General features: G+C 46.5%; 66 protein-coding genes (1 of these 66 cut by a window edge). 20 read left to right on the top strand and 46 right to left on the bottom strand.

The window, feature by feature from the left end; all coding sequences use genetic code 11:
• From prfA to rplC, 32 genes are all read right to left on the bottom strand, one after another.
• Positions 1–10, bottom strand: the 5' end (the start) of a protein-coding gene (prfA, locus tag QUB06_RS19160; protein WP_333310943.1) for a peptide chain release factor 1. Its footprint begins 1,085 nt before the window's first position; the window shows 10 of its 1,095 coding nt (coding positions 1–10); it begins with the start codon at positions 8–10; its stop codon lies off the left edge, out of view.
• 202 nt (positions 11–212) lie between these two features.
• The gene (gene rpmE / locus QUB06_RS19155) at positions 213–521 is read right to left on the bottom strand and encodes a 50S ribosomal protein L31 (RefSeq protein WP_333101798.1); all 309 of its coding nucleotides are present in this window, start codon (positions 519–521) and stop codon (positions 213–215) included.
• 37 nt (positions 522–558) lie between these two features.
• The gene (locus QUB06_RS19150) at positions 559–822 is read right to left on the bottom strand and encodes a hypothetical protein (RefSeq protein WP_333436599.1); all 264 of its coding nucleotides are present in this window, start codon (positions 820–822) and stop codon (positions 559–561) included.
• An 18-nt stretch (positions 823–840) separates the two neighbouring features.
• Positions 841–1,254, bottom strand: coding sequence for a 30S ribosomal protein S9 (gene rpsI, locus QUB06_RS19145; RefSeq protein ID WP_006634975.1), 414 nt, complete (start codon positions 1,252–1,254; stop codon positions 841–843).
• On the bottom strand, positions 1,254–1,709 hold the full coding sequence (rplM, locus tag QUB06_RS19140; protein ID WP_015178725.1) for a 50S ribosomal protein L13: 456 nt from the start codon (positions 1,707–1,709) through the stop codon (positions 1,254–1,256). Before rplM ends, rpsI begins: the two co-directional genes overlap by 1 nt.
• A gap of 139 nt (positions 1,710–1,848) precedes the next feature.
• Positions 1,849–2,691 carry a tRNA pseudouridine(38-40) synthase TruA gene (gene truA / locus QUB06_RS19135; RefSeq protein ID WP_333436598.1) on the bottom strand — a complete coding sequence of 281 codons (843 nt, stop codon included), beginning with the start codon at positions 2,689–2,691 and terminating at the stop codon, positions 1,849–1,851.
• A gap of 29 nt (positions 2,692–2,720) precedes the next feature.
• Positions 2,721–3,071 carry a 50S ribosomal protein L17 gene (rplQ, locus tag QUB06_RS19130; RefSeq protein WP_333436597.1) on the bottom strand — a complete coding sequence of 117 codons (351 nt, stop codon included), beginning with the start codon at positions 3,069–3,071 and terminating at the stop codon, positions 2,721–2,723.
• A 128-nt stretch (positions 3,072–3,199) separates the two neighbouring features.
• Positions 3,200–4,144, bottom strand: a complete 945-nt coding sequence (locus tag QUB06_RS19125; RefSeq protein WP_332958426.1) for a DNA-directed RNA polymerase subunit alpha — start codon at positions 4,142–4,144, stop codon at positions 3,200–3,202.
• Positions 4,145–4,318: 174 nt separating this feature from the next.
• Complete coding sequence (rpsK, locus tag QUB06_RS19120) at positions 4,319–4,717, bottom strand: 30S ribosomal protein S11 (protein WP_332978136.1); 399 nt, start codon at positions 4,715–4,717, stop codon at positions 4,319–4,321.
• 84 nt (positions 4,718–4,801) lie between these two features.
• Positions 4,802–5,185: a 30S ribosomal protein S13 gene (gene rpsM / locus QUB06_RS19115; RefSeq protein ID WP_006634981.1), complete on the bottom strand. Its 384-nt coding sequence runs from the start codon at positions 5,183–5,185 to the stop codon at positions 4,802–4,804.
• An 82-nt stretch (positions 5,186–5,267) separates the two neighbouring features.
• On the bottom strand, positions 5,268–5,381 hold the full coding sequence (gene rpmJ, locus QUB06_RS19110; RefSeq protein ID WP_015178722.1) for a 50S ribosomal protein L36: 114 nt from the start codon (positions 5,379–5,381) through the stop codon (positions 5,268–5,270).
• Between the two features lie 373 nt (positions 5,382–5,754).
• Positions 5,755–5,979: a translation initiation factor IF-1 gene (gene infA, locus QUB06_RS19105; RefSeq protein WP_006276978.1), complete on the bottom strand. Its 225-nt coding sequence runs from the start codon at positions 5,977–5,979 to the stop codon at positions 5,755–5,757.
• 292 nt (positions 5,980–6,271) lie between these two features.
• Complete coding sequence (locus QUB06_RS19100) at positions 6,272–6,856, bottom strand: adenylate kinase (protein WP_333436596.1); 585 nt, start codon at positions 6,854–6,856, stop codon at positions 6,272–6,274.
• Between the two features lie 5 nt (positions 6,857–6,861).
• Positions 6,862–8,166 carry a preprotein translocase subunit SecY gene (secY, locus tag QUB06_RS19095; protein WP_333142827.1) on the bottom strand — a complete coding sequence of 435 codons (1,305 nt, stop codon included), beginning with the start codon at positions 8,164–8,166 and terminating at the stop codon, positions 6,862–6,864.
• 102 nt (positions 8,167–8,268) lie between these two features.
• Positions 8,269–8,715 carry a 50S ribosomal protein L15 gene (gene rplO, locus QUB06_RS19090; RefSeq protein WP_006634984.1) on the bottom strand — a complete coding sequence of 149 codons (447 nt, stop codon included), beginning with the start codon at positions 8,713–8,715 and terminating at the stop codon, positions 8,269–8,271.
• Positions 8,716–8,861: 146 nt separating this feature from the next.
• Positions 8,862–9,410: a 30S ribosomal protein S5 gene (gene rpsE, locus QUB06_RS19085; protein ID WP_190745441.1), complete on the bottom strand. Its 549-nt coding sequence runs from the start codon at positions 9,408–9,410 to the stop codon at positions 8,862–8,864.
• Positions 9,411–9,541: 131 nt separating this feature from the next.
• Positions 9,542–9,904, bottom strand: a complete 363-nt coding sequence (gene rplR / locus QUB06_RS19080; RefSeq protein WP_333039624.1) for a 50S ribosomal protein L18 — start codon at positions 9,902–9,904, stop codon at positions 9,542–9,544.
• 2 nt (positions 9,905–9,906) lie between these two features.
• Positions 9,907–10,455, bottom strand: coding sequence for a 50S ribosomal protein L6 (rplF, locus tag QUB06_RS19075; protein WP_333039622.1), 549 nt, complete (start codon positions 10,453–10,455; stop codon positions 9,907–9,909).
• A 122-nt stretch (positions 10,456–10,577) separates the two neighbouring features.
• Complete coding sequence (rpsH, locus tag QUB06_RS19070) at positions 10,578–10,982, bottom strand: 30S ribosomal protein S8 (RefSeq protein ID WP_190657976.1); 405 nt, start codon at positions 10,980–10,982, stop codon at positions 10,578–10,580.
• A 22-nt stretch (positions 10,983–11,004) separates the two neighbouring features.
• Positions 11,005–11,550, bottom strand: coding sequence for a 50S ribosomal protein L5 (gene rplE, locus QUB06_RS19065; protein ID WP_006634989.1), 546 nt, complete (start codon positions 11,548–11,550; stop codon positions 11,005–11,007).
• A gap of 202 nt (positions 11,551–11,752) precedes the next feature.
• Entirely contained in the window at positions 11,753–12,115 is a 363-nt protein-coding gene (gene rplX, locus QUB06_RS19060; protein WP_333436595.1) for a 50S ribosomal protein L24, read from the bottom strand.
• Between the two features lies 1 nt (position 12,116).
• Complete coding sequence (gene rplN / locus QUB06_RS19055; protein ID WP_006634991.1) at positions 12,117–12,485, bottom strand: 50S ribosomal protein L14; 369 nt, start codon at positions 12,483–12,485, stop codon at positions 12,117–12,119.
• A 116-nt stretch (positions 12,486–12,601) separates the two neighbouring features.
• Complete coding sequence (gene rpsQ / locus QUB06_RS19050) at positions 12,602–12,850, bottom strand: 30S ribosomal protein S17 (RefSeq protein ID WP_006634992.1); 249 nt, start codon at positions 12,848–12,850, stop codon at positions 12,602–12,604.
• A 68-nt stretch (positions 12,851–12,918) separates the two neighbouring features.
• On the bottom strand, positions 12,919–13,200 hold the full coding sequence (gene rpmC, locus QUB06_RS19045) for a 50S ribosomal protein L29 (protein WP_333436594.1): 282 nt from the start codon (positions 13,198–13,200) through the stop codon (positions 12,919–12,921).
• Positions 13,201–13,360: 160 nt separating this feature from the next.
• Positions 13,361–13,780 carry a 50S ribosomal protein L16 gene (gene rplP, locus QUB06_RS19040; protein WP_333057788.1) on the bottom strand — a complete coding sequence of 140 codons (420 nt, stop codon included), beginning with the start codon at positions 13,778–13,780 and terminating at the stop codon, positions 13,361–13,363.
• A gap of 115 nt (positions 13,781–13,895) precedes the next feature.
• Complete coding sequence (gene rpsC / locus QUB06_RS19035; RefSeq protein ID WP_006634995.1) at positions 13,896–14,624, bottom strand: 30S ribosomal protein S3; 729 nt, start codon at positions 14,622–14,624, stop codon at positions 13,896–13,898.
• 114 nt (positions 14,625–14,738) lie between these two features.
• Positions 14,739–15,098 carry a 50S ribosomal protein L22 gene (gene rplV, locus QUB06_RS19030; RefSeq protein ID WP_190657986.1) on the bottom strand — a complete coding sequence of 120 codons (360 nt, stop codon included), beginning with the start codon at positions 15,096–15,098 and terminating at the stop codon, positions 14,739–14,741.
• A gap of 96 nt (positions 15,099–15,194) precedes the next feature.
• Complete coding sequence (rpsS, locus tag QUB06_RS19025; protein ID WP_006634997.1) at positions 15,195–15,476, bottom strand: 30S ribosomal protein S19; 282 nt, start codon at positions 15,474–15,476, stop codon at positions 15,195–15,197.
• A 113-nt stretch (positions 15,477–15,589) separates the two neighbouring features.
• Positions 15,590–16,453 (bottom strand): 50S ribosomal protein L2, encoded by an 864-nt coding sequence (gene rplB, locus QUB06_RS19020; RefSeq protein WP_333057787.1) that lies wholly within the window; start codon positions 16,451–16,453, stop codon positions 15,590–15,592.
• 175 nt (positions 16,454–16,628) lie between these two features.
• Positions 16,629–16,937 carry a 50S ribosomal protein L23 gene (locus QUB06_RS19015; protein WP_006634999.1) on the bottom strand — a complete coding sequence of 103 codons (309 nt, stop codon included), beginning with the start codon at positions 16,935–16,937 and terminating at the stop codon, positions 16,629–16,631.
• Positions 16,930–17,562 (bottom strand): 50S ribosomal protein L4, encoded by a 633-nt coding sequence (rplD, locus tag QUB06_RS19010; RefSeq protein ID WP_190657994.1) that lies wholly within the window; start codon positions 17,560–17,562, stop codon positions 16,930–16,932. Before rplD ends, QUB06_RS19015 begins: the two co-directional genes overlap by 8 nt.
• A 191-nt stretch (positions 17,563–17,753) precedes the next feature.
• Positions 17,754–18,389 carry a 50S ribosomal protein L3 gene (gene rplC, locus QUB06_RS19005; protein WP_333436593.1) on the bottom strand — a complete coding sequence of 212 codons (636 nt, stop codon included), beginning with the start codon at positions 18,387–18,389 and terminating at the stop codon, positions 17,754–17,756.
• Between the two features lie 431 nt (positions 18,390–18,820).
• On the opposite strand from rplC, the gene QUB06_RS19000 reads away from it, so the two are divergent.
• From QUB06_RS19000 to QUB06_RS18990, 3 genes are all read left to right on the top strand, one after another.
• Positions 18,821–19,297: an NAD(P)H-quinone oxidoreductase subunit N gene (locus QUB06_RS19000; protein ID WP_333059805.1), complete on the top strand. Its 477-nt coding sequence runs from the start codon at positions 18,821–18,823 to the stop codon at positions 19,295–19,297.
• A gap of 118 nt (positions 19,298–19,415) precedes the next feature.
• On the top strand, positions 19,416–20,021 hold the full coding sequence (locus tag QUB06_RS18995; RefSeq protein WP_333436592.1) for a VWA domain-containing protein: 606 nt from the start codon (positions 19,416–19,418) through the stop codon (positions 20,019–20,021).
• Positions 20,022–20,093: 72 nt separating this feature from the next.
• A complete protein-coding gene (locus tag QUB06_RS18990) occupies positions 20,094–20,600 on the top strand; it encodes a salt stress protein, Slr1339 family (RefSeq protein WP_333436591.1) in 507 nt (168 codons plus the stop codon).
• A gap of 241 nt (positions 20,601–20,841) precedes the next feature.
• Here QUB06_RS18990 and QUB06_RS18985 read toward each other — a convergent pair whose 3' ends face one another.
• The 5 genes from QUB06_RS18985 to QUB06_RS18965 form a co-directional block, all read right to left on the bottom strand.
• Positions 20,842–21,381 (bottom strand): dCMP deaminase family protein, encoded by a 540-nt coding sequence (locus tag QUB06_RS18985; protein ID WP_333436590.1) that lies wholly within the window; start codon positions 21,379–21,381, stop codon positions 20,842–20,844.
• On the bottom strand, positions 21,378–22,907 hold the full coding sequence (locus QUB06_RS18980) for a thymidylate synthase (RefSeq protein WP_333436589.1): 1,530 nt from the start codon (positions 22,905–22,907) through the stop codon (positions 21,378–21,380). Before QUB06_RS18980 ends, QUB06_RS18985 begins: the two co-directional genes overlap by 4 nt.
• Before the next feature lie 96 nt (positions 22,908–23,003).
• Positions 23,004–24,335, bottom strand: a complete 1,332-nt coding sequence (locus tag QUB06_RS18975; RefSeq protein WP_333436588.1) for a response regulator — start codon at positions 24,333–24,335, stop codon at positions 23,004–23,006.
• Complete coding sequence (locus QUB06_RS18970) at positions 24,328–27,117, bottom strand: ATP-binding protein (RefSeq protein ID WP_445251402.1); 2,790 nt, start codon at positions 27,115–27,117, stop codon at positions 24,328–24,330. Before QUB06_RS18970 ends, QUB06_RS18975 begins: the two co-directional genes overlap by 8 nt.
• Before the next feature lie 611 nt (positions 27,118–27,728).
• Entirely contained in the window at positions 27,729–28,352 is a 624-nt protein-coding gene (locus QUB06_RS18965; RefSeq protein WP_333436586.1) for a Uma2 family endonuclease, read from the bottom strand.
• A 145-nt stretch (positions 28,353–28,497) separates the two neighbouring features.
• On the opposite strand from QUB06_RS18965, the gene QUB06_RS18960 reads away from it, so the two are divergent.
• Both QUB06_RS18960 and QUB06_RS18955 read left to right on the top strand, forming a co-directional pair.
• Entirely contained in the window at positions 28,498–29,067 is a 570-nt protein-coding gene (locus QUB06_RS18960; RefSeq protein WP_333436585.1) for an HD domain-containing protein, read from the top strand.
• A gap of 51 nt (positions 29,068–29,118) precedes the next feature.
• Complete coding sequence (locus tag QUB06_RS18955) at positions 29,119–30,252, top strand: ABC transporter ATP-binding protein (RefSeq protein ID WP_333436584.1); 1,134 nt, start codon at positions 29,119–29,121, stop codon at positions 30,250–30,252.
• A 172-nt stretch (positions 30,253–30,424) separates the two neighbouring features.
• Here the strand turns inward: QUB06_RS18955 and QUB06_RS18950 are convergent, their stop codons facing one another.
• Positions 30,425–30,607 (bottom strand): hypothetical protein, encoded by a 183-nt coding sequence (locus QUB06_RS18950; protein ID WP_333436583.1) that lies wholly within the window; start codon positions 30,605–30,607, stop codon positions 30,425–30,427.
• A gap of 6 nt (positions 30,608–30,613) precedes the next feature.
• Between QUB06_RS18950 and QUB06_RS18945 the strand changes: the two genes are divergently transcribed.
• Complete coding sequence (locus QUB06_RS18945) at positions 30,614–31,012, top strand: hypothetical protein (protein WP_333436582.1); 399 nt, start codon at positions 30,614–30,616, stop codon at positions 31,010–31,012.
• Between the two features lie 69 nt (positions 31,013–31,081).
• Here the strand turns inward: QUB06_RS18945 and QUB06_RS18940 are convergent, their stop codons facing one another.
• The 3 genes from QUB06_RS18940 to rbfA form a co-directional block, all read right to left on the bottom strand.
• Complete coding sequence (locus QUB06_RS18940; RefSeq protein WP_333121145.1) at positions 31,082–31,315, bottom strand: DUF4327 family protein; 234 nt, start codon at positions 31,313–31,315, stop codon at positions 31,082–31,084.
• A gap of 364 nt (positions 31,316–31,679) precedes the next feature.
• Positions 31,680–33,323 carry a glycoside hydrolase family 3 N-terminal domain-containing protein gene (locus tag QUB06_RS18935; protein WP_333436581.1) on the bottom strand — a complete coding sequence of 548 codons (1,644 nt, stop codon included), beginning with the start codon at positions 33,321–33,323 and terminating at the stop codon, positions 31,680–31,682.
• Between the two features lie 68 nt (positions 33,324–33,391).
• A complete protein-coding gene (gene rbfA, locus QUB06_RS18930) occupies positions 33,392–33,829 on the bottom strand; it encodes a 30S ribosome-binding factor RbfA (protein WP_333436580.1) in 438 nt (145 codons plus the stop codon).
• 271 nt (positions 33,830–34,100) lie between these two features.
• Between rbfA and QUB06_RS18925 the strand changes: the two genes are divergently transcribed.
• From QUB06_RS18925 to sipA, 5 genes are all read left to right on the top strand, one after another.
• A complete protein-coding gene (locus QUB06_RS18925) occupies positions 34,101–34,526 on the top strand; it encodes an NUDIX domain-containing protein (RefSeq protein WP_333436579.1) in 426 nt (141 codons plus the stop codon).
• 138 nt (positions 34,527–34,664) lie between these two features.
• Entirely contained in the window at positions 34,665–34,871 is a 207-nt protein-coding gene (locus tag QUB06_RS18920; RefSeq protein WP_333300623.1) for a hypothetical protein, read from the top strand.
• Positions 34,872–34,953: 82 nt separating this feature from the next.
• Complete coding sequence (locus tag QUB06_RS18915) at positions 34,954–35,343, top strand: GIY-YIG nuclease family protein (RefSeq protein WP_333436578.1); 390 nt, start codon at positions 34,954–34,956, stop codon at positions 35,341–35,343.
• 109 nt (positions 35,344–35,452) lie between these two features.
• On the top strand, positions 35,453–35,584 hold the full coding sequence (locus QUB06_RS18910) for a hypothetical protein (RefSeq protein ID WP_333436577.1): 132 nt from the start codon (positions 35,453–35,455) through the stop codon (positions 35,582–35,584).
• Between the two features lie 70 nt (positions 35,585–35,654).
• A complete protein-coding gene (gene sipA / locus QUB06_RS18905) occupies positions 35,655–35,894 on the top strand; it encodes a regulatory protein SipA (protein ID WP_333101820.1) in 240 nt (79 codons plus the stop codon).
• A 335-nt stretch (positions 35,895–36,229) separates the two neighbouring features.
• On the opposite strand, the gene QUB06_RS18900 is transcribed toward sipA, so the two are convergent.
• Positions 36,230–39,595 carry an EAL domain-containing protein gene (locus QUB06_RS18900; protein WP_333436576.1) on the bottom strand — a complete coding sequence of 1,122 codons (3,366 nt, stop codon included), beginning with the start codon at positions 39,593–39,595 and terminating at the stop codon, positions 36,230–36,232.
• Between the two features lie 530 nt (positions 39,596–40,125).
• On the opposite strand from QUB06_RS18900, the gene QUB06_RS18895 reads away from it, so the two are divergent.
• Complete coding sequence (locus QUB06_RS18895; RefSeq protein WP_333436575.1) at positions 40,126–40,566, top strand: pentapeptide repeat-containing protein; 441 nt, start codon at positions 40,126–40,128, stop codon at positions 40,564–40,566.
• Between the two features lie 152 nt (positions 40,567–40,718).
• Here the strand turns inward: QUB06_RS18895 and crtH are convergent, their stop codons facing one another.
• The gene (gene crtH, locus QUB06_RS18890) at positions 40,719–42,263 is read right to left on the bottom strand and encodes a carotenoid isomerase (protein ID WP_333436574.1); all 1,545 of its coding nucleotides are present in this window, start codon (positions 42,261–42,263) and stop codon (positions 40,719–40,721) included.
• A gap of 24 nt (positions 42,264–42,287) precedes the next feature.
• Between crtH and QUB06_RS18885 the strand changes: the two genes are divergently transcribed.
• Positions 42,288–42,509: a hypothetical protein gene (locus QUB06_RS18885; RefSeq protein WP_333436573.1), complete on the top strand. Its 222-nt coding sequence runs from the start codon at positions 42,288–42,290 to the stop codon at positions 42,507–42,509.
• Positions 42,510–43,512: 1,003 nt separating this feature from the next.
• On the opposite strand, the gene QUB06_RS18880 is transcribed toward QUB06_RS18885, so the two are convergent.
• Positions 43,513–48,903: an AAA family ATPase gene (locus QUB06_RS18880; RefSeq protein WP_333436572.1), complete on the bottom strand. Its 5,391-nt coding sequence runs from the start codon at positions 48,901–48,903 to the stop codon at positions 43,513–43,515.
• Positions 48,904–49,276: 373 nt separating this feature from the next.
• Between QUB06_RS18880 and QUB06_RS18875 the strand changes: the two genes are divergently transcribed.
• Positions 49,277–49,462, top strand: a complete 186-nt coding sequence (locus QUB06_RS18875; protein WP_333436571.1) for a hypothetical protein — start codon at positions 49,277–49,279, stop codon at positions 49,460–49,462.
• Positions 49,463–49,573: 111 nt separating this feature from the next.
• Here QUB06_RS18875 and QUB06_RS18870 read toward each other — a convergent pair whose 3' ends face one another.
• On the bottom strand, positions 49,574–49,777 hold the full coding sequence (locus QUB06_RS18870) for a hypothetical protein (RefSeq protein WP_333436570.1): 204 nt from the start codon (positions 49,775–49,777) through the stop codon (positions 49,574–49,576).
• Between the two features lie 37 nt (positions 49,778–49,814).
• On the opposite strand from QUB06_RS18870, the gene upp reads away from it, so the two are divergent.
• The 3 genes from upp (at position 49,815) to QUB06_RS18855 (ending at position 51,511) form a co-directional block, all read left to right on the top strand.
• Complete coding sequence (gene upp, locus QUB06_RS18865) at positions 49,815–50,465, top strand: uracil phosphoribosyltransferase (protein ID WP_333436569.1); 651 nt, start codon at positions 49,815–49,817, stop codon at positions 50,463–50,465.
• Between the two features lie 225 nt (positions 50,466–50,690).
• On the top strand, positions 50,691–51,158 hold the full coding sequence (locus tag QUB06_RS18860) for a TMEM165/GDT1 family protein (protein ID WP_333436568.1): 468 nt from the start codon (positions 50,691–50,693) through the stop codon (positions 51,156–51,158).
• A 59-nt stretch (positions 51,159–51,217) separates the two neighbouring features.
• Positions 51,218–51,511 carry a TMEM165/GDT1 family protein gene (locus QUB06_RS18855; protein ID WP_190658036.1) on the top strand — a complete coding sequence of 98 codons (294 nt, stop codon included), beginning with the start codon at positions 51,218–51,220 and terminating at the stop codon, positions 51,509–51,511.
• Between the two features lie 422 nt (positions 51,512–51,933).
• Here the strand turns inward: QUB06_RS18855 and QUB06_RS18850 are convergent, their stop codons facing one another.
• On the bottom strand, positions 51,934–52,440 hold the full coding sequence (locus tag QUB06_RS18850) for a hypothetical protein (RefSeq protein WP_333436567.1): 507 nt from the start codon (positions 52,438–52,440) through the stop codon (positions 51,934–51,936).
• 328 nt (positions 52,441–52,768) lie between these two features.
• Here QUB06_RS18850 and QUB06_RS18845 point away from each other — a divergent pair, with 328 nt between their 5' ends.
• From QUB06_RS18845 to QUB06_RS18835, 3 genes are all read left to right on the top strand, one after another.
• Positions 52,769–53,080: a nucleotidyltransferase domain-containing protein gene (locus tag QUB06_RS18845; protein WP_333101836.1), complete on the top strand. Its 312-nt coding sequence runs from the start codon at positions 52,769–52,771 to the stop codon at positions 53,078–53,080.
• A complete protein-coding gene (locus QUB06_RS18840) occupies positions 53,061–53,447 on the top strand; it encodes a HEPN domain-containing protein (protein WP_333283366.1) in 387 nt (128 codons plus the stop codon). Before QUB06_RS18845 ends, QUB06_RS18840 begins: the two co-directional genes overlap by 20 nt.
• A 135-nt stretch (positions 53,448–53,582) precedes the next feature.
• Positions 53,583–54,845 carry an MFS transporter gene (locus QUB06_RS18835; RefSeq protein WP_333436566.1) on the top strand — a complete coding sequence of 421 codons (1,263 nt, stop codon included), beginning with the start codon at positions 53,583–53,585 and terminating at the stop codon, positions 54,843–54,845.
• The last annotated feature ends 152 nt before the right edge of the window (positions 54,846–54,997 follow it).

The raw sequence follows: 54,997 nt of genomic DNA, 5'->3' as shown, positions 1-54,997 counted from the left end.
ATTCAGCCATTGTCAGTTGTCCTTTGTCAATCGATTTTAGATTTTAGATTTTAGATTTTAGATTTTAGATTTGAAGAACAGTTGGGATAGAATCTCGATCAAACTCAACTGCCTGCATAGCAAGTCTTCAATCTAAAATCTAAAATCCGAGGGCGGTAAGTTGCCAGTAGAAAGAACTACTCTCAACAAACTGCGGACAAATGACAATCCGGCTACTTCTTCTTTTTGCCTTTACCAGCAGCCTTAGAAGCATCTGCTTTCGGATCTTCCATTTTCAGCGGTCCAGAGGAAGCATCTGCCTTCGGCATTTCTACCTCGGTCATGCCGTATTTCCGCATAAAGCGCTCCACACGACCTTCAGTATCAATAATCTTCTGAGTGCCAGTATAAAAAGGATGATTTCCCGACCAGACATCAACTTGAAGCTTTGGTCTAGTTGAACCCACAGTCATCACAAGTTCCCCGTTGCAATAAACCTGAGATTCGGGATACCACTCAGGGTGAATGCCTTCTTTTGCCATTGTTTTTTACTCTCTAATTTTTGACTTTACAACCATTTTAGCTGCCGCAGGACTTGTACACCAACAACAGCAGCAATTTTGCCTTATACCTTTTGGAACCAGGAATCAGGAATCGGAAATAAACTTGAAAAAAAGGCAGATAAAATCTGAATGATTCTTGCCTTTTCTTTCTTCCTTCTTCCTTCTTCCTTTTTCCTTCTTCCCTCAATCCGTCAATCCGAACTTCCGTTACATCCGTTACATCCGTTAAAAAATCCGTTGCCGAACTTTCATTACATCCGTTACACAATCCGTTACACAATCCGTTGCCGAACCTCGATTACCGCTTCGAGTATTGAGGAGCCTTGCGAGCTTTCCGCAAACCGTACTTTTTCCGTTCTTTGGCCCGCGGGTCGCGAGTCAAATAGCCCTCAGTCTTAAGAGGCTTGCGGTTGTCCGGGTCTAATTGACAAAGTGCTCTAGCGACACCCAAGCGAATCGAGTCAGCCTGACCTGTCAAGCCACCGCCTTCGACTTTTACCAAAATGTCGTACTCATTTTCCAGACCCAAAGTTTCCAGAGGGGCCTTAGCGAGAGCCAAATAAGTAGGGTTGAATTGCAGGTACAAATCCCCCTCTTTACCATTGACAGTCAGTATGCCAGTGCCGGGAACCAAGCGCACCCGCGCTACGGAACGCTTGCGGCGGCCGGTACCCCAGTACACAGCGCGACCCGATGTATCTGTTGCTTGCATTACTCATTTCCTCCCGGAATCGTGTGAACAATTAATTCTTCTGGTTTTTGAGCTTGGTGCGGGTGGTTGGGGCCAGCGTACACCTTCAGTTTAGTAAACAGTTGTCTGCCGAGAGAAGTGTGAGGCAGCATTCCCCGTATAGCTTCTTCGACGATTCTTTCGGGCAAACGTGCTTGCAATTTGGCAAAAGTTTCTGTTTTCATCCCGCCCGGTCTTCCAGAATGGCGGCGGTAGATTTTCTGGGTACGTTTTTTGCCAGTAACAGCGATTTTGTCGGCATTGATGACAATTACGAAGTCACCGGTGTCCATAGAAGGAGTGTAAGTCGGTTTGTGTTTCCCCCGGAGGTACATGGCAACTTCAGTTGCCAGACGGCCCAGCCGCTGGTCGGCGGCATCGACCACGTACCACTTGTGCTCTAGGGAGTCTTGAGTAGGGACGTAAGTTTTGTTCATTGTTTGTTGTTAGTTGTCTATTAACTGTTAACTGTTGTTAGTTGTCAGTTGTCAGTTGTCAGTTGTCAGTTTTTAATTGTTAGTTGTCCTTAGTTTTTTATTAGTAGTTACCTAATGACTAATGACTAATGACTAATGACTAATGACTAATGACTAATTTTGGCTGAGTGTCGTACCAGACCTCTGGGGGAAAGGGAAATTCTGAATAGCCAACCCGCAGCAGGCACAAACCTTGAGCGGGAGCGGCATATTTTACCATTTCTCGGCGTTCGTTGACCCAGATATCTGTGAAATTGTCGATCGGCCTTTCCCCGCGACCCACCTGCACCAGCAACCCCACCAGCAGCCGCATCATCCCGTACAGAAACCCGCTCGCCTGAACCTCAATATAGATAAGAGGCCCAGAACGGTGACACTCTGCAGCTTGCACGTCCACCCAGGAATGGGGGCGGGCTGATCCCGCGCGGTGGAAAGCAGCCAGGTGATGCCGCCCGATGAGCGGTGTCAAAGCTGTCTGAATCAAAGATTCATCCACAGGGGCGTGATAGCAGTGCCAAGCAAAAGGACGCACAAACAAATTAGGGGTCGGATCTGTATAAAGGGTGTAGCGATAGCGCCGCCAACTGGCTGAGAACCGAGCGTGCCAGGTAGGTTCCACCTTTGCCGAAGCTCGAATTAAAATATCTTTTGCCAGTCGAGAGTTGAGAACGCTTGCCCAGCGGTGAGCCGGAATTGGACCCTGGGCGTCAAAATGGGCTACTTGAGCAGCGGCGTGAACTCCCGCGTCAGTTCTCCCAGCAGCGTGCAGCGTTACCGGGCGTTCCAGAACAGTCGATATTGCTGTTTCAATTTCTTCTTGTACTGTACGCTGGTTCGGCTGTCGCTGCCAACCGTGAAAGTTAGTGCCGAGGTATTGGATTACTAGAGCAACGCGCTGTATCGATTGGGGATTTTCGATTGGGGATTTTGGATTGTCAGTCATAAATCACAAATCTCCAACCCAAAATTGAATTAAACCAGTTCAACGATCGCCATTTCGGAATTGTCTCCTTGACGGGGGACAGTTCGCACTACGCGGGTGTAGCCCCCGTTGCGCGAGCCGTACCGTTCTTGGGCTGCTTCAAACAAGGCGTGTACTAACTGTTTGTCGTAGATAAAGCCCATAGCTTGCCGGCGAGCGGCCAAGGAGCCATCTTTTGCCAGGGTAATCATTCTGTCCGCCTCTGGGCGCAGCGCTTTGGCGCGGGCGAGAGTGGTAGTAATTTTACCGTGGCGGATTAATTCGGTGGTCAGCGAGCGCAGTAGGGCGCGACGCTGGTCAGCCGGTTTGCTGAGTTGGGGAACGCGACAGCGGTGACGCATGGCAGTTGGTAATTGGTAATTGGTAATTGGGCGCCGGGATAGATAGTCTGCGAACTCGGGGGGTGAATTCTTTAACTTAAAAACTCACCGACTTAAGATTCAGAACTTTTTAACCCGTTACCCGTTGATTAACTTTTAGCTGATTTTTCCTGGGGCAAGGTAATGCCCAAGCGTTTTTGTAAAGCTTCAATCACTTCTTCTGCGGACTTCTGCCCGAAATTCTTGATCTCGAGCAAGTCTTCTTGGGTATAATCCAATAAGTCTGCGACTGAGTTGATCTGAGCCCGCTTGAGACAGTTGTAAGCCCGGACGGACAACTGCAATTCTTCGATCGGAATTTGGCTGGTAGGATCGGCTTCACCGGGATACTCTGGTTTGAGAGAATCTTGGGTGATGTCTTTGAGAGGTGCAAATAGATCTACCAGGATGTGGGCAGATTGACTCAAAGCTTCTTGAGGAGTCACGCTGCCATCAGTCCAGATTTCCATAATCAGCCGGTCTTTCTCGACCGTGCCGCCTACCCTAGCATCTTCAACGCTGTAGTTGACTCTGCGAATCGGCATAAAGATGGCGTCAATTTGGAGAAAATCCAAAGCCGATCCATCATCGCGACTGCGGTCTACTGCTCGGTATCCGATGCCTTTTTCAATTCTGAATTCCATTTCCAGAACTGAGCCTGGGGAGAGAGTTGCAATGTACTGGGATCGATCGATCAATTCCACCTCTGAGGGCAAATCGAATCGATCGGCCGTAACTGTTACAGGCCCCTCAATCCGCAACCTGCCGATTTGCGGCTGCTGAGAATGAGTTTTGAGGACGACCTCTTTCATGTTCAGGAGAATTTCTAGAACATCCTCACGTACCCCTTCGATCGTGGCAAACTCGTGATTGACGCCCGCGATTCGGACTGAAGTTACTGCCGTTCCTTCTAAGTTTGACAGCAGAACTCGCCTCAGCGCATTCCCAACAGTTGTTCCTTGACCGCGATCGAGCGGTTCCAGGACAAATTTTCCGTACTGACTGCGGTCTTTGTCAGTGTTAGACTCTATACATTCAATTTGAAACTGCGCCACGGAGTGACCTCCCTTTTCCACTTTGGATTTTTGATTTTGGATTTTAGATTGCAGAGCATACCCCTGAACGGATTTCGGATTTTGGATGGACGGGGCAACAGTTAGAACCATTAGTTTTTGACTTTAAGCAGTTAGCCATTATCCAAAATCTAAAATCTAAAATCTCAAATCGTTTTAGACTCTACGCCGCTTGGGAGGGCGACAGCCGTTGTGAGGAATTGGGGTAACATCTCTAATCAGGGTGATTTCCAGTCCCGCCCCTTGCAGCGCCCGAATAGCAGTTTCTCGACCTGCTCCGGGTCCGCTCACCATTACTTCTATTTGGCGCATTCCTTGGTCGTTGGCTCTGCGGGCAGCACTTTCTGCTGCTGTTTGAGCTGCAAAGGGAGTGCCCTTTTTAGCTCCTTTAAAACCGCTGGAACCTGCGGATGCCCAGGATATCACTTCGCCGTTGAGGTCGGTAATAGTTACAATCGTGTTGTTAAAGGTAGACTGGATGTAGCCTACCCCATTGGGTACATTCCGTTTCTGCTTTTTTGCACCAGATTTCTTGCCTGTTTGTGGTCGCGCCATATTAGTCTCTTTAACGTTTCTCTCAACTAATGTCCCGAAGCGCTAGGAGCCAGCAGCCCCCAGCGTATTTTTCCAAAAAAGATGTTACTTCTTGGAAGGAGCCTTTTTCTTGCCCGCAACTGTTCGGCGGACGCCACGACGGGTTCTGGCGTTGGTACGGGTTCGTTGTCCCCGCACCGGCAGACCCAAACGGTGACGCCGACCGCGATAAGTTCCGATGTCCATCAGGCGCTTGATGTTCATTGACTCCCAGCGCCGGAGGTCTCCTTCGATTTGGTATGTGGTTTCTACATGAGCCCGCAGAGCTGTCACGTCGGCCTCTGTTAAATCCTTGACGCGAGTGTCAGGATTTACGCCTGTTGCAGCGATAATTTTTTGGGCCCGCGACAAGCCTATTCCGTAAATGTATGTCAGACCTATTTCGACGCGCTTATCGCGTGGAAGGTCTACCCCGGCAATCCGTGCCACACTTTTGTCTCCCTAGTTTTCCTGTTTGGCTACAATGTTCAATTAGGATGCACCTGCGTGCATTGCCCAATCTTCTTTTTTTCTAACCTTGGCGCTGTTTGTGTTTCGGGTTAGTGCATATCACCATCACTCGACCGCGACGGCGGATGACGCGACATTTCTCACAAATTTTTTTGACAGATGCTCGAACTTTCATCTTTCTTCCTGCCTGGAGAACCCCGCTCTACCGGAGAGCAGGCACGCTGGGACTGCCCGTAGAGCGGTGGGAGGAGAGGCTGGGCAAGGTGTAGGCCTCTCCTCGATTAAATTGTATAAAGTGCGGGTTGTTTCATGAAGGAGCCCGCTTGCACCCACTCCCATTGCTGGGGTAAAGTTCGCCTGCACAAAACAAAAATGTTGGCGAGCGATACTTTTACGGCGTAGCAATGACTTAACCCGGTACACCGGTGGGTTGTTGACGCCCTTCTCGGCAACACTACAAACGTAGCATTATAGCATAAATTTGAAGCTTTTTACCAAATTCTCTCTAATTAAACTTAGAATTAGTTTTTAGAAAGTTTTATCTAAGCCTATTTTTTCCGAAGGCGATAAGTAATCCTGCCTTTGGTCAAGTCGTAGGGAGTCAATTCGACTTTGACGCGATCGCCAGGCAGAATTTTGATGTAGTTGCGGCGGATCTTGCCGGAAATGTGAGCTAGCACGTTAAACCCATTATCTAGGTCAACGCGAAACATCGCATTCGGCAGGGATTCCGTCACTGTCCCTTCCATTTCAATTAAATCTTGCTTAGACAATTTGGTATTTACCTCAACTCTACATTTGATTAACTAGGAGTGTCCCGCTGTTTACATCAACACCTATTTACTGGTAGGAGTGAAACGGGAAGCGGGGCAAGAATTCGGGCGACTCGATCGACTTCTTGACTCAACCAACGGCTCGCTTTAGCTTTACTTGAGTAAAGTTGTGGCAATTAGTATCGAGTTCAATCCGGTCTCTAGCAACCCTCACAAAACCTGATAGCACAAAAAGCTCCTAGTTAACATATCTTAGCAAAAGCTTGTGAGTAACAAGCTGTATTGAGAGGGTTCAAGAGTCGATCGAGAGAGATTGTTGCAGTTCTGCGGTGACTAATTCCATTGCTCGATCGCCATCAACCGCAACTAACTGTTGGCGGCCGCTGTAAAAATCAATCAAAGGCTCAGTTTGCTCGCGATAAACTTGCAACCGGCGGCGGATCGTCTCCTCATTGTCATCCTGCCGGCCCCGCGACAGCAGGCGAGACACCAAAATTTCGTCAGGCACGTCAAGATTAACAGCTTTGAGACCAAATTTTGGGTTCGGTGTACTCCCCTCGGCACCGCTAAGCTCCTGGAGCAGTTTGTCTAAAAAAGTTGCCTGGGCAACTGTGCGAGGAAAGCCGTCAAGAATCCAGCCAGCATTAGCGTCCGGTTCATTCAAGCGTTCCTGCACGATATCCATCAGCAATTGGTCGGGAACCAACTCACCCCTGTCCATGTAAGCTTGCGCCTTTAGACCCAAGGCAGTTTTCGCAACCACGCAGGCGCGCAGGATTTCGCCGGTAGAAATGTGGGGTATTTTCCAGAGAGCGCCTAATATCTGAGCCTGAGTTCCCTTTCCCGCCCCTGGAGGCCCCATGAAAATAAATTGCATTGCGATTACTTCACCATTCCTTCATATCGTTGGGAGATGACGTAAGTTTGAATTTGCTTAGCAGTTTCGATCGCCACACCTACTAGAATCAGTAGGGAAGTTGCGCCAAAACCTCTAAAAGTTTGCACGCCGATCGCGCTTTCTACAGCAGTTGGTACAATGGCCACCAGACCGAGAAAAATCGCTCCCAAGAAAGTCAAACGGTTCAAAACCTTCTCCACATAATCACTCGTTTTCTGACCCGGACGAATTCCAGGAATGCTAGCACCCATTTTTTTCAAGTTCTGAGACATATCTACGGGGTTGACAATCAACGAAGCGTAGAAATAGCTGAAGAACAGAATCAAAGTCAGATAAAATAGCGCGTAAGCCCAAGGCGTCGGCCCGTTCGGACTCAAAACATTAGCAACTTGAACCAAAAACGGGTTATTGAGAGACTGAGCGAGGAAAGAAGGCACAATCAACACCGAAGATGCAAAAATAATCGGCATCACTCCGCCTTGATTCAAGCGCAGGGGCAGATAACTCCGGCTCTCCCGATAAACTTTGCGGCCGACTTGGCGGCGGGCCGAAATAATCGGAATGCGGCGAGTACCTTCCTGAACAAAAACAATCCCGACAATCGTCACCAAAAAGACCAGCAGCAGAACGACTACACGGCCGACAACTTGCGTGTCCCCACTTTGAGCCAATTCAAAAGTTTGTCCCAAAGAGCGCGGCAATACCGACACAATATTGATAAAAATCAGCAGCGAGGCTCCGTTCCCGATACCTCGCTCCGTCACCACTTCCGATATCCACATCACAAACATTGAGCCGGCTGTCAGAGCCAAAGCAGTTTGTGCTATGAATAAAGGCGATGGAGATTGAGCAAAAGGGCTGACCCAAATCGCAATGCCAATACTTTGCAAAATTGCCCAGCCCAAAGAAACGTAGCGAGTAATTTGAGAAATCTTGCGCCGCCCTGCTTCTCCTTCATTTTTCTGCAACTCTTCTAAGCTTGGCAGAGCCGCAGTTAGAAGTTGCACAATAATTGAAGCATTAATGTAGGGCAAAATCCCCAGCGCGAAAATCCCCAAAGCTGACAAGCCACCTCCTGAGAACAAATCCAAAAAGCCAATTAAAGGGCTATTTTCGACGTTTTGGGCAAAGGCGACTCGATCGATGCCGGGGACTGGCAAGTGGACACCCAGGCGTACTAAAATCAGTAAGCCAATGGTTACGAGGATGCGGCCTCGTAAACCAGCAGCTTGAGCCATCTGCATGAACGTCTCTTGTGCAGTTGGCGCTTTCTCTCTACTAACGTCCATAGTTACGATTTGGGATTTTAGATTTGGGATTTTCGACTAAATCATTTTCTGATAGCAAGCTTGAGGATTTGAGATTTGGACATACTCTCAAACCTCAAATCTTCACGCAACTAATTCGCAACTTCCGCCTGCAGCTTCAATTTTTGTGCGAGCACCTGCGGTAAAAGCCGAGGCGCGCACTTGCAAAGGTACATTCAGTTCACCATCTCCTAAGATTTTCAGCGGCCCATCGTCTGTGGTGACAATTTTTGCTTGGATCAAAGAGGTGAGAGTAACTTCGGTGTTTGCTGGCAGCGATGCTAATTTACTTACATTAATGGTAGTGTACTCTTTCCGGTTCACTAGAGGGAAGCTTTTCAACTTGGGGAGACGGCGGTAGAGAGGATTTTGACCTCCTTCAAAACCGGGTCTAGTGCCGCTACCGGCTCTAGATTTTTGACCGCGCATCCCTTTGCCGGAGCTCGCGCCTTGACCGGCAGAAATACCTCTGCCCAAGCGTCGGGGGCGCTTTTGGGAGCCTGCTTTGGGTCGGGCGTCTTGCAATCTCATAGTTTTAGTAATTGGTAATTGGTAATTGGTATTTAGAGAGGGGGTACGCAGTAGTTTTGAGTGCGTGAGTTTTAAGTTGCGGATTTTTTTATTTTCACCGCAAGCACTTAACACTCAAAACTTACAGTTTCCCATTCTCGCGTGCCCTAACCGTAGAGATTTTCTACTGGAATTCCGCGCTCTTGAGCAACTTCGGACAAGGTGCGGAGGGTGGAGAGGGCATTGACTGCGGCTCGGGCGTTGTTTAAGGGATTTCCAGAACCTAGCTGTTTGGCTAAGATATTGCGGACTCCTGCTAGTTCGAGAACAGTTCGCACTGCTCCCCCTGCAATTACCCCGGTTCCCGGAGCGGCCGGCCGCATCATGACTTTAGCTCCGCCACCGTCACCGTTGATGGGGTGAGGGATGGAGTTAGATTTGGTGAGGGGGACTTCAATTAGGTGCTTTTTGCCGTCAGCGACGCCTTTTTTAACGGCACCGATTACGTCGCTAGCTTTGCCGACTCCTACTCCAACTTGACCGCGTTCGTTGCCGATAATGACTATGGCGCGGAAGCTGAGTTTTTTACCACCTTTGACTACTTTGGTAACGCGCCGAATCTGAACAACCCGTTCTTGCCATTCGGATTCTTTTTCGCGCCCTTTGTTGTTGCTGCTGCTTTTTTTCTTGTTGCGCTGTTCTTTTTGTTCTGCCATAGTTTTGTTCTTTGGGAATTGGGGATTAGTAACTGGTAGTTGGAAATGAGAAATTAACAATTAGGAATTAAGAATTTTGTTGTATATTCTTTTTTCCTTCTTCCTTCTTCCTTCTTCCTTCTTCCTTCTTCCTAGAAGTCTAACCCCGCTTCGCGAGCTGCTTCTGCGAGGGCTTTAACACGACCGTGATAGAGGTTGCCCCCCCGATCGAATACGACTTTGACTATGCCAGCGCTGGAACAGCGTTTGGCAATCAACTGACCGACTTGCACGCTCGCGGAGCAGTTGCCGCCAGAACTGAGAGTTGACTTCAATTCGGGATCGAGGGTTGACGCGGCGGCCAAAGTGTGCTGGGCGGTATCGTCGATTACTTGAGCGTAGATGTGCTGCTCTGAGCGAAATACCGCTAGTCTGGGACGTTCGGCGGTGCCGAACACCTTGCGCCGAACACGGCGGTGTCTGCGCTGGACTGATTCTTTGCGAGTAAGCTTCATGGTTACTTCTTACCTGTTTTGCCTGTTTTACCAGCTTTGCGCCGGACGACTTCGCCGCTGTAGCGAATGCCTTTGCCCTTGTAGACTTCGGGCGGACGCACCGCGCGGATGCGGGCTGCTGTATTGCCTACGAGTTCTTTGTCAATGCCGGAGACAATGACGTTGGTGTTGCCTTCAACTGCCATTGTGATGCCTTCTGGAGGGGGCATTTCCACGGGTTTGCTGTAACCGACGTTTAAAATCAGGTTCCGTCCTTGAACCTGTGCCCGATAACCTGTGCCGATAATTTCGAGACGCCGCTGAAAACCTTGAGATACACCTTCGACCATGTTGGCGACTAGAGTGCGGCACAAGCCGTGCAGTTGTCTGGCGACGCGAGATTCGTCTCTGCGGGTAACGAGTAAAGTCTCGCCTTCAATTCCCATGAGGATTTCGGCTGGGATAACTCGGGAAAGTTCACCTTTAGGGCCTTTGACGGCTACTTTTTGACCGTCTAGGGTGACGGTGACTTTCGTGGGGATGCTAATCGGACGCTTGCCAATTCGCGACATAGTTTTTTGTCCTTTGTTTTTAGTTATTAGTCCTTGATTATTAGTGCTTAGTTATTAGTCCTTAGTGATTGATTTTTGAGTCTGTTGCCAACGACCAGTGACTAATGACTAATGACTAATGACTACCAAACATAACAAAGCACTTCACCGCCCAAACCTTGGCGTCGAGCTTCTCGATCGGTCATAATGCCGCTGGAGGTAGAAATAATGGCTATGCCAATTCCGCCTAACACTCTGGGCAATTCTTTACGGTTCGAGTAAACGCGCAGTCCTGGTTTGCTGACTCGCTTAAGTGCCGTGATAATGGGCTTGCGAGTTTTACCTTTGTACTTTAGAGAAAGCACTAAATGTCGCTTGACCCCTTCTGCTTCTGCTTCTTCAAATTCGCCGATGAAGCCTTCACTTTTGAGGACTTGGGCGATGCTGCGGGTCATTTTTGTAGCTGGAATTTGCGTTGTTTGGTGGCGCGCCATGCAAGAATTGCGAATGCGCGTCAACATATCTGCTATGGTATCGTTAGCTGCCATCTTTTGCTTCTTACTCTAGTGCTTAGTTGTCCCGGAACGGCATTCCCATTTCTTTAAGCAAGGCGCGTCCTTCTTCGTCGGTGTTTGCTGTGGTGATAATTGAAATGTCCATGCCTCGAATTTGATCGATGCGGTCATATTCTATTTCTGGAAAAATTAGCTGTTCTCTCAGACCCAAGCTGTAGTTGCCGCGCCCGTCGAAGCTTTTGGGGCTGATGCCGCGGAAGTCACGGATTCGGGGGAGTGCGAGGTTGATCAGCCGATCGAGAAAATCGTACATCCGATCGCCGCGCAGCGTCACCATCACGCCGACGGGTACTCCTTTGCGGATTTTGAAGCCTGCGATCGCTTTTTTCGCCCGCGTCACCACTGGTTTTTGCCCGGTGATGATGCCAATTTCGTTGATCGACGAATCGAGTGCCTTAGCGTTTTGAGATGCTTCTCCCAAACCGCGGTTCACTGTGACTTTGACGAGTTTGGGAACCTGATGGATATTAGTATATTTAAACTGATCCATCAGTGTGGGAACGATTTTTCCTTGATAAAGAACCTTGAGTTTGTCCGGCATAGTTTTTGTGTTTCGTTAACTGTCCCTGGGCTTGGTCAGGGAATTATTAGTTGTCAGTTGTCCGTTGTCCGTTGTCCGTTGTCCGTTGTCCGTTGTCCGTTGTCCGTTGTCCGTTGACTGTTGTCAGGAAAGCATTTGTCTAATGACTAATGACTGATGACTAATGACTAATGACTAATGACTGATGACTGATGACTAATGACTAATTATCGATGATTTCTCCGGTTTTTTTGAGCTGTCGCAGTTTCCGGCCATCTTCGCTAAATGTATAGCAAACGCGGCTGGCTATTTTTTCTTTTTCGGAATAGTGCATGACATTTGAGCTGTGAATGGGAGCCTCAAACGTGACTATTTTCCCGGACTCTCCCTCTTGCTGGGGCTTGACGTGCTTGGTTCTGATATTTACACCTTTAACAATTACTTTGCTGACTTTAGGATATGTCTTTAAGATTTCTCCGACTTTTCCTTTCTCTTTGCCAGTAATTATTTGCACGGTGTCGCCTGCTTTGACGTGCATTCTGTAGCGCTGCAGTTCGCTAGTTGGTTTACCCTTTTTTCCGTACATTTTAAAGTACCTCCGGGGCTAAGGAAACGATTTTAGTAAAGTTTTTGTCGCGCAATTCGCGGGCTACGGGGCCGAAGACGCGAGTGCCTTTGGGGTTGCCGTCTACGTTGATAATAACGGCGGCGTTATCGTCAAAACGAATGCTCATGCCGCTGTCGCGACGCAAACCTTTGCGGGTTCTGACAATGACAGCCCGGACGACATCTGATTTTTTGACGGCCATATTGGGGATGGCGTCTTTGACGACGGCAATGATGACATCGCCGACTCCGCCGTAGCGACGGTTGCCGCCTCCCAATACGCGGATGCACATCAGTTTGCGGGCTCCGCTATTGTCGGCGACATTGAGGTATGTCTGGGGTTGAATCATGGTGATTGTTGACTGTTAACTGTTGACTGTTAACTGTTGACTGTTAACTGTTGACTGTTGACGGCTAATTGATTAATCAAGTACCGATCGGGCGATCGCGATATCGCAATTAACTGTTAGCCGTTTTTTGTCCCGAAAATCTCAGCAACCGTCCAACGTTTGGTTTTGCTCAGTGGTCGAGTTTCAGTGATGCGGACACGATCGCCGGATTTGCACTGATTTTCTTCGTCGTGAGCTTTGTACCGCTTGGTGCGGACTACGATTTTGCCGTATTTGGTGTGGGAGGAGCGGTTTTCGATTGCTACCACGACGGTTTTATCCATCTTGTCGCTGACTACTACGCCAACTCGTTCTTTAATTGCCATAGCTACCTATTTTTGTTGTGCAATTGACTTTTTTTTAGCTAATGTGCGAGCCGAGGCTAGGCTGCTGCTCACTCTGGGCTGACTTCTGGGCTGGGAGCAGAATCTGCTGTTTCTTTAGCTGCGGCTGATTTTGCTGCTGCTTCTTTCTCAGCAACGATTTGGCGCTCGCGTTCAACTGTCATCAATTGAGCTAGCCGGTGTTTGGCGTGCTTGAACAGGTGAGGCTTTTCCATGCGGCCGGTAGCTTGCTGGAGCCGCAATTCCATTAGTTGGCGCTTGACTGCTAAAATTTGCTCTGCTATTGCAGCATCGCTTAATTCTCTAGCTTCTTTAATCTTGGTCAAAGACATAATTGTGTGCTTTCTCGTTAGCGAGCGGTATGACAGAAGACAGAATTGTCTCGCTTGGCTGAAGGTCGAAGGAAAGAAAAGTTATGAAAGCCAGATTTTAAAATGCTGTAGCCGTTTAAAATGCTGATTAATACAGACCTAATTCTACCTTCGCTCTTCGCTATGACTGGTCTTCTTCGCGAGTGATGAACTTGGTTTTAATTGGTAATTTGAAAGATGCCAAACGCATTGCTTCGCGGGCAGTTTCTTCACTTACGCCGCCAATTTCAAACATTACCCGGCCCGGTTTGACCACGGCAACCCAAAACTCAGGTGAGCCTTTACCAGAACCCATCCGGGTTTCTGCTGCGCGCTGGGTGACTGGTTTGTCGGGAAAAATACGAATCCAGATTTTGCCACCCCGACGGATATAGCGGGTCATGGCGCGCCGTCCGGCTTCTATTTGGCGGGAAGTAATCCAGGCGGGTTCGACGGCTTGGAGCGCGAAGTCGCCAAAGCTAACTGTGTTGCCGCGGGTGGCAACACCGCTCATTCGCCCGCGCTGTTGTTTGCGGAATTTGGTTCTTTTAGGGCTTAACATGGCGAAAGGGAGTTGGGTAATTGGTAATTGGTAATTGGTAATTGGTGATTGCTAATTGCTAATTGGTTTGGAACAACTGACAATTAACAAGTGACAACTAACAGTTAACAATTAGCTAGCCTTCGTTCGATCGATCTTCAAAGTTCTGGCGACGGCGCTTTTGTTTGGTGCGGGGCACTGCTGCATTTGGTGCAGCCTCTTGTTCCTGTCCGGGAATAATTTCGCCTTTGAAAACCCAAACTTTAATGCCCAGAATACCGTAGATGGTTTGAGCAGTGCAGTAGGAGTAGTCGATGTCTGCCCGCAGCGTGTGCAAGGGGACTCTTCCTTCGCGCGTCCATTCGGTACGGGCAATTTCTGCACCGTTGAGGCGTCCGCTGACTTGAATTTTGATGCCTTGGATGCCGACTTTTTGAGCGCGGGTGATTGCTTGGCGGACGACTCGGCGGAAGGATACGCGCCGTTCTAGTTGCTGAGCGATGTATTCTGCGATCAGTGTGGCATCGGCGTCTACTCGCTGGACTTCGACGACGTTGATGCGGATTTGGCGGTTGCTACCGAGTTGCTGCTGCAAACCGACGCGCAAGGTTTCGATGCCTGCTCCGCCGCGGCCTACGACAACGCCTGGTCTGGCGGTGAACACTTCTAGGTCGATTTGATCGGCTTTCCGCTCAATTTTGACCGAGGAAATCCCAGCATTGCTGAGGGTTTTACGAACGTACTTGCGAATTTTATAGTCTTCTTGCAAGAGTTCTGGATAGTTTTTGGGATCGGCAAACCAGCGAGAGCGGTGCTCTTGGGTAATGCCGAGGCGAAAACCAATTGGATGTATTTTTTGGCCCATAATAGTTGATGAGTTAATTGGTAATTGGTAATTGGTAATTGGTAATTGGTAATTGGTGATTACCCATTTTTTTCAACTTTAAGCTGTTTATTACCTCTTACGTTTTTCCCTGGTTTAGTTTTCTACGAGCGGAGCTACTACTACGGTAATGTGACAGGTTGGCTTGCGGATTTGGTAGGCGCGACCTTGAGCGCGGGGTCTAAAGCGTTTGAGGACTGGGCCTTGGTCTGCGTAAGCTTGAGAAACTACCAGCTTGGATTTATCCAATCCTGCATTGTGTTCGGCGTTGGCTACTGCCGATCGCAAAACTTTGACGATTGGTTCGCAGGCGCGGTAGGGCATGAATTCGAGTAAAATCAGCGCTTCTTGATAGCTTTTGCCACGAATTTGGTCGAGGACTCGGCGCACTTTGAAGGGGGATGTTCTGATGTAACGGGCGATCGCCTTAATTTCGGATGTGGTATCTATAGCCATTTCGATTTCGGTAATTGGTAATTGGTAATTGGGCAAAAGGTAATTGGTAATTGGTAATTTTTTTTCCGACTACCTATTACCTGTCACCTAATTCGGCTATCTTTTCGCCTTTTTATCACCACTTTTCGCGTGACCTCTAAAGGTGCGAGTGGGGGAAAATTCTCCGAGTTTGTGACCTACCATTTGGTCGGTGAGGTAGACGGGTACGTGCTGTCTGCCGTTGTGAACGGCGATCGTGTGACCTACCATTTGGGGCAGGATTGTGGAAGAGCGCGACCAAGTTTTAATTACTTGTTTTTGGCCGGCGGCGTTGAGTTTTTCGATTTTTGTCATCAGAGCATCTGCGACAAAAGGCCCTTTTTTTAGCGATCGAGACATGATTTTTTTAGTAATTCAGGAGTCATTAGTCAGAATTAAGCAGTCATTGGTCATCAGTCCTCAGTCATTAGTTAGCAGTTAATAACTAAGCACTGAAGACTGCTGACTGATGACTAGCTTTGTCTGCCGCCCTTGCCGCGCTTGGAAGCTTTGCGGCGACGCCGGACGATTAAAGCGTCGCTGCGCTTGTTTTTGCGTCGAGTTTTTGCACCCAATGCTGGTTTACCCCAAGGAGTGACAGGCCCCGGACGTCCGATGGGAGCTCTGCCTTCGCCACCGCCGTGCGGGTGGTCTACCGGGTTCATGACGCTACCGCGAACGGTGGGTCTGCGACCTTTCCAGCGGGTGCGGCCTGCTTTACCCAGGCTGATGTTTCTGGCGTCGGTGTTGCCGACTTGACCGATGGTGGCGTAGCAGTCGGCGCGGACTTTGCGCTGTTCGCCGGATGGCAGTTTGAGGGTGACGTAGCTACCTTCTTTTGCCATTAGCTGAGCGCTGGAGCCAGCGGAGCGAACGATTTGTCCGCCTTTTCCGGGTACTAGCTCGACGTTGTGGATGCTGGTACCGAGGGGAATGTTCTTCAGGGGGAGGGCGTTACCGATTTCGATCGGCGCGTCTGGGCCTGAGACAATTACTGTACCGACGTTTAAGTTGAGCGGGTGCAGGATGTACCGTTTTTCGCCGTCTTTGTAGAACAGGAGGGCGATGCGGGCGTTGCGATTGGGGTCATATTCGATCGCCTTGACGGTAGCGGGAATGCTGTGTTTGTCGCGGCGGAAGTCGATGTCTCTATAAAGCCGTTTGTGACCGCCTCCCCGGTGGCGACAGGTGATGACGCCTCGGTTGTTGCGGCCTTGTTTGGTGTGCTTATTGCTGGTTAGAGACTTTTCTGGCTCTGATCTGGTAATTTCAGCAAAGTCCGAGACGGTTTGTTCTCGGGTGCTGGAGGTATAAGGTCGGTAAGAACGGATGCCCATAATCGATCTATCTTAGATTTTGGATTTTGGATTTTGGATTTGACGTTTATCGATTTTAGATTTTAGGTTGAAGATTGGCGATCTTTGGTTAACTTACGAGTTTTCTGGTTCGAGAATTTCCACCAGTTAACCGCAATTTAAAATCTAAAATCTAAAATCTAAAATCCAAAATCGTCTAGACTTCTGGGAATAGGAGTTTGCGGATCGAGTCTCCGTCGGTCAGAGTTACGGTTGCTCGCTTGTAACAAGGTTTAAAGCCGACGAATTTGCCAACTCGACGCTTTTTGCGCGGCGGGTTTTGGGTGTTGACGCCGATGACTTTGACCTTAAATAGTTCTTCGATTGCAGCTTTGATTTGAGGCTTGGTCGCTTTGGGAGCTACGTCGAATGTGAATTGATTTAATTCCATCATTCGGGTAGCTTTCTCGGTGAGAATCGGACGCTGGATCAAATCTGCGTAGTCGCGGGGGTCGATTTTACTCACCGTAAATCTCCTGAATTTTAGCTATGGCTGTAGATGTGACGATAATTTTGTCAGCCGCGAGAACGTCGTAAACATTCAGGGATGTTGCCAAGATGACGTTTACTAATTCGATGTTGCGTCCGGATAAGTAGACGTTTGGTTGCGGTTCTGGCAAGATTAACAGAACTTTTGTATCGGGTTCGATGCCCCAGCGGGCGATCGCACTCAGCAATTCTTTGCTTTTCGGTCTCGGAAATTGCTCTGCAAATTCTTCAACCACAATGATGTCTTCGGTGCGACTTTGGAATGCTGTCCGCAAAGCGAGACGGCGTTCCTTTTTGTTCATTTTGACTTCAAAGTCTCTCGGTTTTGGCCCGAAGATGACACCGCCGCCCCGCCACAGCGGAGAACGGATAGAACCTGCTCTGGCTCGACCCGTGCCTTTTTGACGCCAGGGTTTGCGGCCACCGCCTCGGACTTCCGATCGAGTTTTGGTGCAAGCATTTCCTTGACGAGCGTTATTCAGTTGCCGCGTCAATGCTCTGTGAACGATGTGAGACGCATTTTCTTCTTTGGCTACGCGCAGTTCTAAAGTTGTTTCTCCAACTTCTTCGCCTTGCCAATTTCGCACTACACAGTTAACCATATCTTTTGTCCTTTGTCTGTTGTTAGTTGTCTGTTGATTAGTTGTCTGTTGTCTGTTGTCTGTCGTCTGTTGTCTGTTCTCAGGTCTTAGTTTTCAGCTCTTAGTTTTCAGCTTTTAGTTCTTAGTTATTGCTTGCTACTAACGGCCAACCACTATCTACTGACTGCTGACTACTGACTACTTACTACTGACTAACGTCCTACTCTTTTCTCAGGCACAACATTGACTAAGGCGCCAGCTTTGCCGGGAACTGCTCCCTTAATTAGCAGCAAATTCTGCTCTGTATCCACCCGGACAATTGTTAATTTGCGGACGGTGACTTGAACGTTGCCCATACGTCCCGCCATTCTTTTACCGGGATAAACGCGACCGGGAGTAGTTCCAGGCCCGATCGATCCAGGTTCGCGGTGGTTCTTGGAACCGTGAGACATCGGGCCTCGTTTAAAGTTGTGGCGCTTTTGAAAACCTGCAAAACCTTTACCGATGCTGGTACCGATGACATCTACTATTTGTCCCGGTGTAAAGGTATCTGCTTTTAGTTGTTGACCTAATTCAAATGAACTGGTGTCTTCCAATCGGTATTCCTGCAAGTGGCGCAATGGATTCGCCCCCGACTTGGCAAGGTGTCCTAGTTCTGGCTTGTTGAGAGCCTTTGGTTTGACTTCGTTGTATCCAACTTGAACGGCACCGTAGCCGTCAGTTTGTTTTGTTTTGATTTGAGTTACTGTACAAGGCCCTGCTTGTATGACGGTGACGGGGATGGCTCTCCCTTCGGCGTCAAACACTTGAGTCATGCCTAGTTTAGTGCCAAGAATGCCTACAGACACGGATTTTCTTCCTTTTATTTACGCAAGAGGTTTCGGATTGCGAAATTTACGTCAATCCGCTTGCTCTTGTGCAGAAACATTTATTTCAATGTTCCTGCAATTAACTGTTATCAACCAACAGCCTTCCTCGGTGTTTAAAATTTGAGTTTTAAATTTGGGAGCGAGCTTGTGGAAGTCTTGCAAGGGTTGAGATTCGCGGCTTTTTACCGGCTAGATCTCCGAGTTTTGTCTCGGTCTTGCTTGTTTGTGCCAGGACTTGAGCAGCAAACCACTCAGTATCCTTTACGGCGACAATTCACAATAGTACATGAAGTGTTTGTCGTTTGTCAAGGCCGGTATGAGAATTTTTAGGCTCAACTTTAAGATTTATAATATTTCCAGCTCGCAAGCAGCGATCGACCAAATTTTGATACAGCAGGAAACACAAATTTATGGGACTGATTACGACGGGATCTGATCTGATTCGGGATTTGGAAAAGTCGGGGTCGCTGGCCCTGTACGTTCCTTTAGAAGGAGGATTTGAGGGGCGCTACCTCCGCAGGCTGAGGGCTGCGGGCTACGGTGGGTACACGATTTCGGCGCGGGGTTTGGGTGATTTGGCGATGTATTTAACGGGGGTTCACGGGGTGCGGCCGCCGCATTTGGGCAAGAAAACTACTGGCAATGAAGGAGCTGTGGGTTATACGTACTACGTGCCGCCGATGTTGAAAACTCAATTAGACAATTTGCCGCCGAAAGCAAAAGGACTGGTGCTGTGGATTATTGAAGGGCAGATTTTGTCGAGTCAGGAGATTGAGTATTTGACTGTTTTGCCGACGTTAGAACCGCGAGTTAAAATAGCAGTGGAGATGGGGGGCGATCGAGCTTTTAGCTGGAAGCCACTTAAAGACGCTTTAGTTGCCGCTTAAATTCCGCTATTTGCGATCGCAAATCAACTAAAAAACGCAGCGAGCAACTAAAGCTCAACAGCTTCTGCTCGCTGGTTTTGATATTTTTGGGAACTACTTAATTAACAGGAAAAATCTTATGCTTCAGAACCGCGATTATACCATCATTATTGACAAAAGCGGCAGTATGTACACAAAAGACCAGATGGGCGGTAAAACTCGGTGGGCGCTCATCCAAGAATCGACGATCGCATTGGCGAATAAATGCGAAGAACTCGATCCTGATGGCATAACAGTTTATGTGTTTTCCGGTCGCTTCAAGCGCTACGACAACGTAACAGCAGCTAAAGTCGTGCAAATTTTCCAAGAAAACGAACCTTCGGGAACTACGAATTTAGCTGCTGTTCTGCAAGACGCCCTGAACAGTTATTTTCAGCGCAAAGCATCCGGTAAGACCAAGCAAAATGGGGAAACCTTATTAGTGGTGACGGACGGGGAACCGGACGATCGCAAAGAAGTGATGAAAACCATTATAGAGGCTTCGCGGAAGCTCGATCGAGATGAAGAGTTGGCGATTTCTTTCATTCAAGTAGGGAATGCGCCGGAAGCTACTAAGTTTCTCAAGATATTGGATGACGAACTGCAAAGCGCCGGGGCTAAATTCGATATCGTTGATACTGTCACGATGGATGATATTGAAGGAATGACCCTGACAGAGGTATTGCTGAATGCAATAACTGATTGAGGAGGCGGGCGAAGTTTCCGTGATTATATTTGGGCCAGTTAGCCCAGCAGCATTTTTTAGGGGGTTTAAGTTATGGAATCTATCGAGCGCCTGTTAGGTGAACTTAAGGCAGAGTATCAAGCATCTAAAAAAAATGCTGAGTTGAAAACTCAGCCGTCGGTGCAAGCACAAGTGCCTTTGCCACAAGCAACAGTGCCGTCTAATCAAACATTTAAAACATCAGATATAAATTTGTATGCTGGTTCTTTGGATAAGGATTTAGCTCAAATTAAGGCTGAGTACGAAGCACAAAATAAAGCTCAGGAAGCGGCTTCACAGCAACCGCTTAAGGCTGAGCACGAAGCACAAAATCAAGCTCAGGAAGTAGCTTCACTGGAACAGCAGCCAGCAGAAAAAGTCGCGGGGCAGCAGTTGGACGTACAAACGCACAGACAGAAAGTTAGGCAAGCTCAGGTTTGGCTGAAAAAGTTGGATAAAAATTCCGATGAGGGATATTGGTTCGATCAGTTTGCTTTTAAGTATTCTTCGAGGATAGATGCGGCGATCGACTATTTGCAAGCTGTGAATGAGTTTGATTGATTGAACTACACGGTATTCACAATTTGTCAGGAAGTTTTTTGGTTAATCCCCATCTCTATTTGTTGTAAAGACACGGCAGTGCTGTGTCTTTACAAAGCGTAAAATAAATATCATTTGTATCACGCGGGATTTAGGATACGGCACTGCCGTATCCCTACAAATGGCCAGCAAATAAATATCATTTATAGGAACACAGCACAGTTATTTCCTGTGGCTGCCACAACCACGGGGAGGATTGCTCCTATACTAAATTTTTGGACACAGATGTAGGATGCAATAAAAACAAAGCTGCCTTTTTTGCTGTATCTTCAGATAGCTGAATTTGTTTTAACTCAACAATACCTTCACTGATAAAAGTATCTCTCAAAGCAGCTTTTTCTCCGCTGTTAAAACTCGTTTCGTAAAACACTTCTCTAATTCCAGCGGCAATGACTAATTTCAAACAATAGATGCAGGGTTCTAAGGTGACGTAAATACTAGCCCCAGCAGTAGATATACCGTGTTTAGCAGCTTTGGCGATCGCATTTGCTTCCGCGTGAACCGCCCTTGATGGCAAAGTTTTACTGGCGTCGCAACTACTCAAACCAGGATAGCAGAAGCCTTGAGTAGTACAGTGTGCCGAACCTGACGGCGAACCGTTGTAACCCGTTGCTAAAACTTGCCTGTTTTTAGTGATCACCGCGCCTACAGGAAAAGCCAGACAAGTCGATCGAGTAGCAGCCAATTTTGCTAACATTAAGAAGTATTCGTCCCAAGTCGGTCTTTCTTCTTCTAGATTCATTTTCTATCCTGAATGTATTGGTTGCTGGTTTTCAGACACTCGGCCGCCTTTTGCAATTCTATTCCCAAATAACCAATATGCTCGCCTTTGATAGCCGGGGAAGCCGCACAAATTTCTCGCACTAACTTGAGAGGGTTTTTTCCAGAATAACAGGTGACAACTTCGCCACTGCCGGGGGTGGTTTGCGTGACAACTATTTGATTGTCGGCTACTTCAACTAAAAAATTGCCTGCTGCATCGAAAAAGTCTCGATCTTCGCAGATTTTAGCATATTGGGTTTGAATTAGTCGATCGGCATTTTCAAAGGTATCGTCATACAAGTGAGCCGATTGACTCAGCGTTACCAACGGGCCCATCGTCAAATTATAATCGGAACGCCTCGCAATTTCATCTCGAATGTGCTGCTGCAAAGCCCGCAAACCCATTGCATTGGCCGGCCAAGCCGCAAACATATCGTTACTGCGGAGAGTTGCAGTTAGGGATATTTCTTCGTCTACAACTCGCACCCAAATGTGATTTAAACAAGGACTGCCGCTGTGCTGGTGGTCTGAGGAACCGTCAGACCTTCTGTTAATATTTCCGCCGGCATCCCACAAACTAATTACAGCACTTGCCGCGTCAATTTCTTTAATTAGTTTGGCAATCACTTCTTCAATTTGATCGCGGCCAAACCAGGACCGCATCCGCTGTGCGTAGGTATATTTAATGCCTTCGTTATACGGGGCATCTTCCAGCATTTGCGGTTTGTACTGTTCGAGGAAATCGCGGTCGATTGGTAAGTAATTCGGTTCGGGAAAATAGAACTCCGCAGGTTCATCTGTAATCACTGCCATTAAGTCAATTAATTCTTGCCACTGTCCGTCGTAACCAGTCGGCCGCAAGGTGCCGGTGGTCTTAATTCGGTGGATGATTTTTACCCAAGTTTCGGCTATAGTTTTACCTTCGATTCTGTGTCCGTATTTCTGACCGGGGAGTACAGTCGGGACGATTTCGACTAGGGGAAATGTTACGGGTTCTCCCCAAGGTTCAACAGATTCTTTTTCCGAAAAAGACTTGACAAATGTCACTGTGTCGGCTATATTTTGGGCTTCTTTCCATTCTATTGAATGACGCAATAGTTCTAAGGCTTCTGCCGCTATTTCAATATCAATGTAGCCAAATATTGAAGATTTAATTAGCCAGCAATCTCTACCTGTATCGCTTTTTCCCGCTTCAAAGCCGTTGCGAAAAAAGTCGAGCAAGCACGCGGCAGCACCGGAGTTGCTGTCTTCTTTAGTAGCGTTGAGAATTACTAAAAAGCGGACGTGGGGATTGCACAGCAAGTTTCTAATTAAGAAGTTGATGCCGCGAGTAGGAGAGTAGAGTTGTCCGATGACAGCAAATTCGTTGGGTTGTAATTTTTTGCCGATCGCACTTTTTACTGTCCAGCCGCTGACAATGGCTGTTTGCCCCGTTCCACAAATTAATTGATTTGGTTTGTATAGGGGTTTGTACTCAAATTTATTGACGAGATTTGTGGCTGTCATGGTTTACCGTTTTTTGCACCGCGTACTACTATATCAATAGTTTGGAGGGTTTGAAGAGGGGATTAATCAGGTTTCTGCTGCCACTGCAACGATTTGTTATACTGCGTCAACGCAGATCCTTGCCTGAATGTCTTTTACAGCGATCGCCCTCACCGGAATTGAAATCACAAACTCTGTACCTTCACCTAAAGTTGAGTTAACTTCTAGAGTTCCAGAGTGTTTCTCGACTACGATTTGATGAGCGATCGCCAATCCCAGCCCTGTTCCTTGCCCCACGCCTTTGGTGGTAAACAGATGCTCAAAGATTTTTGGCTTCACCGCATCCGTAATGCCAATCCCATTATCCTGAATTCGGATCACTGCCTGAGATTCCGACAATTGGGTTTTGACAGTAATCTGGTTGGGGTTGGCTTTGATCTGAGCAAAACTGCGTCCTTTATTTGATTCCTCAAGGGCATCGATCGCATTTGCCAGCACATTCATAAATACCTGATTCAACTGTCCGGCAAAGCATTCTACCGGTGGCAGATCGCCATAGTCTGTGATCACTTCAATTTCCGGGCGACATTCGTTGGCTTTGAGGCGATGCTTGAGAATCAAGATTGTGCTGTCAAGCCCGTCGTGGATATTGTAATGAATGGGGCGATCGCAATCCGAACGCGAGAAGGTTCTTAAACTGGTGCTGATTGTGTGAATGCGATCGACTCCTTCTTGCATCGAATCGATCAACTTGGGTAAATCCTCTTGTAAGTATTCCAAGTCTATTTCCTCCAGGAATGCCTGTAGCGTGGCACTTGGATAAGGGAGTTCTTTTTGGTAGAGATCGATAACTTGAAAGAGGTCTTTTATACAATCCTGAGCGGGTTTCAGATTGCCAGCAATAAAACCAAGCGGGTTATTAATTTCGTGCGCGACACCCGCCACTAAATTGCCCAAAGCAGACATTTTTTCGGTGTGGACTAACTGAATTTGAGACTGTTGCAGTTGTGTGAGTGCTGCTTCTAAATCAGCGGTTTTCTCAGCTACACGCTGTTCGAGATTTTTAGTTAACTGCCGTAGCTGCAAATGAGTTTTTACCCGTGCTAGCACCTCCTGTTCTTGAAAGGGTTTGGTGATGTAGTCCACAGCACCCAGGACAAATCCTTTCACCTTACTATCGGCATCGGAGAGAGCGGTCATAAAAATGATGGGAATACTTGCGGTTTTCGGATCTGCCTTCAGACGCTTGCAGGTTTCAAAGCCGTCAATTCCTGGCATTTGAACATCGAGTAAGATCAGATCCGGAGGATAAGCTTGGACTCTCTTAAGAGCGCGATCGCCATTGATTGCGGTTGCTACTTCGTACCCCGCATCACTTAAGGTCTCACAAACCACTTCTAAGTTGGCAGGGGTATCATCCACCACCAGAATTAATTCAGGACTAGACATCGGCTTTCTTCTCTGTGAGGTGTTGTTGTAGCAACTCTTCAATCTCTTCGGCTTTAAATTCCTTGGCTAATTGAAGAATTTGTGAGGCAAAATCAGCGTAGCGAGGGTTAGATTGAGCAATATGCTCTGTGTGCGATCGTAGCCGTTTTAAGTTGCCTTGTTGTGCCAATTCTAGTAAGGTATTTAACTCGACCTGGGAAGGAATAATCATCCCTTCTGGCTTTTCTAATGCAGTCGTTGGAGTGGATGGTTCAGAGTCGTTTGAGCCAGTCATTTCATATTTCCATTCCAATTCCAAATGAGTGGCTAAGAGGTTAAATAATTCACTAACTTCCACTGGCTTTGCCAGGAAATCATTTCCCCCTGCATCTAAACTCATCTGTCGATAGGCTTGTGATACTGATGCAGAAGAGACTACGATCTTCTGGTGTTGCAAATCCTTTGCACTGCGAATTTGTTTGAGGAGTTCAAAGCCGTCCATAACTGGCATCGCCAAGTCTGTAATCACTAAGTCAGGTTGAGACTGTCGTATTTTTTCCAATCCTGCTTGTCCATTTTCTGCCTCACTAAGTTGGAATCCTAGTGGCTCTAACAAGTTGACGAGAACGGCTCGGTTTTCCCAACGATCGTCTACCACCAGAATGCTGCGTCGTTGTCCTTCGTAACCAATAATTTGTTTTCCAGTTGTGAGGGAGTTTTGCTCGGCCCAATCTGTGGCGATCGCCAGTTCCACCTCAAAAAAGAATTCACTGCCGACTCCGGGTTGGCTATTAACTTGGATTTGTCCGTTCATAAGTTGGACAATTCTTTGGCTGATCGCGAGTCCTAAACCCGTGCCCTCGGCTTGGCGCTGGCGATCGCCCACTTGTTCAAAAGCCTGGAAAATTTTATCCAAATGATCGGGCGCAATTCCTACGCCCGTATCTTCAACTTGAAATTTGAAAGAGCGAGTAGACGGATTGGGAGGATTCTCAACTACGGCAACCTTGAGCGTGACAGAACCTTTGTCGGTGAATTTAATCGCATTTCCCACCAAGTTGAGTAACACCTGACGCAGCCGTTTTTCATCGGCAAAAACCCCTTCCGGTAACTGCGGATCGGGATCGTAAACGAAGTCAATGCCTTTTTGGTCGGCACGAATGCGGCAGATTTCAGCGACACCTTGGAGGAATGAGGGAAAGTGAATTGCTTTAGGTGCGAGTTCTAGTTTGCCGGCTTCAATTTTGGACAAGTCCAACACATCGTTAATCAGCGTCAGCAAATGAGAACCACACTGGTGAATGATTTCTACCCCATGACGTTCTTTCGCTGGCAATGCGCTGCTGCGGTTGAGGATTTGAGCATAACCCAAAATACCGTTGAGGGGAGTACGGAGTTCGTGGCTCATGTTGGCGAGAAATTCGCTTTTTGCTTGGTTCGCGCCATCGGCTACAAGTTTTGCTTCTTTCAGTTCTGCGGTGCGTTCCTCAACACGGCTTTCCAGTTCGATGAAAGAGGTTTTGAGTTGCGCTGCCATTTGGTTGAACGCTCGCCCCAGTCCTTCGAGTTCGTGGATGCCTTGCACTTCTACCGTGCGATCGAGTTGTCCGGTGGCGATCGCTTCACTCGCTTGCTGCAATTTCATAATCGGGCTGGCAATCCAGCGAGAGGTGTAGATACCTAAGACTGTGGCTCCAGCTAATGCTCCTAAACAGAGCAAGATGGTGGTGCGAGTGTTAGCACTAATTTGCCCCATAAAGTCAGATTCTGGAACCACTACAACTACCAGCCAATCTAAACCGTACTGATTGCGCCACGATGTCACTTGGACAAACTGACGCTGGTTGTTAATTGTAAAATCAATCTGTTGATAATCTTGAATTTTATTAAACTCACCAAACTGTTGGACAAGGTGCTGCGCGGTAGATTTAATAGTGCGAACGCTACTCTCAGTTGCTTTTAGGCGTTTTGGTAGATTGTCGATCACGACAAAAGGCTGTTCGCTACTAGAACTTGCAACTAACAGCCCATTGCGCTCCAGAATAAATGTTGTTCCTGATGGACTAGCTTTTAGCTGCCGCAAGAAATCGCTAATTTGTGAAAGCCTCTGCTCAACTCCAATTACGCCTACTAATTTTTTATTTTTAGGGTCGTAAATAGGACGGCCAACTGCAATAGATAAAGGATAGGGCTTAACCTCCCACTGATAAATAGAACTCCACATCGGTTTTCCAAATTTGACTGCTTCCGAATACCAGCTCTCTTTTTGAAAATTGTATTCCCCATTGTCTCTGAGAATTCCGATGCGATTTGCTTTGCTATCCGTTTTATAGAGGTAGTTATGATTGTTGCCATGTCGCTTTGGGTTAAGTTCGTCAATGACAATCGTTTCTTGACCATCATCACCAAAGTTGACTCCAGAGGCAGCAAAATTCCCTTCTTTGGAACCGTAGAGTACGTAACCCACATTAAAAGATTGAACCTGTTTCCGAAAGAAGTCTCCCAGCTCTTCGGTGTTTTCTACATTCAGCAAACCCAAATCGATAGAATCTTGATTAAGTTGATTAAGCTTAACAGGAGTGGAGAGATAGCTCTCTAAATGTTGGTCGATCCGAGCGCTGACTTCTTTGGTCAATTTCCCCGCTAAATCGTTCACTGCTTTTTGCCCATTGCGAAGTGAAAGATAGCCGGTTAATCCAACTGCTGCAAAGATTTGTAGTACAAACGGGACAATGAGGAGCGATCGCAGGGAAAGTTTGCGGTTAGGTTTAAATAGATTCAGGGATGAGTTTGTCAGAGACATGGTAGTGGCTTCTAAAGAAAATAGACTTGAGGAAGTGCTAGCTTGATGTTCAATCCACCTGGGTAGAGGTTTCAAGGCGCTTAAATTCCTGGCGAGACACCGACGCTTCGTCACTCCAACGACGAGTCGCATTAGCAAGTTGCGAGTTGCTTTCTCTTTTTCACGGGAGAGCAACAATGGCTGAGTTTGTTGATGTGCCGTTGGTTGGTGGAGTGGGAGGCGGTTATCAGCTTTGATATGTTAGCCGAGTGTTCTTTTTAGTAAATCAGGCGATCGTTCTGGATCGAATTTAAAGGCGATCGCACGCACTCCACCAACAATCTCTCAACCCAATTCCCATCGAAGACTACCGTTTACAGAAAATCCCAAAGAAAGCCCTGGGCTTTTAGTCGTGGGATGAATCTGCTTACCCTTTAGGGTCAGCCCTTTTCAGTTTATGCCGCAGTCCCCTAATTAGATGCTAACTGTATCAATACTTCAAAGTTACCTGTAGGTCGATCTTAAACTCGATTTGATCCTTCCCACATTCTAATTAAACCCAGTCTTAAGCTAAAATTTCTCACCGTGAGTTTCTCTTTTTAGGATTTTAAGAAATTAGTTTAACAAATACCTCAAGCCAACAATTCACTGACCGCTACGCTAAAACCTGCAAGCACACTTTGAGTGTTAACAACTTCATCCGCATTAAACAACCGCCAGCGTTCCCCTGCATTGACAAATATTAATCTAGCTTCAGGAAACAACAACCAAACTTCTAAACATCCCGATTCCAAATATTCTTGAGCTTTGGCAAATAACTCTTCGCCGCTATCTTCGGGGGAAGCAACTTCCGCTATCAAAGGAAAACTTTGGGAAAATGCTGTAAAATTGCCTGATTGTGGCAGCAGTTCAGGAGTAATGTAAGCAACATCGGGACGGCGACCCTGCTTGCTAGTCCGGCAAAGGACTTCTGTAAGAACTTCTCCTCCCTGTCCGCTGGAATTTTTGTAATTTCTCCAGGATGTAGATAATTTAGATTGAGCGAGACCGTGCTTGAATGTCATTCCTGTTTTCTCCACTAAGTTGCCGTCAACCCATTCCATTCTATCAGCAGGTCTGACTAAAAAATTTTCAAGAGATATGACTTTTTTAGGCTCAGATTCTGGCGGACTTTCTGCTATATTTTCTGATTTTTGCGGTAATTCTGGTTCGGAGTTTTGGTCGGCATTTTTTTGTATAATTATAGTAGCTCTCATGCTAGAAACCTCTTGTTAACGATTATAATTGTACAAGCGATCGCTCTCGATCGCATCTTTACGATCTTATTGAACTTGGTAGATTTCGTCTTTTCAACTTAGCCCGACAATTTATATATCATAGCAATTCAGAAAGGTGACTTTCATGATTCTCTCAAACCGTTTTTCTGAAGCCCTCACCTATGCCGCCGAATTGCACGCTACTCAAGTTCGCAAAGGTTCCGGCGTTCCCTACATTGCCCATTTGTTGGGCACTGCTAGTATAGCTTTAGAATATGGGGCAAATGAAGATGAGGCGATCGCAGCTTTGCTTCACGATGCGATCGAAGATCAAGGCGGCGCTACCACCCGCGAAGCCATCCGCCGCCGCTTTGGGGATACTGTCACAGCGATTGTAGACGGCTGTACAGACAGTGACGAGACGCCGAAACCCCCTTGGCGACAGCGAAAACAAGCTTATATCGATCGCATTTCTACAGCTTCTGGCTCAGTCAGATTAGTCTCGGCTGCTGATAAACTTTATAATGCTCGATCGATCCTGAAAGATTCCCGTCAATTAGGAGATACTGTTTGGGAACGCTTCAAAGGTGGCCAAGAGGGTTCTCTCTGGTATTATCGTTCTTTAGTAGAAGCATTCCGCCAAGCTGAGCTAACGCCTATAGTTGAAGAATTGGATCGCACAGTTTTAGAATTGGAGCAGTTTTATGAAAGCTAAATTCTGAAGGTAAAAAGCACTAATTTATCCATTACCAATTACAATTAAAAAATGGCAAATGTTCGCTTAGAAAATATTACCCGACGCTACCAAAACGTCACCGCGATCGAAAACATCAGCTTCAAAATCCCGAACGGGGAATTTTGGGTATTAGTCGGGCCATCCGGCTGCGGGAAATCGACAATTATGCGGACAATTGCAGGTTTAGAAACCGCCACTTCCGGCAATATTTACATCGGAGATAATTTAGTTAACAACATTCCGGCGAGACAGCGGGACGTTGCAATGGTGTTTCAAAATTACGCGCTTTATCCGCACATGACTGTCGCAGAAAACTTGGCATTTGGATTGCGGATGCGGAATGTTGACCCGACTAAAATTCAAGAACGAGTCGAAACAGTAGCCCGATCACTCTCGATCGACCACCTCCTCAAGCGTAAGCCCAAACAGCTATCAGGCGGGCAGCAGCAGCGGGTAGCACTCGGAAGGGCGATCGCCCGCGAACCGAAAGTATTCCTTTTAGATGAACCGCTTTCTAACCTCGATGCTCAATTGCGAGACGACACTAGAGCAGAACTCAAACAACTGCATCAACGGTTGGGAATTACCACCGTTTACGTCACCCACGATCAAGTGGAAGCGATGACTTTAGCGGATAAGATTGTAGTCTTAAATGGGGGAAAAATTCAACAAATTGGAGACCCGCAAAGCATTTATGCGAAACCAGCGAACCGCATGGTTGCCACATTTTTAGGCAATCCCGCCATGAACATTTTACCTGCAATTTATACTAACGAATCCTTTCAAGTAGGAAATCAACATTTAGCCTGTCCGCCCTCGATTCAGAAAAAATTGCAAGCGAGAGAAGGACAAGGATTTGATTTGGGCATCCGTCCAGAAAATATAGAAATCTTTACGCCACAAACAGTAGAAGATGATGATTTGAAAACCGATGTTTGGGCACTAGAAAAAGTCCCCCTCGATCTAGAGGTAAAAGTAGTGGAACCTCTGGGGCGAGAAACTTTAATTCGGGCGAGTTTGCCTTCGGTGAGCGCTGAAACTACTGTACAGGTGCAAGTACCTGCGAGTGTTCGCTTGCGATCGGGCGATCGGCTGACGGTACAGATTGACTTCGATCGACTATTTATATTTGATCCTTCCACCGGTGAAGCGCTGTATCCTTAACGGGCTTGAACAGGACTTACGCACGGGTAATCAGCCACCGGGGTTTTTTAGTCCCAGTGCCTAAGTCCTCTTCAATCTAAAATCTAAAATCTAAAATCTAAAATAGACTGAGCCTTCCAGTGGGAAAGTCTCGATTCGTCGTTACAAAAATTTACACTTGACATTTATTAATTTACCAAGTAATGATACGATTAGTATTGGCACAACGACAAAACGTCCCCCCAAAAGCTGATATTTCCTGAATCGGGGCGATCGCGACCCACAACGCCAGCATCTTCGCGCTAAGAAGCGGCTTTACGCCCTCACTTGCGAGCAACTGGCGAACCAAAAACTCAGAAAAACGTTCTAGCGGCATTTTTAGATGAATCCCGACAACCTGCCTCAAATGCTGCAAACAGGATTTCACCTAACTTTAGGTGCAACTTCCTTTTTAATTGAGACATTGCAAGATCCCCTGAAGCGAGAAGAAAATCTTGACAAACTGAAGTCAGATTTTGGCCAGCTAGCCGATGATCTGCTGGAAAAAGGAGAAATGACTGAGCGAGAAGCCCGGAATTTTGTAGATACTATTTTCTCTCAACCGGGCGATCGGGAGAATGCAGACAGTGAATCTGTCTCGCCCAAGCAATCAGATGCAGCAACAGATGCTCCTCCCGATTCGGTTGTACAGCCTAACGTACAGCTAGAGATTCAAGAATTAACAGCACACATGGCAGCGCTCAGAGCCGAGTTGGAAAATTTGCGCGCCGAAAATTCCTAGTATTAAAGAATCAAGAGTCTTTAACACAGCCGGAGTTTACTTGCCAACTTAATTTAAGAGAACCAAACTTTAGTCATTGTCCCATTTCTCAGAACCGATCAGGTCGGCGATGCGATCGCGCAGCAAGAAGTCGCATTTTTCTAATTCGCACTCTACACAAGCCCATTCCCGGGGGGGAATGAATTGGCACAGCGTGTAGATAGGCTGTTGGCGGCTCAGCACGCCCTCGTGGACGAGGTGACGCGCTTCATCTTGGATCACATCTAAAGAGTATTGGATTTGGGGAATAGTGGACTGAATCATAATGCGCCCTCAATGTTTTACTAAAAAAATTTATGGCCCTGGTAATAATATAGTCCAAACTTACGAATATGGAAGTTAAATTTTGTCCGTATACAGCTATACAATTCACTGCCGTCAATTTAAAAAAATTATAGGAACGATCAGTAAGTGATGGGATCTGTCTTAGGATGTGGAGAAGCAGCACATTTTCCCCACTAGCAGGCGGATCTGCTGGAAAGTTCTATTGAGAACTTAGGAACCCGCGTCCAATTCCCGGTTTCTGGATACTTCACCACAAAGGCAGAATTTGTCGCGAGAAACCGGGTTGATGAATTTAACTCCTAACGCAGCAAGCAACAAAGGAAAGATTCAGAAGTGCGGCAACTCAAGCCTTACCAGTTGCGTCAATGCCGAATAGCACTTCTAGAACGAGAGATTGCGCTGCCGGCATCTGCCCAAAACAAAATACATAAGGAATACTCGGAGGCAAGTGTGGCAAAAATTGCTCTAAAACGTAGGGACTGCCGTAAATTAACACGGCTTGCAGTTCTCCCGTTTTTAATAATTTCTTAAACCAATCTTGAGCTGCTTCGGTCAAACCAGCACTGCCTCGGAAGCAATTGCCGCGAATGAAAATTTGCAGCAGTGTCGGAGAAAAATCCTCTGCACCTGTATTATCAGCGATCGCGCCTGTGCGATCGTCAATCAGTTGCAATTCGTAACCAAACTGTTCGGGAAGGGCGATCGCCGGAGTGTGGTTGCCCAAAAACTCACACCCCAAAACATCATCTACAACAATCAAATTCCGCAAAAGCTGGTTTTCTGCTGGTTTTGCAACCTGCAAAGGTAGATTGCCGCCAAATTTCAAAGAATCTCGCAAAATATCGGCAGCAGTGGCCCTTGCCTGGGGAGTTGCCAGCAAACCTAAGTCGATCGACTCGATGGATTCTAAATTCTTGCTCTCCCCCTTAGCAAGGGGGGGTTGGGGGGGGTCAGAAATCGGCAAACCCACCTTTATTTTCGCTTTCCAAATTCGCTTGACAGATTCCTTGATTTGTGAGACAGGAATTCGCCCTTGAGTGACAGCTTCGCAGACAGCCAGAATCGCGCCTTCCGGGTCAAGCGGCATCAGCAAAACATCAGCACCAGCCTCAGCCGCCAAAACAGCAGCTTCATTAGCGCCGTACTTATTGGCGATCGCACCCATCACCAAAGCATCCGTCACAATCAAACCTTCAAATCCCAACTCTTCTCGCAGCTTCCCGATCAAAATCTTGCGAGAAAGAGTAGCAGGAAACTCGGCATCCCAAGCCGGAATCAGCAAGTGAGCACTCATCACAGCATCGGCCCCAGCAGCCATCGCCTCGACAAAAGGAGGTAACTCAACCTCAGTCAATCTCGCTGGCGAATGCGGCAAAACCGGCAATTCCAAGTGAGAATCAACCGCCGTGTCTCCGTGGCCGGGAAAATGCTTAGCTGTAGTCAAAACCGGGTGCTCACCTGCGCCGCGAATAAAAGCAGCGGCTAATTTCCCGACAATTTCCGGTGTCTCGCCAAAAGCGCGGACGTTAATCACAGGATTGTCGGGATTGTTGTTAACATCAACCACCGGTGCGAGAATCCAATTCAAACCGATCGCCCTAGCTTCGATCGCAGTGACAGCGCCCATTTGTTCAGCATATCGATCGGCTTTACCTGCATCGTGTCGCGCCACTTCAGCAATCGCCATCGGCGGCCCGAACCAAGTCGCCCCTGCGAACCGCTGGCCGACACCTTCCTCAATATCAGCCGCCAGCAGTAGCGGAAACTTAGCCCAAGACTGCAATTGGTGCGATCGAACCGCCAACTCTGCAGCACTTCCCCCCACCAAAATCACCCCACCGACGCCCAAATTTTCCAGATAATAGCGGAGTTTGCTAGCAGTTGGTTCCCATTCGGGATAGCGAATTTGGTGGTCGAACAAGCAGCCAGAAGCGCGCACCACGAACATCTGGGCCACCAGTTCTGGTAAGGAAAGATTGTCAATCATGGGAAATTAGGAATTGTTGACTGTTGACTGTTGACTGTTGAGTGTTGACTGTTGACTAGCTTCAGACACTAATCCTCGTCTGCTTCTAAATCATCATCATCATCATTTTCATTGCCATCGGCCAATTCTTCGTCATCAAACATACCCGGTTTGCGATCGGCAGAAAGCTGATTCAGCAGTATCAACATTTTATCGCCCCGTTCCAAAGAACGGTCTTCGAGAAAAATCACTTCCGGCGTCCGGCGCAGTTGCAATCGTTGGCCCAACTGGTTGCGGACGTAGCTAGTAGCAGATTTCAAACCCTCCATAGTCTCAGCCTTTGCCTCATCAGTACCGTAGATGCTGACAAAAATTTTTGTATGCTGAAGGTCTCCCGAAACAATTACATCGGTAACGCTAACCATACCGGCACCTACCCGGTCGTCCTTGATTCCATTCAGCAACATCAGGCTGACTTCCCGTTTAACCATTGAAGCTACACGCTCAATGCGACGACTTGTAGCCATAGCAACTATCCCCTACTTTTACATCAGCCATTTTCATCCCGATTGACAATTGTAGCGCGATCGGTATCGGGTGTTATGTGCGATCGGGGGAAAAAATGAGAATCAGCACGACACGGATGAACACGAATACACGGAGGATAGTCAAGTTAGCCAATTGTGCAAACAGTCAGATGACTCAAGTCATCCGTGTTATGCTCTACTTTTTCCCGGCGAGGGGACTGAAACAAAGTAAACCAAGTTTAACTAAACTATACATTTTAAAACATCTAATATGAATATTCCTCAGTCAATTGTTCGCATTTTTCTAATTCTCCCCAACGGTCAGATTGTGGCACAACTGCGAGATAATATTGTAGGTATTGCAAGTCAAGGGATGCTTTCTACTTTTGGTGGTGGCGTGGACGTTGGAGAAAGTCCAAAGCAGGCAGCGGTGCGAGAACTGGAGGAAGAAACTTGCCTCGAAACCAATTACACAATAGAATTTATCACAACTTTTCTTCACACAAAAACTCAAAATAATCAAAAAGTTATACAGGAAAATCACTTGTTTTTGGCTAGGATTAGGAATTTTGATCAAATAGAAATCAAAGAAGGTGTGGGTTTTGTAGTTTTGAGAAAAGATGTAGATTTTAGGAAAGTCAACGCCGGCGAGGGTACTCAAATGGCTTGGAAATTCTTGCAGGAATATTTAAAATAAAAAGTCATACACAATATTTTTCCCGTGCTGGGAGTGAAACATGGAGCAACCCTGCGTTATTATTAGAGCTAGAAGCCATTATTCACAGAGCAACTGAGCCGCCCTACAACGTTCAAATCCCACCGGAAAACTAGACTCATGCAATCAACAACTCTGGAACAACTATCTGCTGCTGATGCCGAAGCCATCCTAAAATACCTTCCAGAACGAATTCGTGCGGCCCTCATCGCCCGTGCTGCGGAAATTGAATATCCGATCGAAATTGTTGTGGAAATGGCAATTGCTAATTTCCTCGATAGCGAAGCACTTGGTTTTGCCGATTGCAAACCGGGGCGCGGCAACTAAAGACTCTGAACTTGAAGTTAATGTCGGTAATTAATGGGCGATCGTTCAATATAAAATCTGGCAAATACGATCGCCTTTCATTATGCCCGATTCTATCCAACAAGAAGCCCGCCAAATTCTCGACACCCTTGCATTCACCCCCTTCGAGCAATGTCAACCCCTCAGCCGCGACTTTGATACCATTCCTACCAGAGTAGGTTTATACGCATTTCGGCATTCCTCCGAAGGATTGCTTTACATTGGCAAAGCCAAAAACTTGCGAGACAGACTTCGCAACGGACATAAAGCCTTTCTGTGGGGCTGGCTCGTAGGCGTAGCCAGCCGCAGGCATCGCTACAATCCAGACGAAGTAAGGATTGCCTTCGTCACTCTCAACCAATGGCAAAGACCGGGGTTATCATATGAATTAGAAACCCTCATCCTCCAAGCCAGCAACCCTCCCTACAACATTAAAATCCCCAGAGAGTTATGAATCAAACAATCGCCACACAACACCTTTCTCCAGAAGCTATTCATCAGTTGGTCGATTATTTGCCTGACTATATAAAAGCTGCCCTGTTGTCCAAGTCCGCTGAACTTGAATGTTCTCTCGAAGCCGCGATGGCTACGCCCCGGCTTACGCCTACGAAATGGCAATCTCCAGCTTTTTAGACGAAGAATCCTTTAGCTTTGAGGATTGTTTGTTGGCTAAACGCATGAAAGATACTGTCTGAAATTTCATCGCTCTCGATCGCACTCCCAGTTACGATTAGATTATGCCGATCGGCAAAAGGAATAAAACTCATGGAAAAAGAATTTACAATCGGTCAAAAAGTCCGAGTTGTGGCGATGCCGCCTTACGTCAAAACTGCCGAACCGATGCCGATGCTGCGGCCTGCGAATTTAATTGCGATCGGCGCTGAAGGCGTTGTGATCGATCGCCGTCCCGGCAATTATTGGGGAATTCGCTTTGAAAAAGGTGCTTTTCTCTTAGACAGTCAGTACATTGAAGCAGCGGAAACTACTGTAGAAGGTAATGGGTAATGGAAAAGGGGGAATGGGGAAAATTAATCTGATAGAGAAATCCTCGCATCATTTGTGAATTTCTTACGGACTCCCAGGGGGTTCGGGGAGGGTTGGGATGGGGTAAACAAATCACGAGTCCTGCAAGGATTGCTCTATAAAATCCGTTAGTATCGGAATTATTCATCTCTCTCTTCTCTTCCTGGGCGCCCTCTGCGGTCTCTGCGGTTAAATCATTCCGAAATAACAGTAAACGATATGAGAACTTAAAATCTCCCTTTTCCTTCTTGCCTCAACATCCCTCCCTTAAATCCGTTAAATCCCATTGCTTGCTCGTCGTTGCCGAACTTCCTTCTTCAACAAGCCAGCTTCGCCTCAAAAGCCAAAGAATTAACAGGAAACTCCCCCAAAACTTCCTCTAAAATCGGAGATGTGAAGTTACAAGGTTGAGGCTTGCCCAAATGATAACCTTGAGCGTAATCTACCCCAAGTTCATTGAGTTTATCCATAATTGTTTGATTCTCAACATACTCCGCAATAGTTTTAATTCCCATGACGTGAGCGATTTTGGTAATAGCTTCCACCATTGCAATATCAATAGGATTATTGACAATATTCTTAATAAAATTGCCGTCAATTTTGAGATAATCAACCGGCAAGCTTTTCAGGTAAGCAAAGGAAGACATACCGCTGCCGAAGTCGTCCAAGGCAAACTGGCAGCCTAGTTCCTTGAGTTGCCAAATCAAGCTTGCTGCCTTGCTGAGATTACCGATCGCCACGGTTTCGGTAATTTCAAAACAAATTATTTGTGGCGGTATTTGATGGATGGAAAACTGTTCCTGAATAAACTCGATAAACTTTTCTTCGTTGAGGCTGTCCCCAGAAAGGTTGATTGAATAAAGGTTGGGATATTTGCTAAATGAGGATTGCAGATCCGACAAAAGAGAGCAAGCAGGGAAGGTAACTATTTTATCGCTGTCTACCCCGGGGTTTTGAACTAATAAATTTGCCGTGAAAATTTTAGATAAATTGCTAAATAAAGTACGAATCACCCAGCGGTCGATCGCGTGCATTAAGTTGTAGCGTTCTGCAGCCGGAATAAACGCCATCGGCGACACCAACTCACCAGTTTCCAACTGGAGGCGCAGGAGGATTTCGCAGTGGCTTCCGGTGGTTGGAGAATTGAGCAAAGGTACGATCGGCTGAGAGTACAAGCAAAAGCGATTCTCTTCTAAAGCTTGATTAATTTGCACCACCCACTCGGTTTCGCCGTGCTGTTTGATTAATTCTCGATCGCCGGCTTGATAAACCTGTACCCGGTTGCGACCTTTATTTTTAGCAGCGTAGCAGGCCATATCGGCCGCGCTCAAAATCGCAGATGTCGATGCTGTTTTGGGATTGATTGCTACCAAACCGATACTGACGCCGATCGAAAAAGTTTTGTCCTGCCACGCAAAGCGGAATCCCTGAATGCTTCGCAGCAGCGTTTCAGCAACATTCAATCCTCGTTCGACGGGACGATTATACAGGAGTACGGCAAATTCATCGCCGCCGAGACGCGCCAAAATATCGGTTTTGTGTATATTGCTTTTAAATAGCTGGCTGACTTGGCGCAGCAGTTCGTCCCCAGCAGCATGACCGGAGGTGTCGTTAACTATTTTGAAGCGATCGAGATCCAGGTAAAGCATCACGTGTTCTTGCCCGTAACCTTGAGCGCCGTGTAGGGCGTGCTCTAGCTGGTACTCAAATTCCCGGCGGTTGACTAATTGCGTCAGAGGGTCATGAGTTGCCTGCCAGGTGAGTTGCCGCGCTTGAGTTCGCACCTGGGTGACATCTCGGAACACAACGACGGCCCCGACAATTTTGCCGCTGCTGGCGTGGATGGGGGCGACGCAGTGGTCGATCGCAAATTCGCTGTTGTTGTGGGCAATCAGCAAATTGTTGCGCCCTTGGTCAACAATCCGACCTTCGGACAAAGCGATTTCGGCGATATTTTCGATCGGCCGCCTGGTAGTTTCGTCAACTATTCTCAGCACGCTGGCGAGGGGCAAACCTTTAGCTTCCGAGGTAGACCAACCCGTGAGTGTTTCGGCAACTGGATTAAGGGTGGAAATGCAGCCGTCGGCGTCAGTAGCGATTACGGCATCGCCGATCGATTGTAGAGTAACAAACGCGAGTTCTTTTTCTTCAAAAAATGCTTGTTCCATGCGCTTGCGATCGCTAATATCCCGCTGCACTGACACCCAGTGGGTAACGTTCCCGGAGGTGTCGGCAATGGGTACGCTGTTGAGTTCCACCCAATAAGTTGAACCGTCTTTGCGGTAGTTAATCAATTCTAGGCGTAGGGGTTCTTGGCGAGAGAAAGCACGGCGAATTTTATCGACTTGGGTGGGGTCGCTTTCTGGGCCGCGCAAGCAACTGGGGGTTTGTCCGATGATTTCTTGGGGTAGGTAGCCCGTCATTTGGGTAAAAGCTTCGTTGGTATAGATGATGGTGGGGTCGGAGATATCGCTGTCTCCGGCATCCATAATCACGATCGCGTCGTTAGCGTTCACTACAGCAGATTCTAAAAGATGGAGTCTGGCCTCGGCCCTAACGCGGGTAGCAATTTCGCTTTCTAGTCTGGCGTTAGTCAAGCTGAGGGATGCGATCGCTTTTTGCAATTCCCTAGTTCTTTCTGCCACTGAATCGTGCAGAACATCTATCGCCCCGGACATTTCCATCGGGTCAAGTACGCGCAGTATGTTGGTTTGAGTAACTATTCCCACGAGTTCTCCGCGTTCCCCCGTTACTACCAACCTGCGGACTAAACGCTGGTGCATTTCCTGATGAGCTACCCACAGCGAGTCTTCTTGCTTGAGACTAAATAAAGGGGTACTCATCACAGTTTGGGCGATCGTTTGCGACAAATCTATATCTAAAGCTTGAAATTCCACAATATCCCGTTCTGTGACGATACCTACTGGAATCGGGAACGGTAAATCCCTCGATAATTCTGTTGATTCGGTAATTACCACGCAGCTAACGCGGTGCTGGGCCATCAACTCGGCTAAACTCATAACTGACGCGGAGCGAGGTGCTTGAATGACTTGTGCGGTCATTACTTCTTTCACGCGGCGCATTTTTAAGATATTTGCCGGTTTCAGCATGGCTTGGCGAATGCTTTCCGGCGTAATTACTCCTAAGAGTTGACCTTCACTATCCAATATTGGCAAGTGCTTAATTCTTCGTTGCCCCAGCAGAATTAGGGCGCTGAAAATGTCTTGAGTCTCGGATTTTGTCAGAGTTGCTGCAGGCTGCCTCATCACTTCTGCGATGGTGACACCTTTTAAGTTTTTGCCAGAGGCAATCAAATCGACAAGATCCCTTTCTGTGAAGATTCCTTGCAAGTGAGAATGTGGAGCCGAGTGCGAGGATAATTTTAAGAGTGATTTTTCCACGACAAAGACGCAGATACCTGTCGCGTCTCTGCACGCGCTTGAGGTGGGGGGATTTGCGATTTCTGTTAGTGGCTGATAGATATCGGTTGGTGGAATGTCTGCGTTTAGAGAGCAAATTCCGCGCCGTTGGCCCATCAGGGTAATTACTTCTGCTAGTGGGGTATCGGGCGCAACTGTCAAGGGATAGCGGTCTATTACTTGAGCTAAGGTTGGCAGATACTTGGATGAATCGTTTTTGAGCATATTTAATTGAGTTTTGCGATCGCGTAGACTCTGCGACATTCCAAAAAAGTGCTGATTTCCAAGCACTAGGTGGATTTTTACGGCGCTGCTGAGACCTAATTAAAATTTATTGTTAAAAATGCAGCAGAGCTTGGGCTGGGGATCAGACCAGTGACTGCGTTTCCTCTACCTAGAAAGTTAGAAGCTTATCTTTATTTTAAGTTAAATTTTCTATCCCGTGACACATTTATTAAAAATAATGTATTTGTTGTGAACTTTTTGCGATAAAATCATCTGCTAAAACCATCCATAGCATTGCCAATCATCTCCATCTTCAGAAAGACGCATCTGTTGGCTATCCTAGCTAACCTAGAAAAGGTTACTACAAAAAGGCACTGTATTAAGTTCGGCAGTGTTAAGTTTTGCGAAATTAAGTTTTGCGGGCTTTTCGAGACCATGTATGCGTTTTTGAGGGGAATCGATGTCACAGCCAAGCTGTGAATTAGATCGCAACTTCCGAAAACAACCGTGGTAAGATTGTAGATATCAAGACAAGAACTTGAATACAGAGTCTGTGAGGAAAAGGGATTATGAAACGCAATCTATTAGCCGCTACTTTTTTAATTACTCCCCTACTGTTGGCTGGCCCGGCTCGCGCTGAAAATCCCGCTCACGTCAAACAGTTATTGTCAACCGGGCAATGTTTTAAGTGCGACTTGTCAGGAGCCGATTTAACGGGAGCTCATTTAATTGGTGCTGATTTGAGAGAAGCAAATTTACGAGGCGCAAACCTATCTAGTGCCAACCTCGAAGGTGCTGACTTGACGGGTGCTAACTTGACGGGTGCTAACTTAACCGCAGTTTTCCTGACTAATGCCAGTTTAAATGACGCAGACCTCGATCGGGCAAATCTGACTGCAGCCATCATTAACACCGCTGACGTATCCGGCGCATCAATGCAAGACATGACCATCACTAATGCCAAAATCTACAATACCCAAATCGGCGTCGGCGGCAGCTACGACCAGTAAACTCGTTAAAAGAATGGAAAACACCAATTTTGAGCTTATAAACCCGGTTTCTCTCCAGAAACCGGGTTTTTAGTCTTTTTGGAGGCTGCCCCGGAGCCTCACATTTTATGTCGTATTTCAAGCGAACAATCTGACGCACCCTACTACTACCGCTAAAAACCCAAATCAACCGCAATTCGGTGCGCGCAAGCAAACCCAGAAAATGCCACCGCATTTAAACCCTGTCCGGGAAACGTACTGTCACCCACACAATACAAACCAGGCATAGAAGTTCGATTAAACGGCATTCCCAGCAAACCCATTAGCTTCTGTCGCGGAATCGGCCCGTAAGTTCCATCTTCGCGGCCCAAAAAGCGGCGGTGAGAACGCGCTGTCCCTACTTCCATATAATCCAAACCGGCATCTAAACCGGGAAAAATCTTTTCTAATCTTTCAATAATTCTCCCTGCTGCCTCTTCCTTTTTATCCTCGTATTCCTGTTGCGAAAGTCCTTCCCACTCTTCCATCCAACTCGAAGTAAAAGCGTGAACGATGTGATATCCTGCAGGAGCTAAATCCGGGTCTAGAACTGTCGGAATTGACACTAAAACAGTTCCCTCCGGCGCTTCCATTTTGTCCCAATCTTCTAACAAAATGTGGTGGCAGGCGCTACCAGCAGGGATTACGCTTGCTTCCACTCCCAAATGCAAACTCAAGAAACTGGGGGCTTTTTGATAGCGCTGCTGCCATTTCTTCTCGCTAGCGGGCATCTCTTCTGCCGGCAGCAATTTCTCAAAAGTATCCCAGCGCGTGGCGTTAGAAACTATGCGCTTTGCGCGGTAAACTTCGCCGGTTGCTAGCTCGACTCCGACAGCGCGGCCGTTTTCTGTGATAATTTTTTTCGCCTTAGCTTTGTATTGAATTTGCCCGCCGCATTTTTCTAATCCTTCTACTAATTTTTGGGCGATTTGACCGACTCCGCCTTTGGGATAATTTATGCCACCGTAATGTCTGTCAGAAAATACCATTCCGGCATTAATCATCGGCGTCAAGTCCGCAGGTACTACAGACCAGTAGTAGCATTCCATGTCGATAAATTTCAGCAAAGTAGGGTCTTTTATGTAGCGCCGCGCAATGTCGCCAGTATTTTGAGGGAGATATTTTACTAATCCCAAACAGGCTAAAGGATTCTGAAAAAAGACTCGAACCAGATATCCGGGTTCTTCTAGGGATAGCAATTCCATTCCGTTGAGGCAGTTGAAGACGTTCCAGCATTCGCCGTAAAATTTTTGGATTCCTTCGCGTTCGTGAGGGAACCTGTCTGTTAATTCTTGCAAGTATTTGTCATAAGGCTGGGGAACTTCCAGTTCCAAGCCGTCGGGTAAGTGATAGTGAAGCTGTACGGGGTCGGGAATCGTTTCTAAGGTCACGTTAACTGCTTTCAGGGCGCGGGTGAGGAGGTTGGTGGTGCCGCGCTGTCCGAAGCCAAAAATCATGGATGCCCCAACATCGAATCTGTAGCCTTCTCGATCGAAATATCCAGCGCTACCCCCCGGAATTGTATAGCTTTCGAGCACCAAAACTTTGGCTTTTTTAGCGGCTAGCTGGGTGGCTGTCACGAGTCCGCCAATGCCGGAACCGATGACAATCACATCAAACTCTTGCTGTGTAGGGCGGGTGTTGGGAGAAAATAACTGGGATTGGGTAGGAGCTGACATTGGGTTAAAAATCTTAATATTTCTATGATTTTACAGTCGATCGCTCCCGAAGCAAGAAGTTCGGCAACGGATTATGTACGGGATGTAACGGATGTAAAGGATAGAAGGAAGACCGAAGTTCGGCAACGGATAATGCCCGATGCCCGATGCCCGATGCCCGATGCCCGATGCCCAATGCCCCAGCTTCAAAAAAAAATGCGGGAACAGTCTACCATTGCCGACTGCCCCCGTCTGCCGATCCTTTGAGAGGAGAACACTAAAAATCACTATAGCCTTGTTGCTAATTAATGTCAATACTATTGGAAAAAAATTTCAATAAGCTGATGGAGGTCGATCGGCGAATGGGTTCTAACTCACATCTGGCACAATTCTCGCTTCACAGGCTTTGGGGCCTGTTCCACAAAGAGTGAGTTTTCTTGTGGGGAGTAGGGGTTGGGCAGGAGATCCCGCCCGTGAAAGGCTTATTAACTTGAGGGGGCGACAAGGAAGCTAAAAAGGTTGCTGGATAAGCATCATAGCCTTCAGACCCTGCTGATAAAATGGCTGTTTATTGCCAACGGCAGCCATCATTTGCCTGGGGGGGTGACAAAGAGAGCTAAGAGCTAGACCTAATCTGAGTTACAGCCCTCATCCCCCGTTGATAAAAGTGGCGCTTATTCAAGGTTAATTTCATTAACTCTTGAACTGCTCCGGTATATTTGTCTAGGTATGTTTATACATCCCCATTGGGTGCGATCGATGACAATTGATAAAGTCTGACCCACTTGGCAATAGGTGGTTAACCAATAATTTATGAGGGGATACCAAATCTGGCGGAGGGTTAATTGAGGTAAATTCAAGAACCTTTGTAATTTCCGACGCCGGCAAAGGGCGGTAATCGGGTAGGGAAACCAGAGGGCTAATTGCTCCAACTTAACTTGTCTTTCCGATTGCAGCAGATTGAGTAGGATACTTAATACTAAAAACAGAGTACGAGTTAAGTGTTGTTGGAGATGCGTCTGATAAAATAGAGGTAACATAATTTGTGATAAGTTGTCGGTACTTTGAACCGGCCTATCTTTTTTTACCACAAGTGGGTCAACGCCTTACCTTGTCTAGCTTCTAACGGGGTTGTCACCCCCCCAGTGGGGCAAGCTATAGGCAATAAAAAATTATGTTTGGTCGAACTTGAAAAACTAATCAAGTGCTATGAGTGATTTTTTCATTCCTTATTCAGCAAGCCCTAATTACCCCCAAAAAACAATCTCCCCTACTTTTGTTTCAACACCACCAAGGCAATATCATCAAAAACTTTTTGCTCGCCAATATGCCGCCGCACATCTTCAATTACGACTTGCCGAATTTCCTCTACCCCTAGGTGGTGATTTCTGGATATGACTTCGCACAGTCTCTCCAAACCGTAAAGTTTTCGATTAATATCGAAAGCTTCAGTAATCCCATCGGTATAAAGCACCACTACATCTCCCCGGTTCAGCAACACTTGAGTTTGGGCAACAAAATCAGCAATCTCCCCATCCAAACCAATCGGGAAACCCAGAGATATTGTATCTATCCGCTCGACGCTGCTATCAGTACGCACCACTATTATCTCTTCATGTTGACCGCTGATATTGAGGATGCTATCTTGATACTCTAATAATGCCAATGTCATATTTTTTCCAGAATTCATCCGCTGGAGATTGCCGTAAAGGGTTCGATTGAGCACATCCATAAACCTCACCGGGTCTGTTTCATTACTTTCTTGAAGCGTTCGGACAGCGGTTTGTGCCATAATCATTATCACGCCACTTTCTAGCCCGTGTCCCGTAACATCGCCGATGCTGAAATAAACTTTGCCATTCTTAGATAGCACGTCGTAGTAGTCGCCACCCACTTCATCTGCAGGTGCCATAAAAACAGCAATTTCCAAGTCTTCAATTGCCTCCATTTCTGATGATTTTGGCAATACCATTTGTTGCAGTTGTCTCGCTACATCTAATTCAGCACTTAAGCGGATATTCTCTTTTTTCAAGCGTGAGTTGAGCGCAGTAATTTCTTCATAGGCAAGGGCGAGTTGGCGGTTGGAATCAGCTAGTTCAGCCGTGCGCTGTTGCACTTTTTCTTCTAAACTTTGATAGAGGCGAGCATTCTCAATCGAAATAGCAGCTTGAGCAGATAATACTTTTAAAAGTTCCAATCTGTCGGCTGTAAATGCAGCCTCGGTTAAATTATTTTCTAAATAAAGAATGCCACGGCAAATTCCTTGATGTTGAATTGGGAGACACAGTAGCGATTTAGGATGACGCTGGATAATATAAGGCTCCGCAGCCCAATTAGCTTCCTTAGTTGCATCATTAATTACTAGAGTTTCAGCCGTGCGCCAAACATAATTGACGATCGATACCGGAATCTCTTGGCTGGTGTCAACTGAGATAGATTGCAAGTGGCACTCGCTACCAAGCGATTGAGCGGTGATAAATAATTCACCCGATTGTTCTAAAATCAGAGCGCCGCCTGTTGCTCCTGCATTCTCCATCACGACGTTCATTAAAGTTGAGATTAACTTATCGAGATTAATTTCTCCAGATATGACTTGAGAGGCTTCGATGACTGTTGTTAAATCTAGAGCTGATGAAATACCTGTACCAGTGCTAGTTGTAACTTTGAGCGCGGCGATTTCATGAGTCGTCAGAGTGACTGTATCGCCCAATTGCGCGCCGGGATTTCTAGTAAAAATAGGGGCGAGTAATTGAGGATAGCGTTTTTCTAAATCTTCAATTTTTGCTTTGGCTCCCCAGCGAGAGTAAGCGTAATAAGCTGCGACAATGTAGGTTTGAGCAATGGTTTCTTTGCCCCAAGCTAAGTAAAATTTGGCGGCAAGTTCGTTGGCGATTGCTTCTTCATTTACGTACTCGTTTTCTTTGGCGATGGCAATAGCGTGATCGTAATCATCCATTGCTTCCACATTTTCACCCAGAACCCGATGCCGTTCTGCTTCCACCAGATAAGATTTATGCAAGTGATTCATCGGCGCGTGTTCAGCCCAGGCCTTGAGTTTTTGCTGATTGTGTGCTACTTTTTCTAAAATTAGCTCGCGATCGCTTGTGGATGAATCAGTCCAAATCGCTAGCTGTACCAGGGAGTCGTAGAAATGGAATAGGGGTACACAAAGGAGAGCGATCGCACTATCAATATATTCCTCTGCCTTGGCAGTATTTGCGATCGCTTGTGGCCATTCCTCAAATAGATAACAGAGAATCAGCTTGTTTAAATACAAATAGTGCAATCCGTTTCTGTCGTTGCCTTCTAAATGTTGCGATAGTAATTCTACTTCGTCATAAGCTTCACCCACTAAAAGGCAGCCATTTTCCGACTCACCTAATAAGTTAAGCACTGCCTGCCGAAAAATCTCATTATAATTAAACGAGGCAATTTGTTTTATTTGTTTGAGCGCATGACTGTAAGACGCCATTTCCCGTTCCAATTCGGTTAGTTCTGCCCCAGCAAAATATAAATGGTGACAGGCGTAACAAGCACTATAGGCGGCATATTCTAAATCTCCGGTTTCCAGTCCAATTTGGTAACTCTCCAGCAAAGGTTTTAATGTTTTGCGGACTGGTTCTTTCCAATGGGCGACCATGCCGCCAAAAATAAAGAATGCCTTGGGCTTAATTTCCTTGACGTTGAACTGATCCGCCACTGTTAAAGCCAACCTACCAAATTTATAACCAAATTCAATATCTCCCACGACGCCGCACATAATTAATCCGTAGGTCGCATAAGCAAAAGCCGACCAAGCAGCATTGCCATATTCCAGCGATAAATTAACCCGCTGGCACACTGTCAGCGGATACATTTGAGGCGCAGAAATATAGGTAGCAGAAGATAAACTCGAAAGAATTTGCATCGCTGCCAATTTTTCGGGGTCTGTCATCGCTGGCAAGTTAATCAAGTCCTCGATCGCGCGAGAACCCAAATTTTCTCTCGTTTCCACCATTGCTTGCTGAATATCTGACGGTTGGGTATTTTCTGGAAAATCTATCCCCAAAAGCTTCAGCACTTGTAGCCCCGTTCTCACGGCGTCTAAACCTCGGGTTTGCGCCATGTAGGCTTGAATTTTGACTTCATAAACTTTCACTTTATCCAGCAAAGTTTTAGCTTCGTTCAAAACAAGTGCTGACCACGCCTCCATCTGCTCGAAGTTACCCCCCAGATAGGCTGACTCAGTGGCTAATTCATACAGTGCCAGCGTTCTATCGTAATTAGTTTGCCAGCTATCTGCTGTTAGCAGTTTCATGCCTACAGATAAATAACCGAGCGCGGCCGCATAGGCTGTAGAAGCTTTGGCTTTACGTCCCGCAACTAAATTTAACTGCACCAGTTCTTCTTGTTCTGGTTGACTGTCAATTAAATCGACGGCAATATTCAACTGGTTAACAAGATCAAAAATTTTCTCTTCCCGTTCTGTTTCGGGGGTATTTGCCAACAGCAGCCGTCCAATTTTTAAGTGAGTCGATTGTTTTTTGTCTTCTGGAATTAGAAAATAAGCCGCTTGCTGCACTCGGTCGTGGAGAAATTTGTAAGGAACTGTCAGTTCTACATTCTCTTGACTCGTGATCGAGGAATCATCTTGGAAAAATTTGTAAACTTCGCTAATCGGAATAACTAGACCTTCTTGCAAAGCTTTCCACAAATCAGCCGCTGTCTCGGCTTGGGATTTTTCGCGGACAATTGCTAGGGTAGCGAGGTCAAAAGTGTTGCCGATGCAAGCTGCTAATTTCAATACTGTTTGAGTATTTTCCGGCAGCTTTTGCAACTGAGTTGCCATAAACTCGACAACATCATCGCTGACGGCGAGTGTCTTAACTTGTGCAATATCGCACTGCCAATAGTTGCAGCTAAAATCAAACGATATTAATCCATCTTCGTAAAGCGATTTGAGGAATTGATTCGTAAAGAAAGGATTGCCTTTGGTTTTTACCAGTACCAGTTCGGTTAAAGAAATTGCTCGCTCTGGCGGACAACTCAGAGTATCGGCAATCAGGCAGTTTAAGGAAGGTTGGTCTAAAGGTGCTAAGGTAATTTGATTGACCGTCGCATTAGTTTCCTTAATTTCATCTAACGTCAGCATCAGCGGATGTGCGGGAGAAACTTCGTTGTCTCGATAAGCTCCTATTAGCAACAGACAACGGGTATCCCCATCGCTTAAAAGCAATTGCATCAACTTCAAAGAAGCTGAATCGACCCACTGTAAATCATCTAAGAAAATCACTAAAGGATGTTCTTGAGTCGCGAAGACTCGGATAAACTTTGGAAACAGCAAATTGAAGCGATTTTGAGCGGCACTTCCTTCTAGTTCGGGGGCAGGTGGTTGCTTGCCAATCAGCAGTTCTAGTTCGGGGATTACCTCAATAATGACTTGGCCGTTTTCTCCCAAAGCGGCTAAAATTTTTGCTTTCCATTTCTGCACAACAGCCGCAGTTTCAGTCAGCAGTTGTCGCATTAAATTTTGCAGAGCTTGTACCCAGGCCCAAAAGGGAATATTGCGATTAAATTGGTCGAATTTTCCTTTAATAAAATAACCGCGTTGGCGGACAATGGGTTTGTGAACTTCATTGACAACGGCAGTTTTACCAATGCCGGAAAATCCTGCTACTAGCATGATTTCTGAATTGCCAAAACTGATGCGTTCAAATGCTGCTAAAAGCGTTTCTACTTCGGTTTCTCTGCCGTAAAGTTTTTCTGGGATAACGAAGCGTTCGGAAATGTCCCTTTTTCCTAATTCAAAGGGTGCAATCCTACCGCTAGCTGCGTACTGTTCCAAACACTTTTCTAAATCGTATTTAATCCCAAAAGCTGTTTGATAGCGGTGTTCAGCGGTTTTCGCCATCAATTTCATTACGATGTCATTTAAAATTTGGGGGATGGCGGGATTTACTGCAATGGGGGGAATGGCTTGACGGGCAATATGACAGTGAACTAATTCCATCGGGTCTGTCGATTGAAATGGCAACTGACCCGCTAGCATTTCGTAAAAAGTTACGCCCAAAGAGTAAAAGTCAGTACGATAGTCAATCCCCCGATTCATGCGTCCTGTTTGTTCCGGGGAGATATAAGCGAGGGTTCCTTCTAACTGATTGGGGTTTTGAATTTCTTGGCTTTCTCTGGGTAAAAGCGAGGAAATGCTGAAGTCAATCAGTTTGACTTGTTTAGTTTGAGGGTTAATTAAAATATTCTGGGGTTTAATATCTTTATGAATAATTCGGCAGCGATAAAGTCCTTCTAACGTCGTGACAATTTGAAGAGCTATGTCAAAAAAGTTAGCGAGGTTATCGGTAATTTTTCCTGTTTTTTCAAGAACCGGGGAGGTCAGATAGTTAGCGAGGGAAATGCCACCATAATCCTCCATTATCAGAGCAAAACTATTTCGATAGTTTTCCAAGCTTAAATGTTTGACAATTCCCGGAAAGTCGAGATTTTTGGCAATTGTGTATTGATTGCGGAACTGTACCAGTTCGGTGAATGTTGGATATTCCGACTGAAGCAGTTTGATGGCAACTGGTTGACTGTCTAACTCTTTAACCCCTAGGTAAACTTGGGTTCTGTTACCATTGTAAATTTGTTCGGTGATGTAATAGCCAGAAATTTTTAGAGTTGTCATCTTTACTCGACCTTGGTAATTTACAATTTTTAATTCTTGGTCTAGCGATATACATCATACATCGACTTTAGGGCTGTATTAGTATTGTAATTTGGCTAATTTTTAGCATAGATAGAAGAATGAATGTTGGAGGTTATAAAATTACATTAGTCTTATGCTTTATTTAGTAAATAAACCCACAAAATCTAGGTCGCCAATATTAAGTGTTGTTATGATTTATTATCATATATTAATTATTCATAAATTTCCTTGCTCGATCGAGGGGACTAATAACTTGTATGAGTAATATTGTTGGCACGCAGATAAATTAATGGGTGCGATTTAAAAATCAGTACAAGGCTCAAACTGAACGGCTATCTTCGGGGAGTTGTTGATGGATACAATTTTAGAGGTGTTCTTTTTACCACCGATGGCGATGGCGCGTTTAGGTAGCAACGATAAACCACTGGAAAGTTTCACTTGGACAGAAGATCCCAGCGTCTTTGGTGGCGATATGACCATTATAGCCCCGCAAGTCAGCTTAGAAGTCAGAGAAGAGGGCTCTCTGCGTTCTCAATAAGCAGGGGTTTTTTCTCCATTTTTTTTAGGGGTGTGTTGCTTGAACAGCTTTCCCTATCTAGCTTTTACCTTCCTTCTCGCCCCCTCAACTTATTAACAATGGTGCAAGATGTCAGTTGTAACCGATGGCTGGTGCGTGTTGCAATAGTTCGGCAGTCCGGCGGAGGTTTGAGCCTGTGACGGCAATCTTAAAAATAGTGCTCTTCGGTCGATTCTCAATCTCTCGCTTGTATGCGCCCTCAAGGATGTGATAAGTTGCACAGAGCGATCGATCGCCCGTTGGCGAAGCCCTCGAAGAAGATCGACCGCACGGCATAAAATTTCTCCAACCTAGCACTCTCCCCAATTTCCTAATGTCCCTGCAACTGCGCGTTTACGTTCCTCCACATCCGTTAATTAAACACTGGCTGGCTGTTGCCCGCGACGCCGCCACCCCATCGGTACTTTTTCGTTCTGCGATGACAGAATTGGGAAGGTGGCTGGCTTACGAGGCAATTAGAGAGTGGCTGCCGATAGTGGAAACAACGGTGCAGACGCCTTTGGCAGAATGTCCGGCGGCTTTTATCAACCCGGAAGCTCCGTTAGTTGTGGTACCGATTTTGCGGGCGGGTTTGGCACTGCTGGAAGGAATTCAGACGGTTGTGCCGCTGGCGTCGGTTTACCACCTCGGCATGGCAAGAAATGAGGAGACGCTGCAACCGACTTGTTATTTGAACAAATTGCCGGCGCAGTTTATCCCGGCAACGCGGGTGATAATTAGCGAGCCGATGCTGGCGACTGGCGGCACGATTGTGGCGACAATGCAGGAATTGACGAAGCGGGGAATTGACCCAAGCTTGATTCGGATTATCTCTGTGGTGGCTGCTCCTCCGGCTTTGAAGAGGCTGAGTGCAGAGTACCCGAGTTTGATGATTTACACGGCAACGATCGACGAAATAGTCAACGAACAGGGCTTTATTGTACCTGGTTTGGGAGATGCGGGCGATCGAACTTACGGCACATGAACCAGTCAGTCAGTCAATTTTACATTTTAGATTTTAGATTTTAGATTGACTCGACAGATAAATCTGAGGGCTTGTATCCCTTTTTGGGTGCGGTGAGTTGTTCCAGGAATCAGTGGCTGAAATCTCCGGGGAAAAAGATGACCCTGGTTTGGTAAAAGCAGGCACCGAGAGAGTTAGAATCAAAAGTACAAGTCAAAAATAAATAGCGTTTAGCACTCATTGCCCGTGAAACTTGATTCTGTTCCGCCAAGCTTGTCTGCTTCTGACTCAGTAAACCTCAATTATGATTTGCCACAACAGGTACAACTACAAATAAAAGAGGTTACTGAGATTTGTGCTGCTTTAACCCCGGAGCCCGCTGAACTCTCAGTGACTGTAAATCCCGATATTTGTCAGGAACAAAAGAAACTGAAGTCGAAGCACTGGGCAATTTTTGCTTCGACTTTTGCAACTATTTTTTTAGCTGAAATTGGAGACAAAACTCAGCTCGCAGTTTTGCTGATGACGGCTGAATCTCGAAATCCTTGGATCGTTTTTGCGGGTGCGGGTTCGGCTTTGATAGCAACCAGCTTGCTGGGGGTGTTGCTGGGAAGGTGGCTGGCTAGTCGGATTGCTCCGAGAACTTTGGAGAGAGCAGCAGGAGTGATTTTGCTGGCGATTTCGGCGGTTCTGCTGTGGGAAGTGCTGGGTTAATTGTCTGCCTGTCGGTAAGTCCTAGATTTCTACAATAGCTAACTAAGAACTAAAAAAACATGGACTGGCAACTTTTGGGAATCAGTTTTATTACAGTGTTTTTGTCAGAATTGGGAGACAAAAGTCAATTAGCTGCGATCGCCCTGGGCAGCAGTTGTAACTCGCCGCGGGCTGTATTTTTTGGCACGGCGTCGGCGCTGCTGCTGGCGAGTTTAATCGGCGTGGCGATCGGCTTCAGCACCGCAGAGGTGTTGCCGGAACGACTGGTAAAGGGACTCGCGGCGATCGGATTTGCGGTAATGGGCTTGCGCTTGCTGTGGCCAAAAGCAGATTTACCGGAAGCATCCGAGTAGGGCGTGGCGTCGGTCGATTTTAGATTTTAGATTTTAGATTTTAGATTTACTCCACAGATGAAGCTGGGAGTTTGAACAAGAGTCTAAAATGTTGAGTTCTCCACAACAGGATTTGGGGGCTTGTCTCCGTTTTTGGGCGGGTCAGGAAACTTGAAAATATAGTTATATCAAATCTGTTAGCATCGGAGATTATTCATCTGTCTCTTCTCGACCTCTGCGTGAATCAGCGTCATCTGCGGCCCAAGAAATTCTCTTTTTTTAACCGCAGATACAGGCAGATAAACACAGATTAACGCCGCTGAATATCAAATCCGGTGTTTACGATCGCGTTAAAATTTTAAAAATTAGCGGGGGGCGTGAATTCACGCCCCCCGCTGCTGGTTGAGTTTTTTTCTCAACTCAACATCTGAGCCTTCTGTCGATTAAACTTGGTTTTGGTAGCACCAGCCCAGCAGCGTACCGGCGACAGCCAACTTCAGCGCTTCCAATCCAAAATAGCCTTGGTGCAGTAGATTCATCCCGGCGGGCACTTCTGCTGCGGAATCGAACAGATTTAGCTGGATTCCTAGGGCACTCATTTGGGGTGTCAGGCCGTAGGTGTCAATCAGGGCGATCGCCAGAAGTACCAATGATAATAAGATTGCTGTGCGGCTGCGCTTGCCGAAGTCACCGACTAAATTGCTCAAAACCATCAAACCCGTTGCCACCAGGCCCGAACAGATTAACTCAACCCGGTTGAATCCCCAGAACATTAAATTTCCGGCCGTTGCAAATTCGGGAGATGTCGTCATGCCAGATACGTAGAGACTGGGCATAATTACTAGATCCAAAATCAGGCTAACGCTGAGCCAGAAAATTAGGGCCACCATGACAATTGCTTGCCAGCGCGGTTTGATTGATTCCACTCTTGATGTTGTAATAGCTGTCATATAATTAGACCCTCTAAAATTTTCTTCTGCCTTTTCTAGAGCTTAACTAATTTTTTCCTAAAAGCGTGTTAAGTATTTTTAAATTAATGGTAACTTTTGTGTAACTAACTGAGAAGAATTGTTAAGCTTGCGGGTGTTCGTCTTCGATGGCTTTTTTCTGATCGCTTCGCTAACGCCAACGGGCGAGCCAACAGCAACAGTTTAAAATTTATGGCGATCGTCAAAAATCTCTTGATAATTACTCATTGGAGGGAGAGACTCCAGAAATTTCATGTGTTATTATTACAGTTGAATTGAAAAATATTAAAAATGTTAGCAAATGATTGAAATGAACACAATCATGGAATTGAGTCGGGCAATAGCCAATAAATTCAAACCGCAAAAAATAATTTTGTTCGGCTCTTACGCCTATGGAAATCCCACAGAAGATTCGGACGTTGATATGTTGGTAGTTTTATCTTCGGATGGTAATAATCTTCGTAAAACTTGGGAAATATTAAATCAAACTCAGCCAAACTTTGCTGTAGATTTGTTAGTGCGAACTCCTTCGGAAATTGAACAACGTCTAGCTTGGAATGATTTATTTTTGCGGGAAATCATCGAGAAAGGAAAGGTGATTTATGAATCCGCTCACACTTGAATGGGTTGATAAAGCTGAGGGCGATTTTACTACAGCTTTGCGGGAATTGCGAGCGCGAAAATCTCCGAATTATGATGCGGCGTGTTTTCACGCTCAACAGTGTGCCGAGAAATATCTAAAAGCGCGTTTGCAGGAAGCAGTAATTGCTTTCAGCAGAACGCATAATTTGACGGTTTTGTTAGATTTGCTGTTGCCCGTTGAGCCTGGGTGGGATAAGCTTCGCACAAAACTTTTAGCGTTAACTGCTTTCTCCGTTGCCTATCGCTATCCGGGGGCTTCGGCTGATAAAGATACAGCCCGCGAAGCATTAAATTTTTGTCGCGAAGTTCGCGAACAAGTAAGGTTAAGTTTGGGTTTGACTCCATAATACCAAATCCTGCTTTAATACCTGCTTAATTCTTGAGTCCGCGAAGGCGGACTTCGTTTGTGTAGAGGCGGTTTCAACCGCCGACTGTTCATTAGTTTAGACGCGGTTTCAACCGCCGACTATTATAAATAATATATGCCTAAATTTCAATTATCCTCTTGGTTGCCCCGTCTCCCCCCTCAAGTCTGGATTCTTGCCGCCGGCAGATTCCTCTCCCAAAGCGGCACCGGTTTTACTTTATTTTACGCGCCGATATTTTTTGTCGATCGCGTCGGTTTATCTGCTACTGCTGTTGGGATTGGTTTGGGTAGCGGTTCAGTTTCGGGAATATTGGGCAGAATTTTGGGCGGTTCTTTTTGCGATTCAAAATTTTGGGGAAGGCGGCGAACTTTATTGCTGGCGACAATAATAGCGGCGGCGGCTTCTTTTGTACTGGCGGGGACTAATGATTTCGCTGGCTTAATTGCGGGCAATTTACTGATGGGTTTTGGTGTGGGTTTGTATTGGCCTCCAACCGAGACGATGGTGGCGGATTTAACTGAGGGCGAACAGCGACAGGAAGCTTTTGCTTTGACGCGGCTTGCTGATAATTTGGGTTTGCAAGTTGGGATTATTTTGGGCGGTTTGTTGATTGAGGTAACGGGTAATTATCGATCGCTCTTTATTATTGATGGTATCTCGTTTTTAGTGCTGTTTGCAGTAGTTGCGATCGCGATCGCCGAAACCTACAAACCAGTTAATTCAGCGGATAGAGGCAAAAAAAATCGGGAAAATGGCTGGATGGTGGCGCTGAGCGATCGCAGTCTTCTAGTTTATGCTTTAGTAAATACTCTGTTCACATTATATATTTCCCAAATCCAAACCACAATGCCGCTGTACTTTAGCAAGTTTGTCGCGGTGGGGACATCGGGGAAAGGCTTTTCAACAGGTACAATTACCGTTTTGTTTGCTTTTAGCACGTTTTTAACTGTGGCTTTGCAACTGCCGGTTGTTAAAGGTTTGAAGCGGTTTTCCCATCCAAAAGCTTTGATGATTTCTGCGCTGCTATGGGGAATGGGATTTATTGCGATCGGCTTGACGGGAATGGCTGCAACTGGCAATCTATTTTTAGCTGTTTTAGGCTTGAGCTTTTTGTCGGTGGCGACTGTTGCTTATACGCCTTTTGCTTCGGCTTTGGTGGTGGATTTAGCGCCGGAGTCTTTGCGGGGCGTGTATTTGGCGGTTAGTTCTCAGTGTTGGGCGATCGGCTATTTAATCGGGCCGCCGCTGGGCGGTTTGGCTTTGGATGGAGGTAAATGGGCGGCGGATAATTTTTGGTTGGGTTTGGCTTTGAGTGTGGGCGCGGCTATTTTTATTTTGCAAAAGCTCGATCGAATGTTGAAAAATAGCAGTCATTAGTTATTAGTCATTAGTCATTAGTCATTAGTTATTAGTCATTAGTCATTAGTTATTAGTCATTAGTTATTAGTCATTAGGGCTCTCCTGAACTTATGGTTATAAGTTTATCTAATCAGAAAAGCAAGCTAATACGCGATTCCTAAAATTATTAA

It is taken from the genome of Microcoleus sp. D2_18a_D3 (assembly GCF_036702455.1).
Classification (GTDB): domain Bacteria; phylum Cyanobacteriota; class Cyanobacteriia; order Cyanobacteriales; family Microcoleaceae; genus Microcoleus.
Note: the sequence above shows the minus strand (reverse complement) of the source record. Positions and strands in the feature narration are given on the sequence as shown.

Excerpts from the sequence above, each read along its gene's own strand:
- rpmE (WP_333101798.1), bottom strand. The coding sequence starts at position 521 with ATGGCAAAAGAAGGCATTCACCCTGAGTGGTATCCCGAATCTCAGGTT.
- rpsI (WP_006634975.1), bottom strand. The coding sequence starts at position 1,254 with ATGCAAGCAACAGATACATCGGGTCGCGCTGTGTACTGGGGTACCGGC.
- rplM (WP_015178725.1), bottom strand. The coding sequence starts at position 1,709 with ATGAACAAAACTTACGTCCCTACTCAAGACTCCCTAGAGCACAAGTGG.
- truA (WP_333436598.1), bottom strand. The coding sequence starts at position 2,691 with ATGACTGACAATCCAAAATCCCCAATCGAAAATCCCCAATCGATACAG.
- rplQ (WP_333436597.1), bottom strand. The coding sequence starts at position 3,071 with ATGCGTCACCGCTGTCGCGTTCCCCAACTCAGCAAACCGGCTGACCAG.
- rpsK (WP_332978136.1), bottom strand. The coding sequence starts at position 4,717 with ATGGCGCGACCACAAACAGGCAAGAAATCTGGTGCAAAAAAGCAGAAA.
- rpmJ (WP_015178722.1), bottom strand. The coding sequence starts at position 5,381 with ATGAAAGTTCGAGCATCTGTCAAAAAAATTTGTGAGAAATGTCGCGTC.
- QUB06_RS19100 (WP_333436596.1), bottom strand. The coding sequence starts at position 6,856 with ATGCAATTTATTTTCATGGGGCCTCCAGGGGCGGGAAAGGGAACTCAG.
- secY (WP_333142827.1), bottom strand. The coding sequence starts at position 8,166 with ATGGACGTTAGTAGAGAGAAAGCGCCAACTGCACAAGAGACGTTCATG.
- rplO (WP_006634984.1), bottom strand. The coding sequence starts at position 8,715 with ATGAGATTGCAAGACGCCCGACCCAAAGCAGGCTCCCAAAAGCGCCCC.
- rpsE (WP_190745441.1), bottom strand. The coding sequence starts at position 9,410 with ATGGCAGAACAAAAAGAACAGCGCAACAAGAAAAAAAGCAGCAGCAAC.
- rplR (WP_333039624.1), bottom strand. The coding sequence starts at position 9,904 with ATGAAGCTTACTCGCAAAGAATCAGTCCAGCGCAGACACCGCCGTGTT.
- rplF (WP_333039622.1), bottom strand. The coding sequence starts at position 10,455 with ATGTCGCGAATTGGCAAGCGTCCGATTAGCATCCCCACGAAAGTCACC.
- rpsH (WP_190657976.1), bottom strand. The coding sequence starts at position 10,982 with ATGGCAGCTAACGATACCATAGCAGATATGTTGACGCGCATTCGCAAT.
- rplE (WP_006634989.1), bottom strand. The coding sequence starts at position 11,550 with ATGCCGGACAAACTCAAGGTTCTTTATCAAGGAAAAATCGTTCCCACA.
- rplX (WP_333436595.1), bottom strand. The coding sequence starts at position 12,115 with ATGTACGGAAAAAAGGGTAAACCAACTAGCGAACTGCAGCGCTACAGA.
- rplN (WP_006634991.1), bottom strand. The coding sequence starts at position 12,485 with ATGATTCAACCCCAGACATACCTCAATGTCGCCGACAATAGCGGAGCC.
- rpsQ (WP_006634992.1), bottom strand. The coding sequence starts at position 12,850 with ATGGCAATTAAAGAACGAGTTGGCGTAGTAGTCAGCGACAAGATGGAT.
- rpmC (WP_333436594.1), bottom strand. The coding sequence starts at position 13,200 with ATGTCTTTGACCAAGATTAAAGAAGCTAGAGAATTAAGCGATGCTGCA.
- rplP (WP_333057788.1), bottom strand. The coding sequence starts at position 13,780 with ATGTTAAGCCCTAAAAGAACCAAATTCCGCAAACAACAGCGCGGGCGA.
- rpsC (WP_006634995.1), bottom strand. The coding sequence starts at position 14,624 with ATGGGCCAAAAAATACATCCAATTGGTTTTCGCCTCGGCATTACCCAA.
- rplV (WP_190657986.1), bottom strand. The coding sequence starts at position 15,098 with ATGGCTATAGATACCACATCCGAAATTAAGGCGATCGCCCGTTACATC.
- rpsS (WP_006634997.1), bottom strand. The coding sequence starts at position 15,476 with ATGTCTCGATCGCTAAAAAAAGGGCCTTTTGTCGCAGATGCTCTGATG.
- rplB (WP_333057787.1), bottom strand. The coding sequence starts at position 16,453 with ATGGGCATCCGTTCTTACCGACCTTATACCTCCAGCACCCGAGAACAA.
- rplD (WP_190657994.1), bottom strand. The coding sequence starts at position 17,562 with ATGGTTAACTGTGTAGTGCGAAATTGGCAAGGCGAAGAAGTTGGAGAA.
- QUB06_RS19000 (WP_333059805.1), top strand. The coding sequence starts at position 18,821 with ATGGGACTGATTACGACGGGATCTGATCTGATTCGGGATTTGGAAAAG.
- QUB06_RS18995 (WP_333436592.1), top strand. The coding sequence starts at position 19,416 with ATGCTTCAGAACCGCGATTATACCATCATTATTGACAAAAGCGGCAGT.
- QUB06_RS18990 (WP_333436591.1), top strand. The coding sequence starts at position 20,094 with ATGGAATCTATCGAGCGCCTGTTAGGTGAACTTAAGGCAGAGTATCAA.
- QUB06_RS18985 (WP_333436590.1), bottom strand. The coding sequence starts at position 21,381 with ATGAATCTAGAAGAAGAAAGACCGACTTGGGACGAATACTTCTTAATG.
- QUB06_RS18980 (WP_333436589.1), bottom strand. The coding sequence starts at position 22,907 with ATGACAGCCACAAATCTCGTCAATAAATTTGAGTACAAACCCCTATAC.
- QUB06_RS18975 (WP_333436588.1), bottom strand. The coding sequence starts at position 24,335 with ATGTCTAGTCCTGAATTAATTCTGGTGGTGGATGATACCCCTGCCAAC.
- QUB06_RS18970 (WP_445251402.1), bottom strand. The coding sequence starts at position 27,117 with ATGTCTCTGACAAACTCATCCCTGAATCTATTTAAACCTAACCGCAAA.
- QUB06_RS18965 (WP_333436586.1), bottom strand. The coding sequence starts at position 28,352 with ATGAGAGCTACTATAATTATACAAAAAAATGCCGACCAAAACTCCGAA.
- QUB06_RS18960 (WP_333436585.1), top strand. The coding sequence starts at position 28,498 with ATGATTCTCTCAAACCGTTTTTCTGAAGCCCTCACCTATGCCGCCGAA.
- QUB06_RS18955 (WP_333436584.1), top strand. The coding sequence starts at position 29,119 with ATGGCAAATGTTCGCTTAGAAAATATTACCCGACGCTACCAAAACGTC.
- QUB06_RS18950 (WP_333436583.1), bottom strand. The coding sequence starts at position 30,607 with ATGCCGCTAGAACGTTTTTCTGAGTTTTTGGTTCGCCAGTTGCTCGCA.
- QUB06_RS18945 (WP_333436582.1), top strand. The coding sequence starts at position 30,614 with ATGAATCCCGACAACCTGCCTCAAATGCTGCAAACAGGATTTCACCTA.
- QUB06_RS18940 (WP_333121145.1), bottom strand. The coding sequence starts at position 31,315 with ATGATTCAGTCCACTATTCCCCAAATCCAATACTCTTTAGATGTGATC.
- QUB06_RS18935 (WP_333436581.1), bottom strand. The coding sequence starts at position 33,323 with ATGATTGACAATCTTTCCTTACCAGAACTGGTGGCCCAGATGTTCGTG.
- rbfA (WP_333436580.1), bottom strand. The coding sequence starts at position 33,829 with ATGGCTACAAGTCGTCGCATTGAGCGTGTAGCTTCAATGGTTAAACGG.
- QUB06_RS18925 (WP_333436579.1), top strand. The coding sequence starts at position 34,101 with ATGAATATTCCTCAGTCAATTGTTCGCATTTTTCTAATTCTCCCCAAC.
- QUB06_RS18920 (WP_333300623.1), top strand. The coding sequence starts at position 34,665 with ATGCAATCAACAACTCTGGAACAACTATCTGCTGCTGATGCCGAAGCC.
- QUB06_RS18915 (WP_333436578.1), top strand. The coding sequence starts at position 34,954 with ATGCCCGATTCTATCCAACAAGAAGCCCGCCAAATTCTCGACACCCTT.
- QUB06_RS18910 (WP_333436577.1), top strand. The coding sequence starts at position 35,453 with ATGTTCTCTCGAAGCCGCGATGGCTACGCCCCGGCTTACGCCTACGAA.
- sipA (WP_333101820.1), top strand. The coding sequence starts at position 35,655 with ATGGAAAAAGAATTTACAATCGGTCAAAAAGTCCGAGTTGTGGCGATG.
- QUB06_RS18900 (WP_333436576.1), bottom strand. The coding sequence starts at position 39,595 with ATGTCGCAGAGTCTACGCGATCGCAAAACTCAATTAAATATGCTCAAA.
- QUB06_RS18895 (WP_333436575.1), top strand. The coding sequence starts at position 40,126 with ATGAAACGCAATCTATTAGCCGCTACTTTTTTAATTACTCCCCTACTG.
- crtH (WP_333436574.1), bottom strand. The coding sequence starts at position 42,263 with ATGTCAGCTCCTACCCAATCCCAGTTATTTTCTCCCAACACCCGCCCT.
- QUB06_RS18885 (WP_333436573.1), top strand. The coding sequence starts at position 42,288 with ATGATTTTACAGTCGATCGCTCCCGAAGCAAGAAGTTCGGCAACGGAT.
- QUB06_RS18880 (WP_333436572.1), bottom strand. The coding sequence starts at position 48,903 with ATGACAACTCTAAAAATTTCTGGCTATTACATCACCGAACAAATTTAC.
- QUB06_RS18875 (WP_333436571.1), top strand. The coding sequence starts at position 49,277 with ATGGATACAATTTTAGAGGTGTTCTTTTTACCACCGATGGCGATGGCG.
- QUB06_RS18870 (WP_333436570.1), bottom strand. The coding sequence starts at position 49,777 with ATGCCGTGCGGTCGATCTTCTTCGAGGGCTTCGCCAACGGGCGATCGA.
- upp (WP_333436569.1), top strand. The coding sequence starts at position 49,815 with ATGTCCCTGCAACTGCGCGTTTACGTTCCTCCACATCCGTTAATTAAA.
- QUB06_RS18855 (WP_190658036.1), top strand. The coding sequence starts at position 51,218 with ATGGACTGGCAACTTTTGGGAATCAGTTTTATTACAGTGTTTTTGTCA.
- QUB06_RS18850 (WP_333436567.1), bottom strand. The coding sequence starts at position 52,440 with ATGACAGCTATTACAACATCAAGAGTGGAATCAATCAAACCGCGCTGG.
- QUB06_RS18845 (WP_333101836.1), top strand. The coding sequence starts at position 52,769 with ATGAACACAATCATGGAATTGAGTCGGGCAATAGCCAATAAATTCAAA.
- QUB06_RS18840 (WP_333283366.1), top strand. The coding sequence starts at position 53,061 with ATGAATCCGCTCACACTTGAATGGGTTGATAAAGCTGAGGGCGATTTT.
- QUB06_RS18835 (WP_333436566.1), top strand. The coding sequence starts at position 53,583 with ATGCCTAAATTTCAATTATCCTCTTGGTTGCCCCGTCTCCCCCCTCAA.